At 69.5% G+C, this 57,480-nt stretch carries 53 protein-coding genes and 1 pseudogene (1 of these 54 cut by a window edge); 33 read left to right on the forward strand and 21 right to left on the reverse strand.

The features are described 5' to 3' along the window. The 10 genes from BIU97_RS18370 to BIU97_RS11825 all read left to right on the forward strand — a co-directional run. On the forward strand, positions 1-1,281 hold a 1,281-nt coding region (locus BIU97_RS18370), incomplete at its 5' end, for a hypothetical protein (RefSeq protein ID WP_083420903.1). A gap of 25 nt (positions 1,282-1,306) precedes the next feature. Next, a complete protein-coding gene (locus BIU97_RS11785) occupies positions 1,307-2,284 on the forward strand; it encodes an HAD-IIA family hydrolase (protein WP_071297739.1) in 978 nt (325 codons plus the stop codon). Between the two features lie 10 nt (positions 2,285-2,294). Continuing rightward, entirely contained in the window at positions 2,295-2,483 is a 189-nt protein-coding gene (locus BIU97_RS11790) for a hypothetical protein (RefSeq protein ID WP_139196018.1), read from the forward strand. Further along, positions 2,476-3,309 (forward strand): TlyA family RNA methyltransferase, encoded by an 834-nt coding sequence (locus tag BIU97_RS11795; protein WP_083420944.1) that lies wholly within the window; start codon positions 2,476-2,478, stop codon positions 3,307-3,309. The genes BIU97_RS11790 and BIU97_RS11795 overlap by 8 nt, the downstream gene beginning before the upstream one ends. Beyond that, positions 3,306-4,238, forward strand: a complete 933-nt coding sequence (locus BIU97_RS11800) for an NAD kinase (RefSeq protein ID WP_071297741.1) — start codon at positions 3,306-3,308, stop codon at positions 4,236-4,238. The genes BIU97_RS11795 and BIU97_RS11800 overlap by 4 nt, the downstream gene beginning before the upstream one ends. Before the next feature lie 52 nt (positions 4,239-4,290). After that, entirely contained in the window at positions 4,291-5,985 is a 1,695-nt protein-coding gene (gene recN, locus BIU97_RS11805) for a DNA repair protein RecN (protein WP_071262993.1), read from the forward strand. A 270-nt stretch (positions 5,986-6,255) separates the two neighbouring features. Continuing rightward, positions 6,256-7,971: a CTP synthase gene (locus BIU97_RS11810; RefSeq protein ID WP_071297742.1), complete on the forward strand. Its 1,716-nt coding sequence runs from the start codon at positions 6,256-6,258 to the stop codon at positions 7,969-7,971. Between the two features lie 155 nt (positions 7,972-8,126). Further along, the gene (locus tag BIU97_RS11815; RefSeq protein WP_071297743.1) at positions 8,127-8,702 is read left to right on the forward strand and encodes an NUDIX domain-containing protein; all 576 of its coding nucleotides are present in this window, start codon (positions 8,127-8,129) and stop codon (positions 8,700-8,702) included. Beyond that, positions 8,699-9,280, forward strand: a complete 582-nt coding sequence (locus BIU97_RS11820; RefSeq protein WP_071297744.1) for a DUF1349 domain-containing protein — start codon at positions 8,699-8,701, stop codon at positions 9,278-9,280. The genes BIU97_RS11815 and BIU97_RS11820 overlap by 4 nt, the downstream gene beginning before the upstream one ends. Then, positions 9,277-10,284, forward strand: a complete 1,008-nt coding sequence (locus BIU97_RS11825) for a site-specific tyrosine recombinase XerD (RefSeq protein WP_071297745.1) — start codon at positions 9,277-9,279, stop codon at positions 10,282-10,284. The genes BIU97_RS11820 and BIU97_RS11825 overlap by 4 nt, the downstream gene beginning before the upstream one ends. A gap of 119 nt (positions 10,285-10,403) precedes the next feature. Here the strand turns inward: BIU97_RS11825 and BIU97_RS11830 are convergent, their stop codons facing one another. Then, complete coding sequence (locus tag BIU97_RS11830) at positions 10,404-10,847, reverse strand: DUF2510 domain-containing protein (RefSeq protein ID WP_071297746.1); 444 nt, start codon at positions 10,845-10,847, stop codon at positions 10,404-10,406. 125 nt (positions 10,848-10,972) lie between these two features. Here BIU97_RS11830 and BIU97_RS11835 point away from each other — a divergent pair, with 125 nt between their 5' ends. Next, entirely contained in the window at positions 10,973-11,446 is a 474-nt protein-coding gene (locus BIU97_RS11835; protein ID WP_071297747.1) for an ASCH domain-containing protein, read from the forward strand. Between the two features lie 13 nt (positions 11,447-11,459). Here BIU97_RS11835 and BIU97_RS11840 read toward each other — a convergent pair whose 3' ends face one another. Next, positions 11,460-12,491, reverse strand: a complete 1,032-nt coding sequence (locus BIU97_RS11840) for an LLM class flavin-dependent oxidoreductase (RefSeq protein WP_175472438.1) — start codon at positions 12,489-12,491, stop codon at positions 11,460-11,462. Positions 12,492-12,575: 84 nt separating this feature from the next. On the opposite strand from BIU97_RS11840, the gene BIU97_RS11845 reads away from it, so the two are divergent. Then, complete coding sequence (locus tag BIU97_RS11845; RefSeq protein WP_071297907.1) at positions 12,576-12,908, forward strand: TraR/DksA family transcriptional regulator; 333 nt, start codon at positions 12,576-12,578, stop codon at positions 12,906-12,908. Positions 12,909-13,041: 133 nt separating this feature from the next. After that, on the forward strand, positions 13,042-13,485 hold the full coding sequence (locus tag BIU97_RS11850; protein ID WP_071297748.1) for a TIGR02611 family protein: 444 nt from the start codon (positions 13,042-13,044) through the stop codon (positions 13,483-13,485). Between the two features lie 44 nt (positions 13,486-13,529). Here the strand turns inward: BIU97_RS11850 and BIU97_RS11855 are convergent, their stop codons facing one another. After that, positions 13,530-14,786 carry an MFS transporter gene (locus tag BIU97_RS11855; RefSeq protein WP_254782980.1) on the reverse strand — a complete coding sequence of 419 codons (1,257 nt, stop codon included), beginning with the start codon at positions 14,784-14,786 and terminating at the stop codon, positions 13,530-13,532. A gap of 101 nt (positions 14,787-14,887) precedes the next feature. On the opposite strand from BIU97_RS11855, the gene BIU97_RS11860 reads away from it, so the two are divergent. Then, positions 14,888-15,253 carry an ArsR/SmtB family transcription factor gene (locus tag BIU97_RS11860; RefSeq protein ID WP_071297908.1) on the forward strand — a complete coding sequence of 122 codons (366 nt, stop codon included), beginning with the start codon at positions 14,888-14,890 and terminating at the stop codon, positions 15,251-15,253. Further along, positions 15,250-16,875, forward strand: coding sequence for a N5-glutamine methyltransferase family protein (locus tag BIU97_RS11865; RefSeq protein WP_254782981.1), 1,626 nt, complete (start codon positions 15,250-15,252; stop codon positions 16,873-16,875). Before BIU97_RS11860 ends, BIU97_RS11865 begins: the two co-directional genes overlap by 4 nt. 33 nt (positions 16,876-16,908) lie before the next feature. Here the strand turns inward: BIU97_RS11865 and BIU97_RS11870 are convergent, their stop codons facing one another. Further along, positions 16,909-17,772: an NAD-dependent epimerase/dehydratase family protein gene (locus BIU97_RS11870; protein WP_071262935.1), complete on the reverse strand. Its 864-nt coding sequence runs from the start codon at positions 17,770-17,772 to the stop codon at positions 16,909-16,911. A 209-nt stretch (positions 17,773-17,981) separates the two neighbouring features. Then, the gene (locus tag BIU97_RS11875) at positions 17,982-18,572 is read right to left on the reverse strand and encodes a TetR/AcrR family transcriptional regulator (RefSeq protein WP_083404913.1); all 591 of its coding nucleotides are present in this window, start codon (positions 18,570-18,572) and stop codon (positions 17,982-17,984) included. A gap of 119 nt (positions 18,573-18,691) precedes the next feature. On the opposite strand from BIU97_RS11875, the gene BIU97_RS11880 reads away from it, so the two are divergent. Both BIU97_RS11880 and BIU97_RS11885 read left to right on the forward strand, forming a co-directional pair. Then, positions 18,692-19,972, forward strand: a complete 1,281-nt coding sequence (locus BIU97_RS11880; protein ID WP_071297750.1) for an MFS transporter — start codon at positions 18,692-18,694, stop codon at positions 19,970-19,972. Between the two features lie 37 nt (positions 19,973-20,009). Further along, the gene (locus BIU97_RS11885) at positions 20,010-22,484 is read left to right on the forward strand and encodes a beta-glucosidase (protein WP_083420905.1); all 2,475 of its coding nucleotides are present in this window, start codon (positions 20,010-20,012) and stop codon (positions 22,482-22,484) included. 435 nt (positions 22,485-22,919) lie between these two features. On the opposite strand, the gene BIU97_RS11890 is transcribed toward BIU97_RS11885, so the two are convergent. After that, positions 22,920-23,930: an LLM class flavin-dependent oxidoreductase gene (locus BIU97_RS11890; protein WP_071297751.1), complete on the reverse strand. Its 1,011-nt coding sequence runs from the start codon at positions 23,928-23,930 to the stop codon at positions 22,920-22,922. Between the two features lie 185 nt (positions 23,931-24,115). On the opposite strand from BIU97_RS11890, the gene BIU97_RS11895 reads away from it, so the two are divergent. The 3 genes from BIU97_RS11895 (at position 24,116) to BIU97_RS11905 (ending at position 27,511) form a co-directional block, all read left to right on the forward strand. Then, on the forward strand, positions 24,116-26,692 hold the full coding sequence (locus BIU97_RS11895) for a DEAD/DEAH box helicase (RefSeq protein ID WP_071297752.1): 2,577 nt from the start codon (positions 24,116-24,118) through the stop codon (positions 26,690-26,692). Then, complete coding sequence (locus BIU97_RS11900) at positions 26,692-27,192, forward strand: GNAT family N-acetyltransferase (RefSeq protein WP_071262921.1); 501 nt, start codon at positions 26,692-26,694, stop codon at positions 27,190-27,192. The genes BIU97_RS11895 and BIU97_RS11900 overlap by 1 nt, the downstream gene beginning before the upstream one ends. A 67-nt stretch (positions 27,193-27,259) precedes the next feature. Next, positions 27,260-27,511: a DUF6458 family protein gene (locus BIU97_RS11905; protein WP_071262905.1), complete on the forward strand. Its 252-nt coding sequence runs from the start codon at positions 27,260-27,262 to the stop codon at positions 27,509-27,511. A 6-nt stretch (positions 27,512-27,517) separates the two neighbouring features. Here BIU97_RS11905 and BIU97_RS11910 read toward each other — a convergent pair whose 3' ends face one another. From BIU97_RS11910 to BIU97_RS11925, 4 genes are all read right to left on the reverse strand, one after another. After that, entirely contained in the window at positions 27,518-28,039 is a 522-nt protein-coding gene (locus BIU97_RS11910) for a ribonuclease H family protein (RefSeq protein ID WP_071297753.1), read from the reverse strand. 101 nt (positions 28,040-28,140) lie between these two features. Then, positions 28,141-28,767: a hypothetical protein gene (locus tag BIU97_RS11915; protein WP_071297754.1), complete on the reverse strand. Its 627-nt coding sequence runs from the start codon at positions 28,765-28,767 to the stop codon at positions 28,141-28,143. 70 nt (positions 28,768-28,837) lie between these two features. Then, positions 28,838-30,262, reverse strand: coding sequence for an MATE family efflux transporter (locus BIU97_RS11920; protein WP_083420906.1), 1,425 nt, complete (start codon positions 30,260-30,262; stop codon positions 28,838-28,840). A 101-nt stretch (positions 30,263-30,363) separates the two neighbouring features. After that, positions 30,364-30,801 carry a MarR family winged helix-turn-helix transcriptional regulator gene (locus BIU97_RS11925; RefSeq protein ID WP_071262898.1) on the reverse strand — a complete coding sequence of 146 codons (438 nt, stop codon included), beginning with the start codon at positions 30,799-30,801 and terminating at the stop codon, positions 30,364-30,366. 253 nt (positions 30,802-31,054) lie between these two features. Between BIU97_RS11925 and BIU97_RS11930 the strand changes: the two genes are divergently transcribed. Continuing rightward, a complete protein-coding gene (locus BIU97_RS11930) occupies positions 31,055-31,393 on the forward strand; it encodes a hypothetical protein (protein WP_071297755.1) in 339 nt (112 codons plus the stop codon). Here BIU97_RS11930 and BIU97_RS11935 read toward each other — a convergent pair. The 3 genes from BIU97_RS11935 to BIU97_RS11945 form a co-directional block, all read right to left on the reverse strand. Beyond that, complete coding sequence (locus BIU97_RS11935) at positions 31,390-31,977, reverse strand: hypothetical protein (RefSeq protein WP_071297756.1); 588 nt, start codon at positions 31,975-31,977, stop codon at positions 31,390-31,392. The genes BIU97_RS11930 and BIU97_RS11935 overlap by 4 nt on opposite strands. Continuing rightward, on the reverse strand, positions 31,974-32,792 hold the full coding sequence (locus BIU97_RS11940) for an aldo/keto reductase (protein ID WP_071297757.1): 819 nt from the start codon (positions 32,790-32,792) through the stop codon (positions 31,974-31,976). Before BIU97_RS11940 ends, BIU97_RS11935 begins: the two co-directional genes overlap by 4 nt. A 254-nt stretch (positions 32,793-33,046) precedes the next feature. Further along, complete coding sequence (locus BIU97_RS11945) at positions 33,047-34,252, reverse strand: MFS transporter (RefSeq protein ID WP_071297758.1); 1,206 nt, start codon at positions 34,250-34,252, stop codon at positions 33,047-33,049. A 366-nt stretch (positions 34,253-34,618) separates the two neighbouring features. Here BIU97_RS11945 and nrdH point away from each other — a divergent pair, with 366 nt between their 5' ends. The 4 genes from nrdH (at position 34,619) to nrdF (ending at position 38,579) form a co-directional block, all read left to right on the forward strand. Then, positions 34,619-34,852: a glutaredoxin-like protein NrdH gene (nrdH, locus tag BIU97_RS11950; protein ID WP_017886897.1), complete on the forward strand. Its 234-nt coding sequence runs from the start codon at positions 34,619-34,621 to the stop codon at positions 34,850-34,852. Between the two features lie 91 nt (positions 34,853-34,943). Continuing rightward, on the forward strand, positions 34,944-35,360 hold the full coding sequence (gene nrdI, locus BIU97_RS11955) for a class Ib ribonucleoside-diphosphate reductase assembly flavoprotein NrdI (protein ID WP_071263051.1): 417 nt from the start codon (positions 34,944-34,946) through the stop codon (positions 35,358-35,360). 17 nt (positions 35,361-35,377) lie between these two features. Next, a complete protein-coding gene (gene nrdE, locus BIU97_RS11960; protein ID WP_139196019.1) occupies positions 35,378-37,483 on the forward strand; it encodes a class 1b ribonucleoside-diphosphate reductase subunit alpha in 2,106 nt (701 codons plus the stop codon). A gap of 94 nt (positions 37,484-37,577) precedes the next feature. After that, positions 37,578-38,579 carry a class 1b ribonucleoside-diphosphate reductase subunit beta gene (gene nrdF / locus BIU97_RS11965; RefSeq protein WP_071295675.1) on the forward strand — a complete coding sequence of 334 codons (1,002 nt, stop codon included), beginning with the start codon at positions 37,578-37,580 and terminating at the stop codon, positions 38,577-38,579. Between the two features lie 196 nt (positions 38,580-38,775). On the opposite strand, the gene BIU97_RS17340 is transcribed toward nrdF, so the two are convergent. The 4 genes and pseudogenes from BIU97_RS17340 to BIU97_RS11975 form a co-directional block, all read right to left on the reverse strand. After that, positions 38,776-40,653: a UvrD-helicase domain-containing protein gene (locus tag BIU97_RS17340; protein ID WP_175472439.1), complete on the reverse strand. Its 1,878-nt coding sequence runs from the start codon at positions 40,651-40,653 to the stop codon at positions 38,776-38,778. Continuing rightward, positions 40,650-42,785: an ATP-dependent nuclease gene (locus tag BIU97_RS17345; protein WP_083420909.1), complete on the reverse strand. Its 2,136-nt coding sequence runs from the start codon at positions 42,783-42,785 to the stop codon at positions 40,650-40,652. The genes BIU97_RS17340 and BIU97_RS17345 overlap by 4 nt, the downstream gene beginning before the upstream one ends. A gap of 753 nt (positions 42,786-43,538) precedes the next feature. Further along, positions 43,539-43,763 (reverse strand): annotated as a pseudogene (locus BIU97_RS17350) (methionine synthase); the annotation flags it as partial. Positions 43,764-43,801: 38 nt separating this feature from the next. Next, a complete protein-coding gene (locus tag BIU97_RS11975) occupies positions 43,802-44,548 on the reverse strand; it encodes an SDR family NAD(P)-dependent oxidoreductase (RefSeq protein ID WP_071297760.1) in 747 nt (248 codons plus the stop codon). Positions 44,549-44,639: 91 nt separating this feature from the next. Here BIU97_RS11975 and BIU97_RS11980 point away from each other — a divergent pair, with 91 nt between their 5' ends. Then, the gene (locus BIU97_RS11980) at positions 44,640-45,269 is read left to right on the forward strand and encodes a TetR/AcrR family transcriptional regulator (RefSeq protein WP_071297761.1); all 630 of its coding nucleotides are present in this window, start codon (positions 44,640-44,642) and stop codon (positions 45,267-45,269) included. A gap of 264 nt (positions 45,270-45,533) precedes the next feature. Here the strand turns inward: BIU97_RS11980 and BIU97_RS11985 are convergent, their stop codons facing one another. Next, positions 45,534-46,220: a FadR/GntR family transcriptional regulator gene (locus BIU97_RS11985; RefSeq protein ID WP_071297762.1), complete on the reverse strand. Its 687-nt coding sequence runs from the start codon at positions 46,218-46,220 to the stop codon at positions 45,534-45,536. A gap of 160 nt (positions 46,221-46,380) precedes the next feature. On the opposite strand from BIU97_RS11985, the gene BIU97_RS11990 reads away from it, so the two are divergent. From BIU97_RS11990 to BIU97_RS12010, 5 genes are all read left to right on the forward strand, one after another. Further along, the gene (locus tag BIU97_RS11990) at positions 46,381-47,625 is read left to right on the forward strand and encodes an aminotransferase class V-fold PLP-dependent enzyme (RefSeq protein ID WP_071297763.1); all 1,245 of its coding nucleotides are present in this window, start codon (positions 46,381-46,383) and stop codon (positions 47,623-47,625) included. A gap of 66 nt (positions 47,626-47,691) precedes the next feature. Then, on the forward strand, positions 47,692-48,990 hold the full coding sequence (locus BIU97_RS11995) for an ABC transporter substrate-binding protein (RefSeq protein ID WP_254782982.1): 1,299 nt from the start codon (positions 47,692-47,694) through the stop codon (positions 48,988-48,990). A gap of 170 nt (positions 48,991-49,160) precedes the next feature. After that, positions 49,161-50,006: a carbohydrate ABC transporter permease gene (locus BIU97_RS12000; protein ID WP_139196020.1), complete on the forward strand. Its 846-nt coding sequence runs from the start codon at positions 49,161-49,163 to the stop codon at positions 50,004-50,006. Beyond that, on the forward strand, positions 50,003-50,839 hold the full coding sequence (locus tag BIU97_RS12005; protein WP_071262777.1) for a carbohydrate ABC transporter permease: 837 nt from the start codon (positions 50,003-50,005) through the stop codon (positions 50,837-50,839). Before BIU97_RS12000 ends, BIU97_RS12005 begins: the two co-directional genes overlap by 4 nt. Before the next feature lie 191 nt (positions 50,840-51,030). Then, positions 51,031-54,021 (forward strand): fibronectin type III domain-containing protein, encoded by a 2,991-nt coding sequence (locus BIU97_RS12010; RefSeq protein WP_071297764.1) that lies wholly within the window; start codon positions 51,031-51,033, stop codon positions 54,019-54,021. A gap of 140 nt (positions 54,022-54,161) precedes the next feature. Here BIU97_RS12010 and BIU97_RS12015 read toward each other — a convergent pair whose 3' ends face one another. From BIU97_RS12015 to BIU97_RS12025, 3 genes are all read right to left on the reverse strand, one after another. Then, on the reverse strand, positions 54,162-54,587 hold the full coding sequence (locus BIU97_RS12015; RefSeq protein ID WP_071297765.1) for a PRC-barrel domain-containing protein: 426 nt from the start codon (positions 54,585-54,587) through the stop codon (positions 54,162-54,164). Between the two features lie 76 nt (positions 54,588-54,663). Next, the gene (locus tag BIU97_RS12020) at positions 54,664-55,551 is read right to left on the reverse strand and encodes a carboxypeptidase-like regulatory domain-containing protein (RefSeq protein WP_175472441.1); all 888 of its coding nucleotides are present in this window, start codon (positions 55,549-55,551) and stop codon (positions 54,664-54,666) included. A gap of 315 nt (positions 55,552-55,866) precedes the next feature. Beyond that, on the reverse strand, positions 55,867-56,742 hold the full coding sequence (locus BIU97_RS12025; protein ID WP_071262766.1) for a CPBP family intramembrane glutamic endopeptidase: 876 nt from the start codon (positions 56,740-56,742) through the stop codon (positions 55,867-55,869). 75 nt (positions 56,743-56,817) lie between these two features. Here BIU97_RS12025 and BIU97_RS18110 point away from each other — a divergent pair, with 75 nt between their 5' ends. Next, positions 56,818-57,414, forward strand: a complete 597-nt coding sequence (locus tag BIU97_RS18110) for a hypothetical protein (RefSeq protein WP_175472442.1) — start codon at positions 56,818-56,820, stop codon at positions 57,412-57,414. A 62-nt stretch (positions 57,415-57,476) separates the two neighbouring features. Continuing rightward, positions 57,477-57,480, forward strand: partial view of an SdpA family antimicrobial peptide system protein gene (locus BIU97_RS18550; protein ID WP_368073094.1) — the 5' portion only. 485 nt of this gene lie beyond the right edge of the window; 4 of the gene's 489 nt are visible here — the first part of the coding sequence; the start codon lies at positions 57,477-57,479; its stop codon lies off the right edge, out of view.

The raw sequence follows: 57,480 nt of genomic DNA on the forward strand, positions 1-57,480 counted from the left end.
TCCTACCGTGGTGGCTCGTCCGATCGCCCGCGTCGTGACGGTGACCGTCCGTCGTACGGCGGTGGCTCGTCCGACCGCCCGCGTCGTGACGGTGACCGTCCGTCCTACCGTGGTGGCTCGTCTGACCGTCCGTCTCGTGACGGTGACCGTCCGTCGTACCGCGGGGGGTCCTCTGATCGTCCGCGTCGTGACGGTGACCGGCCGTCCTACGGCGGTGGCTCATCCGACCGTCCGCGTCGTGACGGTGACCGTCCGTCCTACGGCGGTGGCTCGTCCGACCGCCCGCGCCGCGACGGCGGTGAGGATCGTCGCCGCTTCGGCGACGGCACCCGCCATGCCGGTGCCCGCTTCGGCGAGGCTGCGCGGGACGACTGGGAGGACCGCGACCCGTACGGCACGAAGTCGATCCGCCCGCGCCACGACGACCCGGAGATCCCCGAGGAGATCCAGGCGCGCGACCTCGACCCGGCAGCCCGCATGGAGCTGAAGACCCTGAGCAAGGACAACGCGGACTGGGTCGCCCGCCACCTCGTGGCCGCGGCGATGTTCGTCGACGACGACCCCGAGACGGCGAACCAGCACGCCTTGAGCGCAGCGCGCCGTGCCGGCCGTGTCGGTGTGGTCCGTGAGACCGCAGCGATCACCGCGTACCGCTTGGGCGACTTCGCCACGGCGCTCCGCGAGCTCCGGACGTACCGACGGATCTCGGGCCGCAACGACCAGCTGCCGATGATGGTGGACTGCGAGCGCGGCCTCGGGCGTCCGGAACGTGCGCTCGAGCTCGGTCGGTCCGTCGAACGGTCGGCGCTCGAGACGCCGGTGCAGGTCGAACTCGCGATCGCGATGTCCGGCGCCCGGTTGGACCTCGGGAATCCCACAGCCGCCCTCGGCGAGCTGGAGATTCCACAGCTCGACCCGTCGACGGCCTACACCTGGTCGCCGGCGCTCTACAGTGCTTACGCGGCCACGCTCGAGGAGCTCGGTCGCCAGGACGAGGCCGACGAATGGTGGGCGCGGGTCGATCGCGCCGCCCAGGCCCTGTCCGAGATCGCCGACGAGAACGCATGGGAGACTGTTGATGTGGTCGAGGAAACGATCGAGGTCGAAGAACCCAGGGACGACGGGCCCGGAGCCGACGCTGAGCGCGTCGACGAGCCCACAGCCGGTGTCAGCGGCCTCGACGACACCGACCAGCTCGACGACGTCGACGACCCCGACGACGACCTCGGCGAGATCGACGACGACAACCCCCGCGACGTCGACGGCTCCGCAGCCGGCTGACACCCCGAGGCCGCCGACGGACGGTGTGGACGTCGTCCTCACCGACCTCGACGGTGTCGTGTACCGCGGGCGGAACGCGATCCCGCACGCGGTCGAGGCCCTGACCCGCGCGTCGTTGACCGCTCGCGTCGGGTACATCACGAACAACGCCTCGCGGCGACCCGTCGACGTCGCGGAGCACCTGGAGCGCTACGGGCTCGAGGTGTCCGAGGACGACGTCGTCACGTCGTCGCAGGCGGGGGTCCAGCTGCTGTCGACGCTCGTACCGGCCGGGGCGACCGTGCTCGTCACGGGCGGCATCGGTCTGTCGAGCATCGTCGAGGCGGCCGGGTTCACCGTGACATCGAGCGCCGAGGACGCCCCTGCGGCCGTCATCCAGGGCTTCTCGCCGGACCTCGGCTGGAAGGAACTGGCCGAGGCGTCCTTCGCCCTCGCCGACCCGGACGTGCCGTGGGTCGCGACGAACATGGACTGGTCGATCCCGGTCGAGCGCGGCATCGCGCCGGGCAACGGCACGCTCGTGTCCGCCGTGCACCAGGCCGTGGGGCGGATGCCCGTCGTGGCCGGCAAGCCGGAGCGCCCGATCTTCGACGCCGCCGTGCAGCGCTTCGGCAGCGGCCGGACGATCTTCATCGGCGACCGCCTGGACACCGACATCAAGGGCGCGAACGACGCGGGGATCCCCAGCGTCCTCGTGCTCACGGGCATCGACCAGGCCAAGCAGGTGCTCGCGGCCGACCAGCGGTCGCGTCCGACGTTCGTCCTGCAGGACCTGAGGGGTCTGTCGGCGCCGTACCCGGTGACCGTCCGCCGCGAGGACGAGGACGGCACGCGGTACGTGACGATGGGCAGTGCCACCGTGGCCATGCGTGGGCACGTGGTGCGGGTCCTCGACGCGGGGACGGCGATCGACCGGCTCCGCGCCGGGGCGACCCTGATCTGGGAGTCGGGCCTGGCGATCTACGGCCTCGACGTCGACCCGCAGCTGTACGGCGGCGAGTAGCGTGTCGGACGTGCCGAACCCCGAGCAGTCGTCCGCAGTCGAGGACGTCGAGCACGTCGAGCAGGACGAGCAGGACGACTTCGCCGCTCGGACCGCGACGGCCGAGTCGCTGCCGCTCGAGCAGCGCGCCGACGCGTTCTCGGCCCTGCACGACGAACTCCGGACCCGGCTCGAGACCGGTGGCACCGCGCGTGCCTGAGCCGGACGGCGCCGTACCCGACGCGACCCCGGTCCGCCTCGACGCACTGCTCGCGATGCGCGGGCTCGCCCGCAGTCGCACGGCTGCGACGAAGCTCGTCCAGGACGGCCGTGTCACGGTCGACGGCCACCCCGTCGTGAAGGCCTCGACCCCGGTGACGCCGGACGCCGAACTGGTCGTCGACGTCGTGGACGAGTGGGTGTCCCGTGCGGCGCGCAAGCTCGTCGGCGCGCTCGACGCCTTCGTGGTCGACCCGTCGGGTCGTGTGGTGCTCGACGTCGGGGCGAGCACGGGCGGCTTCACCCAGGTGCTCCTGGCACGAGGGGCCCGTCGGGTCATCGCGCTCGACGTCGGGCACGGGCAGCTGCACCCCTCGGTGGCGCTCGACGAGCGGGTCGTCGTCGTCGAGGGCACGAACGCCCGGAACCTCACCGCGGCGGACTACACCGCGCTCGACGCCACGGCGCCCGAGACCTCGCTGGTCGTCGGCGACCTCTCCTTCATCTCGCTCCGGCTCGTGCTGCCCGCACTCGTCGAGGCGGTCCCGGCGGACGAGTTCGTCCTGCTCGTGAAGCCGCAGTTCGAGGTCGGACGCACCGGTGTGCGCGAAGGCATCGTGCACGACCCCGGCCTGCGGCACGACGCGCTGATGAACGTGCTCTGGGCGGCGTGGGACCTCGGCCTCGGCACCTCCGGTCTGGCGGCGTCGCCCATCATCGGGACGCACGGCAACCACGAGTACCTCGCGCACTTCCAGCGCGGTGTCGGGGGCAATCCGACAGAATGGATCCTCCGAGCGACCGAACTGACAGAGGGGACCGCATGACCGAGGACCGGCACATCCTGCTCGTGAGCCACACGGGCCGCCGTGACTCGATCGACGCTGCCGTCGAGGTCTGCGACCTCCTGCACGCGGCCGGCCTCAACCCCGTCATGCCCTTCGACGAGTACGCCGACATCCGGCGTGCCGAGGCCTCGGTCGGACAGGTCGACATCCTCGGCGTCGACGTGCAGGCGGACCAGCTCGAGATCGTCATCGTGCTCGGCGGCGACGGCACGATCCTGCGCGCTGCGGAACTCGTGCGCGACACCCGCCCGCCCCTCGTCGGGGTGAACCTCGGCCACGTCGGCTTCCTGGCCGAGAGCGAGCGGGACGCCCTCGCCGAGACCGTCGAACGCGCGCTCTCCGGTGAGTACCACGTCGAGGAGCGCGTCACGCTCCAGGTCGACGTCGTCGTCGGCAACCAGGTCGTCTACTCGAGCTGGGCCCTCAACGAGGCCACCATCGAGAAGGCGTCGCGTGAGCGCATGCTCGAGGTCGTCACCGAGGTCGACGGTCGTCCCCTGTCCTCGTTCGGCTGCGACGGTGTGGTGGTCTCCACGCCGACCGGCTCGACGGCGTACTCGTTCTCCGGCGGCGGCCCGATCGTCTGGCCGGACGTCGACGCCCTGCTCATGGTGCCCCTCAGCGCGCACGCCCTGTTCGCCCGACCCATCGTGGTCGGCCCTGACTGCACGCTCGCCATCGAGGTGCTCCGGCGCACCAGCGGCGTCGGTGTCCTCTGGTGCGACGGGCGCCGCACGCACGACCTGCCCCCGGGCGCGCGGGTCGAGGTCCGACGGTCCCCGGACCCCGTCCGGGTCGCCCGACTGAAGGACGCCCCGTTCACCGACCGCCTGGTCGCCAAGTTCCAGCTGCCGGTCGCCGGGTGGCGCGGGCCGCAGTCCGACGACGAGGACGGTGACCTCCTGTGACCCGTGTGGGACGCCCTGTCACCGCATCCGCGACGACCGACCAGGAGGACCGATGATCGAGGAGATCGCGATCCGCGACCTCGGGGTCATCGGTGAGACGACGCTCGAACTCGGTCCCGGGTTCACGGTCGTCACCGGTGAGACCGGCGCCGGCAAGACCATGATCGTCACGGCGCTCGGGCTGCTGCTCGGTTCCCGCGCCGATGCCGCGTCCGTGCGGCGCGGTGCGTCGAGCGCGATCGTCGAGGGCCGGTGGAACGTCCCCGACCACGCCGCCGTCGCCGAGCGTGTCGAGGACGCCGGCGGCGCGGTCGAGGACGGCGAGCTCATCCTCACCCGCACGGTGTCGGCCGAGGGCCGCAGCCGGGCGACGGTCGGAGGCCGGAGTGCTCCCGTCGCGGTGCTCGGTGAGCTCGCCGACCAGCTCGTGACCGTGCACGGCCAGTCCGATCAGATCCGGCTGACCTCCGCCACCGCGCAGCGTGCGGCGCTCGACGGCTTCGGGGGTGCCTCCCTCGAGAAGGCCCTGCGGCGCTACGTCGTCGCCTACGACGCCTGGCAGGCGCACGCCGCCGAGCTCGAGACCCTGACGCGTGACCGCGACGACCGGGTGGCCGAGGCCGAGCGCATCCGTGCCGCCTCGGACGAGATCGAGGCGGTCGACCCCCAACCCGGCGAGGACGTCGAGCTCGGCGAACGTGCCGACCGACTCGGGAACCTCGAGGAGCTCCGCCTGTCCGCGGCCCTCGCGCACGAGGCCCTGTCGAGCGAGTCACTCGACGGCGTCTCGGACGTCATCGGCCTGGTCGAGTCCGCACGACGGGCGGTGGAGCGCGTGGTCGCATCGGACGCCGCGCTGCAGCCCGTGCTCGAGCAGCTGACCGAACTCGGCATCCAGGCGTCGGAGACCTCTGCGAGCATCTCGAGCTACCTCGGGTCGCTGGAACCGGACGCCGGACACGACCTCGAGGTCATCAACGAGCGGCGGGCGCTGCTCGCCGGGCTCACCCGCAAGTACGGCGAGACCATCGACGACGTCATCGCGTACGGACAACGGGCGAGCGACCGACTGCTCGAGCTCGACGGCGACGACGACCGCATCGCGGCACTGCAGGGTGCGGTGGAGCAGGACGAGCAGGCCCTCGCCGATGCTGCCGGCGCGCTCACCACGGCGCGCACGAAGGCCGCCACGGACCTGGCGAAGCGGGTCACGACCGAGCTGAAGACGCTGGCCATGGCAGGGGCGACGCTGGTCGTCGAGGTCACCGACGCCGGCGAGTACCGGCGCCACGGCCGCGACCAGGTGTCGATCCTGCTCCAGCCGCACTCCGGCACCGACCCGCGGCCGATCGGCAAGGGGGCCTCCGGTGGGGAGCTGTCGCGGGTGATGCTCGCGATCGAGGTCGTCATGGCCGGCAGCACGACGGTGCCGACGTTCGTCTTCGACGAGGTCGACGCCGGAGTCGGTGGAGCGGCGGCGATCGAGATCGGACGACGGCTGGCGAAGCTCGCCGAGCGCACCCAGGTCATCGTCGTCACGCACCTGGCCCAGGTCGCGGCGTTCGCGAACAACCACCTCAACGTCGTGAAGGACGCCAGCGGTGCGGTGACGTCGTCGAGCGTGCGGCGGCTCGAGGGCGAGGACCGGCTGCAGGAGATGGCCCGGTTGCTCTCGGGTCTCGGAGACAGCGCGAGCGGCATCGAGCACGCACGCGAACTGCTCGACGTGGCCGGTCAGCGCGCCTGACCGGCACGGGACCGGCCTGGAGGCGCGGGTCGAGCCCGACTCGCACGTCCTGATCGCTTCCGGGCGAGCCCACCGACCATCGCGCGCGCTCGCCCCGTGGAGCGGCGGCGGTCACCCTCGGTCGTGCCAGCTGGCCTCGTACGACGGGTGCGCTCGACCCGCGCCGTGCCAGCTCGCTCCGTGCGACGCCGACCCGGCCACCCGTCCGCGCAACGCCCACTGCGAACGGAGGTCGCGCCTCCCGGCAGTTCTGACGTACGATGGAATCCCGTGGCGGACACTCTCAGCGGCGGTACCAATTCTTCGAACGCGACCCCGAAGGTGACGAAGCAGATCTTCGTGACCGGCGGGGTCGTCTCGTCTCTCGGCAAGGGCCTGACGGCAGCCAGCCTCGGCAACCTCCTCACTGCGCGCGGCCTCAAGGTCGTCATGCAGAAGCTCGACCCGTACCTCAACGTGGACCCGGGCACCATGAACCCGTTCCAGCACGGCGAGGTCTTCGTGACCGACGACGGTGCGGAGACGGACCTCGACATCGGGCACTACGAGCGCTTCCTCGACATCAACCTGTCGCAGTCGGCGAACGTCACGACCGGTCAGGTGTACTCGACGGTGATCGCCAAGGAGCGTCGCGGCGAGTACCTCGGCGACACGGTGCAGGTCATCCCGCACATCACCGACGAGATCAAGCGCCGGATGCGTGAGCAGGCGCAGAACGACCCGCAGGTCGACGTCATCATCACCGAGGTCGGTGGCACCGTCGGAGACATCGAGTCGCAGCCCTTCATCGAGTCCGCCCGCCAGGTGCGGCACGAGCTCGGCCGCAACAACGTGTTCTTCGTGCACGTCTCGCTGGTGCCGTTCATGAACGCCTCGGGCGAGCAGAAGACGAAGCCGACGCAGCACTCCGTCGCGGCGCTCCGCTCGATCGGCATCCAGCCGGACGCGCTGGTCCTGCGCAGCGACCGCCCGGTGTCGGACTCGAACAAGCGCAAGATCGCGCTGATGTGCGACGTCGACGAGGACGCCGTGGTGAACGCGGTGGACGTCCCCTCGATCTACGACCTGCCGACGCTGCTGAACAACCAGGGCCTCGACCAGGTCATCGTCGACGCGCTCGGGCTCGACGCCGGTCCGGTCGACTGGACCGCGTGGACCCCGGTGCTCCGTGCCGTGCACGAGCCGAAGAAGGACGTCACGATCGCCCTGGTCGGCAAGTACATCGACCTGCCGGACGCCTACCTGTCGGTGACCGAGGCGCTCCGTGCGGGCGGCTTCGCGCACGACGCGAAGGTCACGCTGAAGTGGGTCGTGTCCGACGACTGCACCACGCCCGAGGGTGCGGCGAAGCAGCTCGGCGACGTCGACGGCATCTGCGTCCCCGGTGGGTTCGGCGTGCGCGGCATCGAGGGCAAGCTCGGCGCGCTGCAGTTCGCCCGCGAGCAGGGCATCCCGACGCTCGGGCTGTGCCTCGGCCTGCAGTGCATGGTCATCGAGTACGCCCGGCACGAGGCCGGCCTGACCGACGCATCGAGCACCGAGTTCGACCCGGAGACCTCGACCCCGGTCATCGCGACGATGGCTGAGCAGGTCGACATCATCGCGGGCGGCGACATGGGCGGCACGATGCGCCTCGGCCTCTACCCGGCATCGTTCACCGAAGGCTCGCTCGCGGCGGAGCTGTACGGTGCGCCGGAGGCCTCCGAGCGGCACCGCCACCGCTACGAGGTGAGCAACAAGTACCGCGACCAGATCGCCGCGGCCGGCCTCGTGTTCTCGGGGACGTCGCCGGACGGCACCCTGGTCGAGTACGTCGAGCTCCCGCGCGACGTGCACCCGTTCTACATCGCGACGCAGGCGCACCCGGAGCTCCGCTCGCGCCCGACCGACGCGCACCCGCTGTTCGCGGGGCTCGTCGCGGCCGCGATCGAGCGCCACGAGGCGTCCAGCCTGTTCGACCCGCAGACCGAGGAGCAGGTCGCGTAACGCGAGTGGTCTCGGACGGGAGGCGCGGTGCCAGCTGGCACCGCGCCTCCCGTCGGTCGCGACCACGGCACCTGGTTCCGGACACGGAACCGCGGAACGACGCGGTGCTGTGTCCGGAACCTGGTTCCGCGAGGGGCGCGTGCTTGGATGGTTGCGTGACTGACGCACCGATCGCTGACGAGCCGGCCTCCTTCGAGGTCACCGAATCCTCCGTCGTGTACGAGGGTGCCGTGTGGGACGTCCGGCGTGACGCGATCGCGTACCACGACGACTCGATGGTGCGGGAGTACATCGACCACACCGGTGCCGTCGCGGTATACGCCGAGGACGACGAAGGGCGCGTGCTCGTCATCCAGCAGTACCGTCACCCCGTGCGGGTACGGGACTGGGAGCTGCCCGCCGGGCTGCTCGACATGGAGGGCGAGGAGCACCTGACCGCCGCGCAGCGCGAGCTGGCGGAGGAAGCCGACCTCGAGGCGGACGAGTGGGAGCCGCTGGTCCGGTACAACACCTCGTCGGGCGGCAGCAACGAGTTCCTGCAGGTGTACCGCGCGCGCGGTGTCCGGCTCACGGCGACCGCCTTCGAGCGCGAGGCCGAGGAGGCCGACATCGTGAAGCGGTGGGTGCCGCGGGCCGAGCTCGTGGCGGCGATCCTCGACGGTCGGCTGCACAACTCCGGGCTGGTCGTGGCCGTGCTGGCGGTGGACGCGCTCGAACGGCGCGCCGGATGACCCTCGCTGCGCTGGTCGACCAGGGGCGGTGGACGAACGAGCCGGCTGCGGTGACGCTCGACGGCGAGGTCCTGCGCGTGACCGCCGTCGAGGGCAGCGACGCCTGGCGGACCACCTCGTACGGGTTCGTGCACGACTCCGAGCACGCGCTGCTGCAGGCGGTCGACGGCCCGTTCTCGGCCGAGGCGTCGTTCGTCCTCGACTACACGGAGCAGTTCGACCAGGCGGGGCTGTTCCTGCGGGTCGACGGACAGCGCTGGATCAAGGCCGGGGTCGAGGTCTCGGACGGGACGCCGCAGCTCGGTGCCGTCGTCACGCGGGGGACCTCGGACTGGTCGGTGGCCCCGGTGCCGGAGTGGGTCGGACGGACCGTGACGGTGCGGGTCAGCCGCGACGGCGACGCCGTGACCGTGCGGGCCTGGGCGGCGGGGGAGTCTGCGCGGCTGGTCCGGGTCGCGTACCTCGACCCGGGGGCCGACGTGACGGTGGGCCTGCTCTGCGCGGCGCCGACGCGTGCCGGCCTGACCGTGACGTTCACCGGGTTCCGGGTGGGCGCACCCGACGCAGCGCTGCATTGACCGCCGGGGCATCAGCGGGGGCGACGCCCCTCGACCGCGCCGTGGAGACGTACCTGCGGCACGTCGCCATCGAACGGGGACTCTCACAGCACACCCTGTCGGCGTACCGGCGGGACCTCGAGGTGTTCGCCTCGTGGCTGGCGACCGCCCCGGTCGTGGCGTCCGACGGGGCGGACCGGGCCGGCGGAGCCTCCGTGGTCGAGGACGTCGCCCGGCTGGCGCGCGCGGACGTCTCGGCGTTCGTGACGCACCTGGCGACCCGACCGTCGGGGCCGCTCGCACCGCGGTCGATCGCCCGCATGCTCAGCTCGGTGCGGTCGTTCACGGCGTTCGCCGCGGGGGAGGGCTGGCTGCCGCTCGACCCCGGCACCGCGGTCCGACCGCCGAAGGCCCCGATGCGCCTGCCGAAGGCGATCTCGGTCGAGGACATGGAACGGCTGCTCGGCGCCGTCTCGGCGGACGCCGACGACCCGGTGCAACTGCGGGACAAGGCACTGCTCGAGCTGCTCTACGCCACCGGCGCGCGCATCTCCGAAGCGGTGGGGCTGTCCGTCGACGACGTCACGACCCTGTCGGACGCCGGTGGCGAGCTCTCCGTGGTCAAGGTCACCGGCAAGGGCAACAAGCAGCGCGTCGTGCCGCTCGGCAGCTTCGCCCGGGCGGCGGTCGACGCCTACCTGGTGCGGGCGCGACCGGTGTTCGCGGCACGCGGTGCCTCGACACCGGCGCTGTTCCTCGGCGCGCGCGGCGCCCGGCTGTCGCGGCAGAGCGCCTGGCTCGTGATCCAGGCGGCCGCTGCCGCGGCGGACCTCGAGGCGCACGTGTCCCCGCACACCTTCCGGCACTCGTTCGCGACGCACCTGCTCGAGGGCGGTGCTGACGTGCGCGTCGTGCAGGAACTGCTCGGCCACGCGAGCGTCGCGACGACGCAGATCTACACGATGGTCACCGCCGACATGCTGCGGGACGTGTACCAGACGGCGCACCCGCGGGCGCGGCGGTAGGGGGCGGTCGGTCTGGGGCGTCCGGCCGGTCGTTCGCTCGGTGAGCAGGAATGGTCGGGTTCGCGTGGCGGACGCGACCATTCCTGCTCACGAAGTCGCTCGGTGGCGGTACCCGCGGGTCAGAAGAGGTGCAGCTGCGTCGAGGCCGCGACCGCTGCGGTGGCCACGGCGACGACGACGGCGCTCGCCGCGATGCTCCTGGCCAGCACCCGCCAGGGGCCGGTCGCGCCGGGGCGCACGATCCCGACGACACCGGACACGAGTGCGAGCACACTGCTCACACCGATCGGGTTCACGCGGACGGACAGCAGGGCGAAGAACACCGCGACGATCGTGAACACGCAGAAGCGGCGGTCCTGCACGCCGGACGCCCACGCACGGACCCCGAACGACCCCGTGTGCACCGAGAACGACGGCCCGGCCGCGGCGACGACGACCGGAGCGACGGGCTCCGGCTGGTTCGGCAGCACCCGCGTGGCGTCACCCCAGGCGTGACCGTCCCACCAACGCAGGCGGCTGGCGTCCTGCGGGTCCGGGAACCAGCCTGCGGCCGGAAGGGTCACGGGTCCTCCTCGTGGTGCGGGGGAAGTCGATGCCCCACGAGGCTACGAGGACGAGCGCGCGCTCCCCAGTCCCAGCGCGGGTGTCAGCACAACGGAGGACAGACCGGCTGCACTACCGTCGGGGGATGACCACGACACCGCTCGACGAGTTCTGGGCCCGCCGAGGTGACGAGGTGCCGGGCCTGCCGAGCACCGTTCCCGAGTCCTGGGCGTTCGGGGCGACGCCGGAGCAGGCCGACGACCTGCTCGCACTGGTGCTCGACGGCACGAAGGACGGCACGGCGTCGTCGCTCTGGGACTACGAGGCCGCCGACGAGGCGCTGCCGGCGGTCGGGGACCTCGCCGTCGTCCTCGACGGCGCCGGCGCCCCGCGCGCGGTCATCGAGGTCAGCGACGTGCGGGTGGTCCCGTTCGACGAGGTCGACGAGGACCACGCCCGCGCCGAGGGCGAAGGAGACCGCACACTGGGGTGGTGGCGGCGGGAGCACGAGGCCTACTGGCGAGCGCACTCCGAGAACCCGCGCGGCTTCGAGCCGGACATGCCGGTCGTGTGCGAACGGTTCCGGCTCGTGTGGCCGACGGCGACGCGCACCGCCTGACGCCCCGAGGCCGTCAGGCGGGGACGGGCGCCGCGTCCACCTCGTTCATGACGTCCTTCACCGCGGCGAGCAGCCGGGCGTTGAAGTCGACGCCGAGCTGGTTCGGCACCGTGACGAGGACGGTGTCCGCCTCGCGGACCGCCCGGTCCGCGGCGAGCTCGGCGACGAGCTGCTCGGGCTCGCCGATGTAGGAGCGACCGAAGCGTGCGAGCCCGCCGTCGAGGTGCCCGACCTGGTCCTGCCCCTCGACCTGCGCGCGGACGCCGAAGTAGTGCCGCGACTCGTCGTCGGTGATCGGGATGATGCTGCGCGACACGGAGACCCGCGGCGTGCGCTCCCACCCCATGTCCGCCCAGGTGCTGCGGAAGCGGGCGATCTGCTCGGCCTGCAGCTCGTCGAACGGTACGCCGGTGTCCTCGGTCAGCAGGGTCGAGGACATCAGGTTCATGCCCTGCTCGGCCGTCCACTCGGCCGTCGCGCGGGTGCCGGCGCCCCACCAGATGCGGTCGCCGAGCGAGTCGGAGAGCGGGGAGATCGGCAGCGACCCGGCCATGCCGGTCATCTGCGGGTTAGCGTTCGCCATCGGCTCGCCGGCGATCGCACGTCGGAAGACGTTCGTGTGCGACCGGGCGAGGTCGCCGCCGTTCGTGTCCGACGCGTCCGGCACGTACCCGAACTGCTCGTAGCCGGCGAGGGCGGTCTCGGGTGACCCCCGGGAGACGCCGAGCTGCAGGCGTCCGCCGGAGATGAGGTCGGTGGCCGCGGCTTCCTCCGCCATGTACAGCGGGTTCTCGTACCGCATGTCGATGACGCCGGTGCCGATCTCGATGCGGCTCGTCCTCGCGGCGATGGCGGACAGGAGCGGGAACGGCGCCGCCTGCTGCGGTGCGAAGTGGTGCACGCGGAAGTACGCGCCGTCGACGCCGGACTCCTCGGCGGCGACCGCGAGGTCGATCGCCTGCACGAGGGCCTCGCGGCCGCTGCGCACCCTGGAACCCGGGACGTCGCGCCAGTGGCCGAACGACAGGAACCCGATCTTCGTCATGTCGATGCGAACGCATCCGAGATGCGGACCATTCCGCAGCCGCGTCGCCAGCCGGCCGACCCGCCGGCGACTACGGTGTGCGACATGGAGGACCCCCGCGCCGCCCTGACCGCCGAGCGCTCCCGGAACGAGCGCCTGCTCGCCGACGTCGAGCGGAGCATGCGGGACGTCAGCGACGCCCGGCAGGACGCGAACTCCGACGACGAGCACGACCCCGAGGGCGCGACGCTCGCGTGGGAGCGCGGGTCGCTCGGCGCCGTGCGCGACGACGCCCGTGAACGCATCCGCCTCGTGGACGCCGCGCTCGCCCGTCTCGAAGCAGGGACCTACGGCCGGTGCGCCGTCGGCGGGGAACCGATCCCCGAGGCCCGTCTGGCGGCCGTGCCGTGGGCGGCGACCTGCGTCGCGCACGCGTGACGACGACCCGGTAGCGGCGACCACCTGCCGGCCGGGAGGCGCGCGGCGGCCCCGCCCCGTGCCTCCCGGCCGGCGCACCATCCGTCCACCGCGCGCGCCGCTGATTCCCAGCCGCGCGCCCTACCGTTTCCGCATGGACGCCGACCCCAACGCCGGACCTGCCGAGGCGCAGGGCGACGGTGCGCAGCGCCAGCGGTTCCAGTGGTTCCACGACATGCGGACCTGGATCCACGCGCGGCCGCACGTGCACCTGTTCTACAAGGTGCTGGTCGGCATCGTCGGCGGGCTCGTGGTGATCATCGGGCTCGTCCTCGTGCCGCTGCCCGGCCCGGGTTGGCTCGTGGTCTTCATCGGGCTGACGATCCTGGCGAGCGAGTTCCACTTCTTCCACCGGATCATCACGTGGCTCCGCACCCAGCTGCACCGGTTCTGGGACTGGGCGAAGCGGCACGGACCGAAGCGGCTGCGGGACGCGGCCGACCGCGGCAAGGCGGACGTCGATGCCGCGCACACCGGTGCCGCGCGCACCGTGGGCGTGCCGCGTCGGGGCGCGAAGCCGGCCCGTCCCGGGCACTGACACCCGGCGCGACGTACGGCCGCTACTCGGCCGCTACCAGGCCGCTACTCGGCGGCGACCCGCACGGACCCGGTCGCGGTGCGTTCGACGGCCTCGGCTGCCTGTTCCTCGACCGCGGCGGTGTCCTTCGACACGAGTTGCAGCACGAGGGCGACGACCGCGGCGAGCACGATGAAACCGCCGTACCCGGCGATCACCGGGACGAGGCCGACGGCGGGCTCGAGCAGGCCGCCGATGACGGCCGGCACGCCGAACGCCAGGTAGCTCACGACGTAGATGGTGGAGAGCAGTCCGGCGCGGTGGGTCGTCGCTGCGGTGGCGAGCAGCATCCGCAGCGGTGCCTGGAACCCGGCGCCGAAGCCGACGCCGGCGATGGCGCTGCCGACGACGAGCCCCGGCAGGGAGTGCGCTGCGACGAACGCGACGGTGACGACCGGACCGAGGACCAGGGCGACGAGGCCGAGGAGCACCGCGCGTCGGGTGTCCATCCGCTGGATCGCGAGCCCGGTGAGGGCACCGGTGCCGGTGACGACGGCGATGAGCGCGCCGGCGGCGAAGTGGTTCGTGATGCCGAACACCGCGCCGAGTGCGGAGGGGACGAGCGACAGGAACATGCCGCCGAGTGCCCAGCTCGCGACGAGCGATCCGGCGACGCCGCGGAACAGCCGGCGGGACGACCGCGGCACGCTGATCGTCGGGCGGAGGGAGCGCAGGGCCCCCGGGCGGCGCTCGACGCGTTCGGGGACGACGACGAGGGCGACGACGAGCAGGACCAGGAGCGCGCCGAACACCAGGTAGACGAGCTGCTCCGGCGCGGGGCCCCACTCGACCAGGGCGCCGCTCGCCATCGCTCCGGTGGCCAGGGCGACGGGCGGGACGACGCCGTTGAGCACGCCGGCCAGGGCGGGGTGCCGCTCGAGCGAGTTGTCGATGAGGGCGGCGCCGAGCGCGCCGATGAGCAGCCCGACGGAGACGCCCTGCACGATGCGGTCGACGACCAGGGCGAGGACGCCGTCGGCGACGGCGAAGAGCCCGAGCGACAGTGCGACGCCGAGGCCGCCGACGACGAGCACCGGCTTCCGGCCGACGTGGTCGGACAGGCGGCCGGCGACGAGCAGGCTCGCGAGCAGCCCGGCGACGTAGACGGCGAAGACACCGGTGAGCATGAGCGGCGTCAGGTGCCACTCGGCGGCGTAGACGGGGTAGATCGGCGACGGGACGGCCGACGAGGCGACCGACGCCAGGAGCATGGCGGCCAGGATCCAGAACCCGGCGACCGATCGAGCTGACTGCTGCTGCACGAGCATCCCTTCGTCCACGTGTTGTACGACTGCATTCGTACCGCAGGTGAACTGTACGACGCAAGTCGTACTGCGAGGTGGTCGGTGGTAGCGTCCCGTCCATGCCCGCGCACGTCGACGCCCCCGAGCGACTGCCCCAACCGTCCGTGGCCGAGCTGGACCTGCCGGTCGTGATGGACGCCCTGAGCGACCCGATCCGGCTCGCCATCCTGCACCGCTACCTGGTGGACGCCGCAGGCGGCGTGCGCAGCTGCGGGTGGGTCGGCGTCGACCGACCGAAGTCCACGCTCACCCACCACTTCCGCGTCCTGCGCGAGGCCGGGCTGCTCGAACAGCACCAGGACGGGCTCACCCGCTCCAGCCGGGTGCGTGCCGAGGACGTGCAGGCACGGTTCCCCGGGCTGCTCGACCTGGTGTCCGCGTGGGACGTGCCCGACGCCCTGATGCGCGACGGGATCGAGTCGTGAGCCGGACCGTGCACGCCCTGCCCGAGGTCGGCGCCGCGCCGCACGTGACGTCGGCGCTCGCCGCGGACCTCGACGCCGCCGGCTTCACCGTCGAGCGGGTCGACTCGCTGTGGGGTGCCGAGGCCGCCGCGTCGCTGCACCGCGGCTCACGGGTGGCCGCCCTCCGGGCCCTCGCGGCGCGGCCGTCGTCACCGCTCGGCACGCTCGCGACCCTGTTCGTGCTCGGCCTGCCGGTCCCGCACGAGGACGCCGCGGCGGCGTTCCCGACCGCCGGCCTCGACGCCGTGGTCGCCGCCGGCCTGCTCCGGGTCGATGGCATCGACGAAGCCGACGAAGCCGACGAAGCCGACGGCGGCGACGGACCCGACGGCACCGCCGACGCCGACGGCACCGAGGTCGTGCCGACCGTCGACCTGCGCCCCTACGCCTTCGTCGACGACCTCGGTGCCGGCAGCTGGTGGATCGTCTCCGACCTCGGCGAGCTCGCGCTCGGCCACGCGATCAGCGAGGAGCACGTGCTCGGCATCGGCGGGGCGACCACCACGCTGAGCGGTCTGCAGGTCCCGGTGCCCGTCCGCACGGTGCTCGACCTCGGCACCGGGTGTGGCATCCAGGCGATGCACGCCCGACGCTTCGCCGACCGGGTGGTCGCCACGGACATATCCCGCCGCGCCCTCGACATCGCCCGCTTCAACGCGCAGCTCAACGGGATCGACGGGATCGACTTCCGGTACGGCTCGCTCTTCGAGCCCGTCGCGGGGGAGCGGTTCGACCGCATCGTCTCGAACCCGCCGTTCGTCATCACGCCCCGCCGACCGGGCGTCCCCTCGTACGAGTACCGCGACGGCGGCATGGTCGGCGACGCCCTGGTCGAGACCGTGCTCCGCGGCCTGGCCGACCACCTGGAGCCCGGCGGGACCGCGCAGCTGCTCGGCAACTGGGAGTACCATTGGGGCGTCGATGGCCTCGACCGCGTGCGCGGCTGGTTCGCGGACACCGACCTCGACGCGTGGGTCGTCGAGCGCGAGCGCCAGGACCCGACGTCCTACGCCGAGACCTGGATCCGCGACGGCGGCACGAAGCCCGGCACGACCGAGTTCGACACGCTGGTGGGCGCCTGGCTCGACGACTTCGCGGAGCGCCGCGTCACCGGCGTCGGCTTCGGGTACGTCGTGGTGCGTCGACCCCTGCCGGGAGGCCCGCCCTGCCTCCGCCGGTTCGAGCGCGTCCCCGAGGCGCTCGGCTCCAATCCCGCCGGGCTCGGTGCCACGGTGGCGCGCGTCCTCGACGCGGCCGCCTGGCTCGCCGGGCACGACGACGCCGCGCTCGCCGCCACGCACCTGTCGGTCGCCGGCGACGTGACCGAGGAGCGCTACTACTGGCCGGGCAACGACGACCCGACGGTGATGACGCTCGTGCAGGGCGGGGGACTCGGCCGCCGGGTCGACGCGGACACCGCGCTCGCCGCGTTCGTCGGCGCCTGTGACGGCGACCTGTCCGTGGCCGCGATCATCGGCGCGCTCTCGCAGATCACCGGGGTGGACGAGCAGGCGCTCGCCGCCGACCTGCTGCCGGCGGCGCGCGACCTGGTGCTCGACGGGCTGCTCGTCCCCGCTGCCTGAGCCCAAACGGGGACCGAGCGACCCCGCTCGCGCTCAGGCGCGGTGGTCGCGCCAGCTGTGCTCCGGCGCGTAGCCGAGCAGTTCGCGGGCCTTCTCCGACGACAGCAGTGAGCTGACCCCGTCGATGTCCGCGCGGCGCTCGATGTCCGGCACGAAGCGCTCGACGAGCTCGATGGTCGGCGTGTCCATCACGGTGTCCGGGCTCGCGATGACGAACGCCTCGAACCCGGTGAGGTCGGCCTCGAGGGACTTCCGGACTGCCTGGGCACCGTCGCGCGAGTCGATGTACGACCACAGGTTGAAGGTCTTCGCCTCCGGGGTGGCGTCCCACGGGAAGGCCGGGTAGTCGGTCTCGTCCATGACGTTCGAGAACCGCAGCCCGATCATCTTCAGCTCCGGGTCCCAGCGGGTGAAGTGGCGCGCCATCTCCTCCTCCACGGCCTTGCCGAGCGAGTACGACGACTGCGGGCGGACCGCGAACTCCTCGTCGACGGGCAGGTAGGGCGGGTGGTGCTCGCCCATCGGGATCCCGAGCAGGGTCTCGCTCGACGCCCACACCACGTTCTTGATCCCGGCCGCTCGGGCCGCGTGGAAGACGTTGATCGACGACGTGACGTTGTTCGTGATGAGCGCCACGTCGGGGACCTGTCCGGGGGCCGGCACGGCCGCGAGGTGGACGACGGCGTCCACGTGGTCGTAGCGGTCGTCGATGCCCATGAAGGCGTTCAGCACCTGCCCGTGGTCGGTCAGGTCGATCCGCAGGAAGGGCACCCGCTCGGGCTTGTCCGGCGCTGGCACGCGGTCGAGCAGGACCACGTCGTACCCGTGCGCGTCGAGGTCGCGCACCACCGCCCGCCCGAGCTTGCCACTGCCACCGGTCACCAACACACGCGTCATCGCGTCTCTCCACATCGTCGTCGGGGTGCACCCCGGAGGGTCCGCTCCATCCTGCCCCGGGCGGCCGGGGTCGGGCCAGGCCCTGTCCGTACCCCGCTCCGCCGTGCGAACCAGGTTCCGGACACGACACCACGGGATCGCGCGGTGCTGTGTCCGGAACCTGGTTCCGGGCGGGGAGCGGCCCGGGCGGGGAGCGACCGGGGGCAGCGTCAGACGGCCGGCGCCGCCTGGGCGATCGCGAGCCGGGTGACGAGTTCGACGTGCCGGGCCATGTCGCGCGAGGGGTCGAACAGCCACTGGATCTGCATGCCGTCGGAGACCGCGAGCAGGACGCTGGTCAGTTCCTCGGCGTCGACGTCGGTGCGGAGCCGGCCGTCCTGCTGCATCGCCCGGAAGTCCGCGGACAGGTCGCGGCGGGTGCGGTCGTAGCGCTCCTGGAAGTACGCGTGCGCGGGGTGGTCCGGGTCGGTCGCCGCGGCCGCGGACAGGTTGACGAACATCTGCACGAGGCCGGGCACCGAGACGTTGTGCCGCACGATGGCGGCGAGCAGCTCGCCCGGGTCGGCGGCGTCCCAGTCGGTGGCGGCGTCGGAGTCGTCGCGGCGGCGGAGGACCTCGACCCAGAGGTCGTCCTTCGAGTCGAAGTAGTGCAGCAGGCCGGCCTGGGTCAGACCGACGGCGTCGGCGATGTCCTTGATGCTCGTCCGGCGGAACCCCTGTGAGGCGACGAGTTCGAGGGCGACCGTCAGGATCTCCTCGCGCTTTGCGATCCCCTTCGCGTACGAACCCCGTTGTGCCATGGCAGGACTGTACCGTCAGGGTCGGCAGCAGAAAACCTACTACTGCTTGGTTTTGGTGGTACCGTGGCCCCCAGCCGCCGACGGAGGCGAGCGAGTCACCGACGACGGTGGCGCACCCCATGGAGGTTGCAGTGGCCAACGACGCCCTGTCCGTTTCCGACACCCCGACCGCGGTCGCCCCGACCCAGGGCCGCGGTGCGCCCCTCATGTACTCGCTCGGCATGCCGATCGCGATGTTCGGGCTCTTCATCGCCCTGCTGCCGCCGGTGCTCGTCGCGATGGCGCTCAAGGTCGCCGAGATCGCGCCGGACAACCAGGCCGGCGTGCTCGGCCTGGCGCTCGGCATCGGCGCGTTCGCCGCGATGGTCGCCAACCCGCTGGCGGGTCGCTTCAGCGACCGGACGGCCGGGAGGCTCGGCATGCGTCGTCCGTGGATCATCGGTGGCACCGTGGTCGGCTTCGCGGCCCTCGTGGTCGTCGCGACGACGTCCTCCGTGGTCGTGCTGGTGATCGGCTGGGGTGTCGCGCAGATCGCCTACAACGCGACGATCGCGGCGCTCACCGCCGTGCTGCCCGACCACGTCACGCGCTCGCAGCGCGGCCGGGTCGCGGCGCTCCTCGGACTCGCGCAGAACCTGGCGCTCGTCGGCGGCACCTTCCTGGTGCAGCTCTTCTCGACCTCGGCCACGCAGATGATCGTGCCGGGGGCGATCGGCTCCGCGGTCGTCGTCCTCTACGCGCTGGTGTTCCGCGACCGCGTGCTCGCGCAGCGCCCGACCTCGAAGCTCGGCATCGGGCAGCTCTTCGGCTCGTTCGTGTTCAACCCCGTGAAGCACCCCGACCTCGGCTGGGCGTGGCTCACCCGCTTCATGATGGTCGCCGCCCAGTACACCGCGGTGAGCTACCTGACCTACTTCCTGCGCGACGACATCGGCGTCGACGAGTCGAACCTGGCGAACGCCGTGTTCCAGGGCACGCTGTGGAATGTCGTCGGCATCGTGCTGACCTCGCTCGTGGCCGGCTGGCTGTCGGACAAGCTCGGGCGTCGCAAGCTCTTCGTCGCGGTCGCCGGCGTCGTCGGCGTCGTCGGGCTCGTCATCATCGCGCTCGCGCCGTCCCTGGGCACGGTCCTGGTCGGCGAGTTCGTGATGGGTGCCGGCATGGGTGTCTTCTACGCGGTCGACCTGGCGCTCATCACCGACGTGCTGCCGTCGGACCAGGACAACGCGAAGGACCTCGGCGTCGTGAACATCGCCCAGGCGCTGCCGCAGTCCCTCGTGCCCGCCGCCGCTCCCGGCGTCATCGCCCTGACCGGCGGGTACAGCGGCTTCTTCATCACCGGCGCCGTCGTCGGACTGCTCGGCATCGCCTCGGTGTCCCGCATCCGCGGCGTGCGCTGACCCCCTGCCCCGGCTCTGAACGAAAGGACCGATCACCGTGACTGATCTGCAGACCGCGAGCTCCGCCTCCCGTCCGCTGGCGGAGCGCATCGACGCGCTCGTCGACCAGCTGACCACCGAGGAGAAGGTGCAGCTGCTGACCGGACGTGACTTCTGGACGACCTGGCCGATCGAGAAGATCGGGCTGCGCCGCATCCTCATGTCCGACGGGCCCTCCGGGGTCCGCGGCGAGGTGTGGGACGAGCGCGACCCGTCCCTCAACCTGCCCTCGGCCACCGCGCTGAGCGCGTCGTGGGACGCAGGCGTCGCGAAGCGCTACGGCGCGGCCGCCGCCGTCGAGGCCCGGCGCAAGGGCGTCGACGTCGTGCTCGGCCCGACCATCAACCTGCACCGGTCGCCGCTCGGCGGCCGCCACTTCGAGGCGTTCAGCGAGGACCCGGTGCTGACCGGCGACCTCGCCGCGGCGTACGTGGCGGGCGTGCAGGAGAACGGCGTCGCCGCGACGCCGAAGCACTACATCGCGAACGACTACGAGACGGACCGCTTCACCGCCTCGACCGAGGTCTCGGACCGGGCGCTCCGCGAGCTGTACCTGCTCGCGTTCGAGAAGGCCGTCACCGAGGCGCACGCCTGGGCGATCATGTCGTCGTACAACTCGGTCAACGGTGTCACGGCGTCCGAGCACGAGCTGCTCGAGACGCCGCTCAACGCGGAGTGGGGCTTCGACGGCATCGTCGTGTCCGACTGGACCGGGGTGCGCTCGGTCGACTCGGCGAAGGCGTCGCAGGACGTCGCGATGCCCGGACCGAACCCGTGGTGGAGCGAGGGGCCGCTGCTCGCCGCGGTCGAGTCGGGCGAGGTGCCGATGGACGCGATCGACCGCAAGGTCCGGCGCATCCTGACGCTGGCCGCCCGGGTCGGCGCGCTCGAGGGCTTCGAGCCCGTCGCCGCGACGCCCGTGCACGTCGAGGACGGCCCCGCGTTCGTCCGCGAGGCCGAGGCCGAGGGCACCGTGCTCGTCCGCAACACCGGCGTGCTGCCGCTCGACGCCCCCGCGGTGTCGCGCATCGCCGTCATCGGCCACAACGCCGACCAGGCCCGCACGCAGGGCGGCGGCTCGGCGACGGTCGTGCCGTCCTCGGTCGTGTCGCCGCTCGACGGCATCCGGGCCGCGTTCCCGGGCGCGACGGTCGAGCACGCCATCGGCGCGGTCGTGCAGGAGGGCATCGCGGAGTTCCCGCTCGACACCATCACCAACCCGGCGACCGGGGAGCCCGGCGCGCGTGTCGCGTTCGTGCGCGACGGGGCCGAGCTGTACGTCGAGGACCGCCGGGCCACCGCGCTCTTCTGGTTCGGCGGCGACGCCCCCACCCGCGAGGCGGACCGGCTCGACATCACCACGACCTACACCGCGCCGTCCACCGGAACGGTCCGGATCGGCATCGGCGCCGCTGGCCGCTCGCGCATGTGGATCGACGACGAGCTCGTGCTCGACGAGGACGTGCCGTACGAGGGCGACCAGCTCGGCGCGGCGTTCCTCAACCCACCGGCACGGTCGGTGCCGGTGTCGGTGACCGCCGGGCAACAGGTCGCGATCCGCATCGAGTACGACGTGGTGCAGGACGAGACCCTCGGCGGGGTGCTCGCCTACCAGTTCGGCACCGAGCCGAGCGACGAGGACCCGTCGGTGCTCATCGACGCCGCGGTGGCCATCGCGGAGGACGCGGACGTCGCGGTCGTCGTGGTCGGCACGAACTCGAAGGTCGAGTCCGAGGGCTACGACCGGTCGTCGCTCGCCCTGCCCGGGCACCAGGACGACCTGGTGCGCGCGGTCGCCGCCGCCAACCCGAACACGGTCGTCGTCGTCAACGCGGGGTCCCCGGTCGAGATGCCCTGGCGGGACGACGTCGCCGCGGTGCTGCTCACCTGGTTCGGCGGTCAGGAGTACGGCAACGCGGTGGCCGACGTGCTCACCGGCGCGCAGGAGCCCGGCGGGCGCCTGCCCACGACCTGGCCGGCCGCGATGGCCGACGTGCCGGTGCTCGACGTCACCCCGGTCGACGGCCTGGTGCGCTACGACGAGGGCGTGCACATCGGGTACCGCGCCTGGCTCCGCGCGGGCACCGAGCCGGCGTACCCGTTCGGCCACGGCCTCGGGTACACCACCTGGACGATCGAGGGCGTGGCGGCGACGCCCACCGTCGGCGAGGGCGGGACGGCCGTCGTGACGGCCACCGTGGCGAACACCGGCGACCGGGCCGGCAAGCACGTCGTGCAGGTCTACGCCTCGCGCGGGGCCTCGGCTGTCGACCGGCCGGTGCGGTGGCTCGTCGGGTTCGCCCCGGTGCGCCTCGACGCCGGGGAGTCGACCGAGGTGTCGATCGAGGTCCCGGCGCGGGCGTTCGCGCACTGGCAGGACGGTGCCTGGCGGTACGAGCCCGGCGCCTTCACACTGCACGTCGGCGCCTCGGTGACCGACGAGTCCGGGACGGCGGCCCTCGAACTGGAGTGAGCCGGACGTCCGATTTCCGTGCGGCACTCGGCTTGTCCGAGTAGCATCGTTGTGCGCCAGTCGGCTGGTTACCGGCGGCGTGCGCACCGTTCACGGGGTCGCCGGACGCGCGACTCGGTCTCCTGATCCGGCCGACGGAGCCCTGGCACCCCGGTGCGTCTCGAATGCGTCCCCGCGTCCGCGCGGGGGCGCATTCCTCGTCGGAGCGGGGATCGGCGCCGAGCCGGGTCGCGGGCACTTCGTACGGACCCGACAAATCCCATGACGATCGGTCAGGTTTTTCCGTCCGCAGGGCGCAGACCGGTGTGACAAACCACTTGCCGGGTGGAACGATGGTCCCACCATCCCGTGCGGATCAGGGACGGGATGGTCATCCGGCAGGGCTCTCGGGACTCACCACCCCGATGTGAGCCCCGCCGGATGCTCCGCAGGGCGTCAGGCCCGCAGCGCCGGCGCGATCTCCTCCGCCACGATGCGCAGGATCCGTTCGTGCGACGCCGCGTCGCCGTTCGCCGGCAGGGTGACCACGAGCTCGTCGGCAGCGGTCACGGCCGGGTCGGCGAGCAGGGCGTCGACGATGGCGGCCGGTTCGCCGGACAGCACCGAGCTGAAGCGGAAGGGCGGGCCGGACGACGGACGGCCCTCGTCGTCCATGCCGGCGGCGTACCCGGTCAGGAACTCCTCGTGCACGGCACGGTCGTGCTCGTCGAGCAGCGGGACGACGATGCGCCCGACGGCGACCTTCGGGGTGCGCTCCGGGTGCAGCGCGGCGAAGCGCTCCCGGTACGCGGCGACCTGGTCGGCCTGCGCCTCGGCGAACGGAGCGCCGGTGTCCTCGGTGTTCAGCGTCGAGCAGTGCAGCAGCAGGCCCTTCTCCGCCGTGCGGACCGCCGTGGCCATGCTGCCGCCGCCCCACCAGACGCGCTCGCGCAGGCCGGCGCTCAGCGGCTGCAGCGTCAGGTCCGCCCTGGCCGGGATGCTCTCGTAGCCCTTGCCGGCGCTGCCGAGTGGCTCGCCCTGCAGGACCTCGAGCAGGCGGCCAGCGCGGGCCTCGGCCTCGTCGCGGAACGACCGGTCGACGCTGCCGAACACCGGGTCGAGGATCGGGCCGTACCCGGCGATGCCCGTGCTGATGCCGAGCTGCACGCGACCGCCGCTCAACAGGTCGACGGTGCTGGCGTCCTCGGCGAGCCGGACCGGGTCCTCGTAGCGCATGCCGAGCACCGCGGTGCCGAACCCGATCGTGCTCGTGCGCTGTGCGGCGGCCGCGAAGAACGTCATCGGGCTGGTGAGGAACGGCTCGAAGTGCCGACCGCGCACCCAGCCGGTGCCGTAGCCGAACCGCTCGGCGGTCTCGAACAGGCGGAGGCCGTCCTCCAGGGCGGCCGCGGCACCGTCGGTGCCGCCGTGGTTCGGGACGAAGGAGAGGAAGCCGAGTTCGCGCATGTCGTGAGTCTATGCGCACGTATGGAGCGCGTCCCTGGTCCGGCACCTGTCGGGTCGGGAGGCGCGTGGCGGCCCGGTGCCGCGCCTCCCGTCCGCCGTCTGCGCTGTGCCGTCCGCGCTGTGCCGTCTGCACCCCGCTGCCCGTTCCCGCCCTCCGCGACGGCGGTACCTGGGAGGATGGGCGCATGACCGACGTCACCACCCAGGCCCCGCTCGTCGCCGCGATCCCGGCGGCGGTGGACGGCGCGGTCGACCCCGACGCCGTCTACGAGGCGTTCGCCGCCTGGGCCGCCGAGGGCAGCCGCCCGCTCTACCCGGCGCAGGACGAAGCCGTCATCGAGCTCGTGTCCGGTGCCAACGTCGTCCTCAGCACCCCGACCGGCACCGGGAAGTCCCTCGTCGCCGCCGGCGCGCACTTCGCCGCCCTCGCCGAGGGGAAGCGCAGCTACTACACGGCCCCGATCAAGGCGCTCGTGTCGGAGAAGTTCTTCCAGCTCGTCGACCTGTTCGGCGCGCAGAACGTCGGCATGGTGACCGGGGACTCGAGCGTCAACGCCGACGCTCCGATCGTCTGCTGCACCGCCGAGATCCTGGCGAACCTGGCGCTGCGCCAGGGCCCGGACGCCGACGTCGACGTCGTGGTGATGGACGAGTTCCACTTCTACGGCGACGCCGACCGCGGGTGGGCGTGGCAGGTGCCGCTCCTCGTGCTCGAGCGCGCGCAGTTCCTGCTCATGTCGGCGACCCTCGGCGACGTCACCACCATCGCCGACGACCTGTCCCGCCGGACCGGTCGACCCACCGCCCGGGTGACCGGCGTCTCGCGGCCCGTGCCGCTCGAGTACGAGTACGTGATGACGCCCGTGCAGGAGACGGTGGAACGGCTGCTGGAGGAGGGCAAGGCGCCGATCTACATCGTGCACTTCGCCCAGGCAGCGGCCCTGGAACGCGCGCAGTCGCTGCTGTCCGCCCGGGTCGCCTCGCGTGAGCGACGGGACGAGATCGCGGCCGCCGTCGCGGGCTTCCGGTTCAGTGCAGGCTTCGGCCAGACGCTGTCCAAGCTCATCCGTGCCGGCATCGGCGTGCACCACGCCGGCATGCTGCCGAAGTACCGGCGCTTGGTCGAGCAGCTCGCGCAGCGCGGCCTCCTGCCCGTCATCTGCGGCACCGACACCCTGGGCGTCGGCATCAACGTGCCGATCCGCGCCGTGCTGTTCACCGGCCTGACGAAGTTCGACGGCACGAAGATGCGCCAGCTGTCCGCCCGCGAGTTCCACCAGATCGCCGGTCGGGCCGGCCGCGCCGGCTACGACACCGAGGGCGACGTCGTCGCCGAGGCGCCCGAGCACGACATCGAGAACGCCCGCGCGGTCGCGAAGGCCGGCGACGACCCCAAGAAGAAGAACAAGATCAAACGGAAGAAGGCCCCGGAGGGCTTCGTCTCGTGGGGGCAGCCGTCGTTCGAACGGCTCATCGGCGCCGAACCCGAGCCGATGGTCTCGCGGATGCGGATCACCCACGCGATGGTGCTGTCCGTCGTCGCGCGCGGCGGGGACGCCTTCGAGGACGTCCGGTCGCTCGTGTTCGACAACCACGAACCGCGTGCGCGCCAGCTCGCGATGGCCCGGCGGGCACTCGTCATCGCGCGGACGCTCATCAACGCACGGGTGATCGAGAAGGTCGACGGGGCCTACCGCCTCACCGTCGACATCGCGCCGAACTTCGCGCTCAACCAGCCGCTGTCCCCGTTCGCGCTCGCAGCCTTCGAACTGCTCGACCCCGAGTCGCCCACCTACGCGCTCGACATGGTCTCCGTCGTCGAGGCCACCCTCGACGACCCGCGCGCCATCCTGTCCCAGCAGCAGTTCAAGGAGCGCGGCGAAGCCGTCGCCCGCATGAAGCAGGAGGGCATCGAGTACGACGAGCGGATGGAGCTGCTCGAGGAGGTCACGTGGCCTCGCCCGCTGTCCGAGCTGTTGGAAGCGGCGTACGAGGCGTACGCGGCCGAGCAGCCGTGGGTGCTCGACTTCGCGCTCTCGCCCAAGGCCGTCGTCCGCGACATGTACGAACGCGCGATGACCTTCGGCGACTTCGTGCGCTTCTACCAGCTCACCCGGTCCGAGGGGCTCGTGCTCCGCTACCTGTCCGACGCCTACCGCACCATGCGGCAGACCATCGCCGACGAGCAACGGACCCAGGAGCTCGACGACCTGATCGAGTGGCTCGGCGAGGTCGTCAAGCAGACCGACTCCTCGCTCGTCGACGAGTGGGAGGCGCTCGTCAACGGCGACGTCCTGCTCGCGGCCGAGGAGCACGACGAGATCACGCCGCCACAGCCCGCCCGCCTCACCGGCAACCCGCGGGCGTTCCGCGTGCTCGTGCGCAACGCCCTGTTCCAGCGGGTGCTGCTCGCCGCCGCCGACGACGTCGACGGGCTCGGCGCGCTCGACGCGGCCGCCGGCTTCGACGCCGACGCCTGGGACGCGGTGCTCGAGGAGTACTACGAGACGCACGACGAGGTCCGCACCGACGCCGACGCCCGCTCGATGCAGTACCTGGTGCTCGACGAGAACGCGGCGGCCGGGTCGGGTGGCGCCCGTGTCTGGCGGGCCCGCCAGATCTTCGCCGACCCGTCCGGCGACAAGGACTTCGGGTTCTCGGCCACCATCGACCTCGACGCGTCCGACGAGGTCGGCGAGGCGGTCGTGCGGGTCACCGAGATCGGGCGTTTCGACGGCTGGGCCGAGGTGGACGTCGACTGATGCCGCTGACGGTGCGCGATCTCGGCCCCGACGACGTCGCGGCGCTGCAGGGCCTGCTCGAGTCCGTGCCGGACTACGCCGCGCGCATCACCGGCTACCCGCCCGGCCCCTCGGACGGCCTGAGCGCGCTCGTCTCGGTGCCCGACGGGTTCGATCCCGCGGGGAAGTCCGGCACCGGACTCTGGGACGGGCCGGAGTTGGTCGCCTTCGCGGACGTCCTGCGCGGGTACCCGTCCGACGCCGTGGCGTTCATCGGGCTGCTCGTGGTGCGGGGCGACCGCGGTCGGCGCGGGCTCGGTCGGGCGATGCACGACGCCGTCGTCGACCAGCTCCGGGCGACCCCGGGCACCGAGCGGCTGCGGCTCGGGATCGTCGCGACGAACGCACCCGTCGCCGAGCCGTTCTGGCGGGCCCTCGGGTACGAACCGACGGGGGAGCGGAAGCCCTACCGGTACGACCACCTCACCAGCACGGTCGCGCTGTGGGAACGGCGACTCTGACGAGCGGGTACGTTCGGCGCCAGCCCTGTGCCGATCGGCTCGGGGTCACGAACGAGAGGACCCCATCGTGCGCATCGGATCGAGCATCGCCCTGATCGTCATCGGCGCCATCGTGGCGTTCGCCGTGGACGTGCAGCTCGCCGGGATCGACCTCCGGCTCATCGGTTACATCCTCATGGCGGCCGGTGTCGTCCTGCTCATCATCAGTCTGGCCGTCGCCTTCGGTGGCCGACGGACCACGACCACCACGCGCTCCGGCGTCGACCCGGCGTCGGGGGAGCAGATCACCCAGCAGGAACGGCGCGACGGGACGTACTGAGCGCGGCTAGAACAGCGTCGCCGGCGGGGTCGCCTCGGGCAGCGGTGACGGCTCGCTGACCTCGGCACCCGGCCAGCCCGGACCCTCGGGCACCTCGGTGCCGTTCTGGTAGGCAGTGGCCGCGCCACGGGCGCGCACGTCCGCCGCCTCGTTCATCTCGTGCCCGACGTGGCCGCGGACCCACTCGAACGTGACCTTGCGGCCCTGCAGCTCGGCGTCGAGCTCCTTGATGATCTCGACGTTGAGCACCGGCTTGCCGTCGGCCTTCCGCCAGCCCTTGCGCTTCCACCCGGCGAGCCACTCCGTGCACGCCTTGATGGCGTACTGGCTGTCGCACAGGATGTGCAGCGGCTCGCCCGCGTCCTTCGTCGCCCGGAGCAGCTGCAGGACGGCGGTGAGCTCGCCGATGTTGTTCGTCGCGCGCGGCCACCCGCCCGCAGCCCACCGGTCGTCGTCGACGTACCAGGCCCAGCCGGCGGGGCCGGGGTTGCCGAGGGCTGAGCCGTCTGCTGCGGCGACGATCGTCACGAGGGGACCTCCTGGTCGGTGCTGGTGCCCGTCGAGCGTAACGGACGCCCGGCTGCCCCCTGCCCGTCCGAGCTGCCCCGCCCCGGCGCCTGGCCGCTGCCTCAGCGGTCGACGGCCTGCTCCAGGGCGAAGGCGAGCCCGTCGCCGTCGGTGACGTCGTAGAAGGCGAAGTCACGCCGCATCCCGAGGATCCCGTCGAGTCCCGTGTTCGCGTACTGGCGGACGGCGCTGCTGCCACCGAGGAAGAGCGTGTCGAGGTCGCCGGTCTCGTTCCACTCGATCGACAGGTGGTCGCCGGAGTCGTCGACCATGCGGTCCGTGCGTCGGACGTCGACGTCGCGGGTGTGCCGCCCGTCGGTGACGAGGGCGCGGCGATCCGTCACGGCGTACACCTCGGTGCGCTTGCGGTGCCGCTTCACCAGGAAGCGTCCGACCATGCCGTGCGCTCCGATGAGCAGGAACACGAGCAGCACGACCGCGGCGGGCAGAGGGATCCCCTCGACGGCCCCACGGACGAGCACGGCGACCACGAAGCCCGTGAACAGGATGCTCAACGGGACGAGCCAGCGGTCGTGGGAGCCGAACATCTTCCGGGGATCGCTGTACCCGACCCAGAGCAGCTGCTCGTCGGGCGCCAGCAGCGGCTCGACGAGAGCACGTCGGTCGTCGTCGGACCGCGGTCGCGCCCGTCGTGCCCGTCGTGTCCGCTCGGCGGTCGGTTCACCCACGACGGCGAGCGTAGCGGCCGGGCGGCCGGGCGGCCGGTCGGCCGGTCGGCCGGTCGGGGCGACCTGGTCGTCAGCCGGCGGCCTCGAGCGTGGCCTCAGCCCGCTCCGGGCTGCCCGCGGCGAGCCCCTCGTCGATCCGGCGGCGCGACGCCGTCCAGATGACGAGTCCGGCGAGGAACACCAGCACCTCGGTGACGGTCAGCGCCCAGATGATGCCCGCGAGGCCGAACCACAGGTTGCCGAGCAGCACGATCGGGATGAACAGCACGCCCTGCGCGAGGGACATCGCGATCGCCGGCGTGACCAGTCCGGCGGCCTGGAACAGGGACGTGAACAGGCCGGTGAAGCCGTTCACCACGGTCGCGACGAGCTGGGCGACCAGGATCGTCAGACCGATCGCGAGCACGGAGTGGTCGGACGAGAAGATCGTGAAGACCTGCTCGCGGAACACGAACACCGTCCCCGAGAAGACCAGCACGATGGCTCCGACGGTCAGTGCCGACGCTCGCAGTGCGGCGTGCAGCCGGGCACGGTCGCCCTTGCCGTAGGCGTAGGCCAGCAACGGCAGCACCCCGATGGTGACGCCCATCACGAGGAACTCGGGCACCTGTGCGATCCGCACGGCCGCCCCCATGGCGGCGAGCGGGTCGTCGCCGTACCGGGCCGCGAGGTTGTTGAGCACCAGGGTCGTGACGATGAGGAACCCGGCCTGCAGCAGTTCGCTCACCCCGATGCCGAACACGGGTCCGAGCACCGACCGCCGGAGCGTGAACCACCGGAGCGACAGCGACACGTTCTCGCTGTGCCGCCCGAGCCAGCGCACCCAGTAGACGATGCTCACGACGTTGGCGAGTCCGACGGCGAGGGCTGCTCCGGCGACGCCCCAGTGCAGCACCAGGATGAAGAGCACGTCGAAGACCAGGTTCCCGATCGTCGACAGGACCAGGCCGACCATGGCCTGCCGGGCGGCGCCCTCGGCGCGGACCATCTGCTCGAGGCAGAAGGCGGCAGCGAGCACCGGCACGAACGCCAGCATCACGGCGACGTAGGCACTGGTCGCGGGCACCGCGGCGGCGTCCGCCCCGAGCACGCCGACGAGCGGCCGGAGCAGGAGCAGCCCCGCGCCGCCGAGGACGACGCCGGTGATGACGGAACCCCACACCGCGAAGGACGCGACGTGCTTGATCTCACCCGCCTTCGCCGGGTCGTTCTCGGACGCGCCGAGCAACCGGGACATCAGCGAGCTGCCGCCGACGCCGAAGACGCCGCCGATCGCCATGATGAGGCCGAGCAGCGGGGTGCCGAACGTGATCGCGGCGAGGAGCGACGTGTCGTGCTGCGAGCCGATGAAGCCCGCGTTGATGACGTTGTACAGGGCGCTGACGACCATCGCCGCGGCCATCGGGACGCAGAGGTGGACGAGTGCCCTGGCGATCGGGGCGGTGGAGAGGTACCAGCGGTTGGTGGCCGCTGCGGTCGTGGTGTCGGTGCTCATGTGTCGGCCCCTTCCGGGCAGGACGGATCGCGCGTCCGGCGGTGGCCGTCGCGTGCGTGTGGGTGGTGCCTCCGGCGGACGGCCGGGAGGCACGGGTGCGGTTACCGGGTCGGTTCCGGCAGCTCTGCGGTCACCTTGAGCAGGAGTTCGCGGAGCGTGGCGCGCTCAGCTGGGCTGAGCGGCGCGAGCAGGGTGTCGTCGAGGGCGAGCATCGCGTCCTCGAAGCCGGCGATGAGCTCGACACCGGCGGGTGTGGCGTGGACGAGCTTCGTGCGGCCGTTCGCGGCGTCGGGCCGTCGTTCGACCAGACCACGCTTCTCGAGTCCCTGCAGCAGGCTCGAGACGCTGGCCGGTGTGGTGCGGGTCATCGTGGCGATGTCCCGTTGGATGGCACCGGGGTTCTGCTGCAGGTACCCCAGCACGAAGCTCTGCTCGTGCGTGAGGTCGCGTTCACGGACCCAGTCGTCCGCGGCCTTGCGTTGCGCCCAGCCGATCCACCGCATGAGCTGGAGCGGGGTGTCGAAGTGGGGTGCCTGCATGATCAGAACTCTAACCGTTCGATCTCAAACAGTCAACGCGCGGCGGTGGTGGGGCGATCGTCGACTGGCCGGGGGCGGAGATCCGGCTCGCCGGGAGGAACGGCGTCGGCGCGGGCGCTGAGGAGCACGACGATCGCGACGCCGATGACGACGCAGGAGACGGGCGTGATCGTGTCGGCCCCTGCGCGAGCACCGTGGTCCTGGAGGGCATCGTCGGACCGGCACTCGGGAGGCGCGGACTACCGTGCGGGCCATGAGCGACAGCATCCCGCAGGCCCCCGGCCCCGACTCCTCCGACGACCGTGCACGCAGCGACGCCCTCCGCGACGCCGCCCACCACGAGGGCGAGGGCGGCGTCGACGCGAGCGAACAGCGCGCCACCGACACGGCGTACAGCCCCTCGAGCGAGCGGGAGACCGTCGCCGCGCAGGACGACCAGCGCTCGGACGCCGAGCTCGAGGCCGACGGCATCGACACGTCCAAGGTCATCGCGGCACCGGGAACGGGCGGCGCGGACGACGCCGGCGACGTCGAACCCGCGCCGGGTGACCTGCACCTGCCGTGGCAGTCGGAGGAAGACCGCCGCGGCTAGCGCGACGTCCGGTCGAGCGCGCGCACGAGCCCCTCGCCGTCGCTGACGTCCCAGAACGCCATCGGCTGGGGGCCGAAGAGGCCGTCGAGGCCGGTGTTGCCGTAGACCCTGGCGTTCATGCCGTTCGCGGCGAAGATCGAGCCGCCGCCGTCCGACCCCCACTCCACGGTGCAGTGGCTCCGGTCGCGGGTCCAGCTGAGGGTCCGGTCCGTGCGCCCGATCGGCACATCGCGGGTCCCGCTCGGAGTGATCACCAGTGCCCGACGGTCGGTGACGGCGTACACGGTCGTGCGTTTGCGGTGCTGCTTGACGATGAACCGACCGACCGTGATGTGCAGGCCGATCAGCACGAACACGGTCCCGAACAGCAGGAAGAACGGCGGCGCTCCACTGGTCACGGCCGAGGCCATCCAGAACACCACGAACCCGAGCCAGAGCAGGCTGAACGGGACGAGGAAGCCGTCCCGCCCCGAGAAGCGCTTCGCGGGGTCGCTCGTGCCGGCCCAGTACAGCTGCTCGTCCGGACCGAGGTGGGCACGAGCCGTGGACTGCGGGTCGCCTGCTCCGCCGGACCCCTTCGTCACGAGACGGCGTCCGGGTGGGAGCCGGTGCGCTGCCCGGACTCGAGCGTGGCGATGGCTGCGAGCTCCTCGTCGGTCAGCACGAAGCCGTCGACGTCCAGGTTCGACCGGATGCGCGACGGTGTCACCGACTTCGGCAGCACCACGACGCCCTGCTGCACGTTCCACCGCACGAGCACCTGCGCCACGCTGACCCCGTGCGCGTCCGCGATGCCGGTGAGCACCGGCTCGTCGATGAGCCGCCCGCGCCCGAGCGGCGACCAGGCGCCGGTGGCGATGCCGTGCTGCTGGTGGAAGGCGATGAGCTCCCGCTGCGGCAGCCACGGGTGCCGCTCGACCTGGTTGAGCGCCGGGACCTCACCGGTCTCGTCGACGAGCCGCTGCAGGTGCTCCACCTGGAAGTTCGACACCCCGACGCTCCGCGCGCGGCCGGACTCGCGCAGTTCGACCAGGGTGCGCCAGGTCTCGACGTAGCGGTCCCTCGCCGCGGCCGGCCAGTGGATGAGGTAGAGGTCGACCGTGTCCAGGCCGAGCCGCGCGACGCTGTCGTCGAAGGCCCGCAGCGTCGCGTCGCGACCCTGGTGGTCGTTCCACACCTTGGTCGTCACGAAGACGTCGTCGCGGTCCAGCGAGGAGGCCCGGATCGCCTTGCCGACGCCGACCTCGTTGCCGTACATCTCGGCCGTGTCGACGTGTCGGTAGCCGGCGTCGAGGGCGGTGCCGACGGCCGACTCGGCCTCGGTGTCGTCGACCTTGTAGACGCCGAAGCCGATCGCGGGGATCGATGCCCCGTCGCGGAGGGGGATGGAGGTGACCATGCACCCATCCTGCCGGTGCTCGCCGGGGGTGTGCCGGGCCTCCCGGCCGTCCGTGGAGGACGCGGGCCGATCGGCGGGCTGTGGAGGGGAGGTCGGGCGACCGGCGCGACATGGTCGCTGTCGTACGACGACGATGGTGTCGCGAGCCGCCTGCCGGACCTGGGGAGGGACGTTGGGCCACGGCGGGGCGACCGGGTCGCTGTCGCGCGACGTCGACGCGGCAGCGCGGCGCCGCGGACGGGCCGGCGGGCGAATCAGGTCGGCAGGACGACCGGTTCGGTGTCGGGCAGGGGGCTCGCGTCGCGGCCGCGCAGGTCGGGCAGCCAGCTGCGCATCGCCAGGGGGAGCAGCACGCCGACCCCGGCCATCACGGCGCCCACGGTGAAGCCGCCGATCGGGCCGTTGCTGTCGATGAGGAAGCCGGCGACGGCCGATCCGCCGGCGGCGCCGATGAGCTGGCCGGTGCCCATCCAGCCGTAGGCCTCGGCGGTGTCGGAGAACTTGACGGTCGCCGAGACCGACCCGAACATGACCGCGAGGGCTGGGGCGATGCCCGCACCGGCGATGACCAGTGCGAGGCAGAGCCACCAGAAGCCCGTGCCGCCGAGGGCCAGGGTGAGGCCGACGAAGACGACGGCCATGCGCGTCCACAGGGTGTTGCGGGAGATCGGGCGGTGGCCGAACGCCAGGCCGCCGAGCAGGGATCCGACCGCGAAGACGGCGAGGACGATGCCCGCGTTCGGGCTGCCCTCGCCGAAGACGCTGGTGACGCTGGCCTCGACCGCGGAGCAGGCGCCGATGAGCAGCAGGCCAGTCAGCGTCGCCACCACGACCGAGGGGCGGCGGAGCACGACGCCGAACGCGCGCTTCGAGCGGGGGATGCGCACGCGACCGAGCTCGGGGGAGGCGATGAACCACACGCCGCCGATCACCAGGAAGACCATGGCGACGACGATCGCCTGCACGGTGCCGACCTGCGTCGCGACGAAGGTGGTGATGACCGGGCCGGCGACCCAGATGAGCTCCTGGGCGCTGGCGTCGAGCGAGAACAGCGGGGTGAGCTGCGACGACGTCACCATCTTCGGGTAGATGGTGCGCACCGCGGGCTGCACGGGCGGGACGGCGAGGCCGCCGAGGAACCCGACCACGACGTAGGCCCAGAGCGGCATGGTGGAGAAGGCGATCACGACCATGCTCGCGAGCGCGACGATGCTCGTCAGGACGAGGACGGGGCGCATGCCCCAGCTGCCCATCCAGCGGCTCGTCAGCGGACCCGCGATCGCCTGCCCGATGCTCGTCGTCGCGAGCACGAGGCCGGCGGCGCCGTAGGAGCCGAAGACGTGCTCCACGTGCAGCAGGTAGGCCAGCGACAGCATCCCGAAGGGGAAGCGCGCGGTGAGCTGTGCAGCGATGACACGACCCACGCCGGGGGTCTTGAGGAGGGGGCCGTACGTACTCACGACACGAGTGTACGGACTGGACGGAACGGGCTGTCCCCCGTCCTGGGGAGGGGGGTGTCGCATCGAATCTCGCTCCTCGAAGACACGCCGACCGCTCATCCGATTCCGCCGTTCTCCACACGGGTGTACAACCATGCTCCTCGCCCTGTGGGGAGTGTCTGTGGCGAGTGGCAGAGTGGCGGAAAACCGGGCCTCGGGAATCCACAGACTGTGGACGGCGTTGTGGAGAACTACAGGCGTGTAACACTTCCTCTTGTGGTCGCTTGACTCCGCGAGCACAAGATGTAGTAGCGATGTAGTAACGTCGTCCGCAGCACAACACACGAACTTCGGACCTGGAATCAGGCCCAGAAACCAGGGGAGAACATGGCCGTCACCGTCTACACCAAGCCGTCCTGCGTCCAGTGCACCGCGACGTACCGCGCCCTCGACAACAAGGGCATCGAGTACGAAGTGCACGACGTCTCCACCGACGAGGCCGCCCTCGAGCACGTCAAGAGCCTCGGCTACATGCAGGCCCCCGTCGTCGTCACGGACGACGACCACTGGTCGGGCTTCCGCCCCGACAAGATCGCAACGCTCAGCGCCGAACTGGCGTGATCTTCTAGGTGTGTTCCCCGGCCCCGAAGGGGCCGGGGAACACACCTACTGCGCGATCTGCTGTCCGCACCTTCTCCAAGAGGAGCGCACCATGAGCCGATTGGTCTACTTCTCGAGCGTGTCCGGCTACACCGCACGCTTCGTCGAGAAGCTCGGCCGCGACGCGGACCGGATCCCCCTCTACCCGAGTGAACCGTTCCTGCACGTCGACGAGCCCTACGTCCTGGTCCTGCCCACCTACGGTGGCGGCAACGGCGAGGGCGCGGTCCCCAAGCAGGTCATCAAGTTCCTCAACGACGCCCACAACCGCTCGCTCATCCGCGGCGTGGTCGTCGGCGGCAACACGAACTTCGGCGAGGCGTACGGCCTGGCAGGGGACGTCGTCGCACGGAAGTGCAACGTCCCCCTTCTCTATCGATTCGAACTCTTCGGGACCCCTGACGACGTGTCGGCGGTCAACTCAGGATTGGATGCATTTTGGACGCAGCAGTTGCAGACGTCGATCTGACGTCGCCGCAGACGGGGATGGACTACCACTCCCTCAACGCGATGCTCAACCTCTACGACGCGGACGGGAACATCCAGTTCGACAAGGATCGTGAGGCCGCCAAGCAGTTCTTCCTGCAGCACGTCAACCAGAACACCGTCTTCTTCCACAACCTGAAGGAGCGGCTCGACTACCTGGTCGAGAACGAGTACTACGAAAAAGCCACGATCGACATGTACTCGCTGGACTTCATCCAGCAGCTCAACGACCTGGCGTACTCGAAGAAGTTCCGGTTCCAGACGTTCCTCGGCGCGTTCAAGTACTACACGAGCTACACGCTCAAGACGTTCGACGGCAAGCGGTACCTGGAGCGCTTCGAGGACCGCGTCGTCATGACCGCCCTCGGCCTGGCCCAGGGCAACGAGCAGCTCGCCATCGACCTCGTCGAAGAGATCGTCGCCGGCCGCTTCCAGCCCGCCACGCCCACGTTCCTCAACACGGCGAAGGCACAGCGCGGCGAACTCGTCTCCTGCTTCCTGCTCCGCATCGAGGACAACATGGAGTCGATCTCGCGCGGCATCAACTCGTCGCTGCAGCTCTCGAAGCGCGGCGGCGGCGTGGCCCTGCTGCTCTCCAACATCCGCGAGGCCGGCGCCCCGATCAAGCAGATCGAGAACCAGTCCTCGGGCATCATCCCCGTGATGAAGCTGCTGGAAGACTCCTTCTCGTACGCGAACCAGCTCGGTGCGCGTCAGGGTGCCGGCGCGGTGTACCTCAGCGCCCACCACCCGGACATCATGAAGTTCCTCGACACCAAGCGCGAGAACGCCGACGAGAAGATCCGCATCAAGACGCTGTCGCTCGGCGTCGTCGTGCCGGACATCACGTTCGAGCTCGCGAAGAACAACGAGGACATGTACCTGTTCTCGCCGTACGACGTCGAGAAGGTCTACGGCGTCCCCTTCGGCGACGTCCCGATCTCCGAGAACTACCGCGCGATGGTCGACGACTCGCGCATCAAGAAGACGAAGATCAAGGCGCGTGACTTCTTCACGACCATCGCCGAGATCCAGTTCGAGTCGGGCTACCCGTACATCGTGTTCGAGGACACGGTGAACAAGGCCAACCCGATCAAGGGTCGGATCAACATGTCCAACCTGTGCTCGGAGATCCTGCAGGTCAACACCCCGACGACCTTCAACGAGGACCTGTCCTACAAGGAGATCGGCAAGGACATCTCCTGCAACCTCGGCTCGCTGAACATCGCGCTGACGATGGACTCGCCGGACTTCGGCAAGACCATCGAGACGGCCATCCGCGGCCTGACCTCGGTCTCGCAGATGTCGCACATCACCTCGGTGCGTTCCGTCGAGGACGGCAACGACAAGTCGCACGCCATCGGCCTCGGCCAGATGAACCTGCACGGCTACCTGGCTCGTGAGCGCGTGTACTACGGCTCCGAAGAGGGCATCGACTTCACGAACATCTACTTCTACACGGTGCTGTTCCACGCCCTGCGCGCGTCGAACAAGATCGCGATCGAGACCGGCGAGACCTTCGACGGCTTCCGCGACTCGAAGTACGCGTCGGGGGAGTTCTTCGACAAGTACACCGACCAGGCGTGGACGCCGGCGACCCCCCGCGTGGCATCGCTGTTCGACAACGCGAACATCACGATCCCGACGCAGGACGACTGGAAGGCGCTGAAGGCGTCCATCCAGGAGCACGGCATCTACAACCAGAACCTGCAGGCCGTCCCGCCGACCGGTTCGATCTCGTACATCAACCACTCGACGTCGTCGATCCACCCGATCGCGTCGAAGATCGAGATCCGCAAGGAAGGCAAGCTCGGCCGCGTCTACTACCCGGCGCCGTTCATGACGAACGACAACCTGGACTACTACCAGGACGCGTACGAGATCGGTGCCGAGAAGATCATCGACACGTACGCCGCGGCGACGCAGCACGTGGACCAGGGCCTGTCCCTGACGCTGTTCTTCAAGGACACCGCCACCACGCGTGACATCAACAAGGCGCAGATCTACGCATGGCGCAAGGGCATCAAGACGATCTACTACATCCGTCTGCGCCAGCTCGCCCTCGAGGGCACCGAGGTCGAGGGCTGCGTCAGCTGCATGCTGTAGAGCTGCTGCTCTCTTCCTGGAGGCGCGGGGCGGGCCCCGCCCCGCGCCTCCAGTCCGTCATCAGATCACCATCCCGAATCCGGAAGACAATCCCATGACCCTCACCGACCCGGTCCACGCCACGGGCAAGTCCATCCCGCTGATCAGTGCGGTCAGTGCCATCAACTGGAACCGCATCCAGGACGACAAGGACGTCGAGGTCTGGAACCGGCTGGTCAACAACTTCTGGCTGCCCGAGAAGGTGCCGCTGTCCAACGACGTGCAGTCGTGGAACACGCTGACGCCGGCCGAGCAGCAGCTCACCATGCGGGTCTTCACCGGCCTGACGCTGCTCGACACCATCCAGGGCACCGTCGGCGCGATCAGCCTGATCCCCGACGCCATCACCCCGCACGAAGAAGCCGTCTACACGAACATCGCGTTCATGGAGTCGGTGCACGCGAAGAGCTACTCGTCGATCTTCTCGACGCTGGCCTCGACGCCCGAGATCGACGACGCCTTCCGCTGGTCCACCGAGAACGTGAACCTGCAGAAGAAGGCCCAGATCGTCCTCGACTACTACACCGGTGACGACCCCCTGAAGCGCAAGGTCGCCTCGACGCTGCTCGAGTCGTTCCTGTTCTACTCCGGCTTCTACCTGCCGATGTACTGGTCCTCGCGCGCGAAGCTCACCAACACCGCCGACTTGATCCGCCTGATCATCCGCGACGAAGCCGTCCACGGGTACTACATCGGGTACAAGTTCCAGAAGGGCCTCGAGGGCGCTTCCGAAGAGCGCAAGCAGGAGATCAAGGACTACACGTTCAACCTGCTCTTCGAGCTCTACGAGAACGAGGTGCAGTACACGCAGGACCTCTACGACGGTGTCGGGCTGACCGAGGACGTCAAGAAGTTCCTGCACTACAACGCCAACAAGGCGCTCATGAACCTGGGCTACGAGCCGATGTTCCCCAAGGAGACGACGGACGTGAACCCGGCGATCCTGTCGGCGCTGTCGCCGAACGCGGACGAGAACCACGACTTCTTCTCGGGGTCCGGCTCGTCGTACGTCATCGGCAAGGCGGAGAAGACCGAGGACGAGGACTGGGACTTCTGAGTCTGGTCTGTCTCTTGCGAATATCCCGCCGGCCTGAGTCCGGCGGGATATTCGCGTCACGAGCACAGCGCGTCTCTGGCAACGCTTCCGCTTCAAAAGACAGCGTATACGTACCGTAGTGGCGTACCATTCAGTACATTTCGAACAACCCGAAAGCTGACGTTAGAGGTGATGTTAGGGGGCTTGCATTTGCGCCTCAAAACGTGATTACGTTCTCGGGTCTAAATAGACCTAGCTTGCGAACTTGGGATACAGCTTCCATAGCACTTGGGGTGAAGAGGGCGACAGCCAGCGAGCGCTCGGCTCGTGAGCAGACTACATAAAGCAGCCGCCGCGTTCTGTCCAAAGTTGATTCACGACCATTCGAGATGTGGTCTAGGTCCGTGGCGGAAAGCTCGCGGAGTTCGAACAGCTTCTCGTAGGAAAAACTATTCCCGACAGCCGCGTCATCCTCAAGTAGCACCAGCACCCGTTCAAACTCCGCCCCCTTGACCCCTTGGTGCGTAGCGAAGACGGAGTGCTCGTCGAGGTAACTCTGGTAAGCCAGCAATTCACGTGCGGGGCAGTCAAAGAAGCGGGCAAGCACGCCGTGCTCAACTGAGTCCCCGACACTCTCGTGAGTTGCTGCATAATTGAGCAGTTGCTCGTACGGCGAGAAGTTGTCGTCCAGAGCCCAAAGGCCCGATGATAACGCGTGGGACAAAAGGGTTCGGACGGTCGCGTCGCTATCCGGCCTCATGAGATTGCTGATTTCCTCGGTTGCAGCCGACAGGGACGAAAGACGGGACGCGAGCGCGGGCGTGCGTTCTAGGTCCAACGGGCTATTCGCCCGTACCAATTCCATCTGGGCGTAACTGTCCCCTCTCCGGACTGCCAAAGCCAAGGGAGTAAGGTAGGACACAAAGGGCTGGATTGACCACGCGGTTCCTTCGGAGATCCCCTCCTTCAGTCTGTCAGTGCTCCTGTCATGGTGAGAGGCGAATATCTGCTCGAACCCAAGACGGCGAGCCGCTAGACGATGCTCGATAACGAGTACCCTCGGGGCGCTCGGGCTCCCGTCCTCAACACGCCAATTGGAATCCGTCGTCGAGTTGGCCATAATTGCGCGGACTTCCTGCAGCTGGGAGTCGCGATCACCTGTGCTTGCGAGGACAAACAGTTTCGCATCGCCTAAGAGTGTTTTGCCTGTGACTGCGTCCCGCCGACCGCCTGTTTGTTTGAGTGAGCCAGGCACTCCACCCCGAATGTTATTGATCACCTCGAGGATCATCGAAGGGCAACGGAAGTTCTCGGGCTTATCGATCTGAGCCCAGTCGGGCTCGATCGGTATTGACCCAATGCCCGTCGAGTAAATTTGCTGCATTTCGTCACCAAGGAACCCGATCGATATCGCGCAAGTTGGGTCGGCCGCGATGGCCTTCAAAGCGGCTACGACCGAGGGGAAGGTGTCCTGGCTCTCATCGACGAAGACGAACGGATATTGGTGTGCTAGTAGTCGGCGGAGAAGAGATTTCTCCATAAGCAATTCCGGCACCATTTTGATGACATCATCGTGGCCGAGCACTCCTCGCGCGTAGCGGCTCCCAATGCCGTATGTGAAGGTCGTTTCCGGAGTCAGGGCAGCGCGGTCGGCTTCAAGGCGAGCTATTAGAGCGTCGTTCTTTGTGATGGTAGAGCCGCGGGTGCCCTTTTTACTGTTGTGCTCGAGAAGTGCTGCAATCTTTCCTTCGATCCTTCTATCCACCCACAACGCAATGTCACGCCTGAAAGGGCGGACAACAGTCCACAAGAAGCTGTGAATGGTTGACACGTGAAAGACTGGGTCAAGGTCGACTTCGCCATGAATCTCTTCGGCGGCGACTTCGGTGTAGGTGATGCACGCGACCTTTTGTCCTTGACGGCGTAGTTGCGATCCTTTCGCGTCTCGCAAGTGAGCGAGCGCCTTGACGAGAGAAGTAGTCTTCCCTGATCCTGCTCCTGCGTTCACGACGAAGCATGGCGGAGTGTCGCCTTCAAGGAGTTCACGAAGCCGCAGATCCGCAGGAGTGTCGGGACTGTCGATACGACGACTCATTTCGTTGTTCCACCTGTCTTCACCGGCGCGAGAAGAGTAGACAACCAGTCGAGCCCGTCCACGATGTACTGCGGAGCCTTCCATTGCCCCGCAGAAATCATCAGTGCTAAAGCGAGTTCGGTCTTCTTGAAGTTTGCACGTTTGACTTGCTTGTGTATGTCTTCGACTATGTCGTCGATTGTTGAACTAGCCGGTTCGAACTTCTTAGACACGAGGGCGAGGTCATCTCGCTGATCTTCCGATAGGACCCACTCGAGATTTTCAAACGCGAAAGTCTCTTCAAACGTTCTCCCGGAGACAATTTGACAGTTGCCGTCCCACGATACACAGCTACTAGTTTGATACGCTATACGCACAGGCGCGGGACTTTCGCCTCCCGTGCCGAAGACTTTCTTATGTTCGGGCAAGGCGAGTAGATCCGCTATCGCCTCGATTCGTGGGTGCCAAGAGCGAAGTGAGGGATTAGCGGTGACTGCGTATTCTGCATCAGCTCGGCATGCCTTGCGGCCATTCGAAGCCGCTGTCAGGTGGGGTGCTCCCTTTGCAGCGTTTGCCGCTTTCGTCGCAGGGGCAACGCTGTCAAGATCTGTTATGACCAGGGCTGGGACACCAAGGAGTTTGAGCAACGGTGCGAGTTTGTGAGCGAATGCTCCGCCGACCTCCAATATAGTCAGGTAGCTGGAAGTGAGCTTCGGCGAGTGTTCTTCTATAATAGATGGTAGCAGCAAGCGTTCGACGTTTCCTTCGACCAGAATCGCGGCGTCTGCAAAGAAGAGATCGCAATGTGTTAGCTTCATATACTTATGAAGGAACGTCTTTGCGTCGGCGTCGAGTGCTTCTAATCTCGAGACATCTCGGACTTCTGATTCGTGCCGACCCTGTAAGAGTTGCTTGCGACGAAAATATCGAATGGGGGTGAACTGGCTTTCGTTGATGATTTGCGCCGAGTGGGTAGTTACGATCAGCTGGGTAGTCATCCCGCTCGCATCCGAGATGATCTCTCGGATTTTTGCGATGAAGACCTGCTGAAGTTGAGCATGTAGGTGCGCCTCTGGTTCTTCGATAACGACGAGATGCACCGGGGTGCGGTGTTCCTGCGTCGTCCATCGTTGGTGGAAATCTAAAACCTGAATCACCATGTAAATGAGGTTTTTGAAGCCCAGTCCGTTATACTTCTCAGGAAGGTGGGTTCCTACGAGATCTCCTTCGGCACGCGGGAGTGAGTATTCGACGCTGGCGTCCTGTGCCATAATTTGCTTGGGATTGAAGTGAGATCGAATCACGAGATCGGGATTCTCTATGCCGGGGTAGCCCAAGGTGTTGAGGTTTTCGAGCGTCGAGGCGAAGACTTGTTCGAGGTGCTTGTTGAAGCTTTCTTCGGACGCGTGTAAAGCCTGAAGGACGCTCGTATCTGTCTTAAATTGATCAAGATTGCGCTGATAGAACTTGCTGAGGCTGCGCGATAGGTCTTGTGTGCGAGCGCCAACTTCTGTATCCGACAGGAAGCGTTGAGCGTCGAGGAAATTGAGAGTCATCAGACCGTCAAGTACGGCTGCGGCCTCTCCCTTCGCGTGGAGCATGGGGTGCTCACGTAGTTCATCCGGCCCAGCCTTCTCGAGGACGTAATAATTCAGGTTGTACTCGGCCTGCAGCCGATCTTTCAAGTAATCTTCGAGGGATGTCGGCCAAGGATGGTAGGAATCAATGGCGTCGGTGGCGGCATTCTCTTTCGCCGCTCGGTAATCATCGAACAACCGGTTCGAATCACTCGGTTCAAATCGTAGGCGGATACCTACCGGCTGCCCGTTCCAGTCGAGGCTTGGTAGAATGTCGACGACTCGGTAGACCTCTTCGTCCTCCACGTTGAACCAGAGGTCTAGGGTTATCTTTGGAAGTTCCGGGCGCTCGCCATGTTTGTGGTCGTAGTTCCGGAGGGTCTCAAGGCATTCCGCGCTGAAGTCGTAGATCGCGACGTCCTTGGCTCTGCCGGTAACGAGGAGGCGTAGAACCGCGGCAGCGGAGGTCTTGCCGCTGTTGTTGGCTCCAACAAATATGGTGGTTTGTTCTTCCAGATCTATCTCGACTGCTTTCAAGCGGCGAAAGTTGTTCACGGCCATGTTCGTCAAGTGCATTGGTCCCCGTTGATCGCTTGGTTTGCTGACGCGCTCATCGCTGCTGCCTGTGATTCCAGAGGCGCAGTGAAGGTGAGCCTTGTTCGGGAGCTTAGACCAGGTCGTTGGCGCGCTGGTGTTGTAAATGGGCTCCACGCGCGTTAGGACTGAGTCTGAGCGCTGTCGTTGCTCTCCGGGACACGTCCGGCGCCTCGGCTCCGTCGTGTTCGATCCCAGATTTCCGGTTGGCTAGAGACCACCAAGGTTGAGCCCGATCAGTCCCGCAACGCGAGAGCGTGGCGGTGATACGACCCGGGGGACTGGATCCAAACGCGTTTCACCTCTCGTTGATGAACGTGGAGTTGAGTGTTGACGCTGCCGCGACAGGCCGTGCTTGCAAATGTGTTTGATAGCGACTCGATCGCGCGTTTGCCCCTGCGCAGGACCTCATAGGCAGTACAGGGACTAAAGGCAGAGTGGGTCCGCCTCGACGGGGTTGGACTGGCGAGGCTTGCTCGTATGCGTTCCTGGATGCCGATGGCACTATCGATTTTTGAGGCGGGCGGCAACCGCACTCGTAGTTGGGCCGGACCCGGGCTGCCTCCCGCGCACGCATGGGATGTTCGGCCTGACAGCTCCTCGCTTCGGCGGGAGGGTTCCTGTCCTCTACTGGCTGCTGTCTCCGTACTCGAGTCCTTGCAGCTTGTCATCGGGGCGGCCGGTGGATCGGAAGGTGACCCCAGTGCCAGAACACCCTCCCGGCGGACCGCATCCGCGCTCCAGAGTGGCGGCGACGCCCCAGTCCTGCACCTCGTCGTGGAAGACGGTGAAGGCGGGCTCGTCGAACTGGATGACGTCGACGCCGGCAGCTTCGAGCTCCCGGGCTTCTTCGTTCAGGATCGTGGCGAACTCCCACGCCAGCTTCTCGCGGCTCTTGTAGTGCTGGTCGGAGAGGGTGTCGATCATCGTCATCGGGCCGGGAAGCGCCCACTTAATGGACGAGGCGGAGTAGGGCGAGACCGGACGAGCCGGCCGGCTCAGGCGATGCTGCTGCCCCCGTCGACGAGGAGCTCGCTGCCGGTCATCCCCGAACTCTGGTCGGACACGAGGAACAGCACCGTGGCGGCGACCTCCTCCGGGCGCAATAGCCGGCCGAACGGCATACCGCTCGCCATCTGCTCGAGCATCGCCCCCGGGTTGCCCGGAGCGAGGCCGGCGAGACCCGGGGTCTCCGTGGGCCCGGGGACGACCGTGTTGATCCGGACGCCGCGCGGCGCGAGCTCCGCCGCCCACGTGTGGGTGAGGGCGGCGATCGCGGCCTTCGACGCCCCGTACAGGCCGAACGACGGCTCGGTGCCGGATGCTGCCGTCGATCCGGTGACGACGACGGCGGACCCCTCGCGCAGGAACGGCAAGGCGCCCTGGACGGTCAGGGTGGTCCCGCGGACGTTGGTGCCGAACGTCGTCTCGAAGTCCTCGGGGGTGACGGCGTCGAGGGGCTTGAACTCACCGCCACCGGCGTTGGCGTGTACGGCGTCCAGGCCGTGACCGCGCTCGGCGACCGCGGCGAAGACCGTCGCGATGTCGTCCGACTGGGCGGCGTCCGCACGGATCGGCGTCACCGCGTCGCCGAGCTCGTCGCGCACGGCGTCGAGCGCCTCCTGCCGTCGCCCGGTGACGAAGACGTGCGCCCCCTCGTCGACGAAGCGGCGCACGACCGCGAGTCCGATGCCCGAGGTTCCGCCCGTGACGAGTGCGGTCTTGTCCTGCAGTGCTCCGACCATGATGTCCTCCTGGAGTTGTTGTTGACTGCTTGGTCCAGAACAGTACGTCGTGCTTGACTGATCAGTCAACAACGACCTCCGAGGAGTCCACATGCCCCGACCGCGCAAGTTCGACGAGGCCGACGTCGTCGAGCGCGCCCGGCGCACGTTCGCGGAGTCCGGGTTCGACGGCACGTCCCTCGACGACCTGCTCGCGGCGACCGGCCTCGGTCGGCAGAGCCTCTACAACACGTTCGGCGGCAAGAAGGAACTCTTCATGCGCGCCTTCCTCAGCGACACCGCCGAGGCCGTCGAGGTCGTGCAGGCGGTCCTGCGGAGTGCGGAGTCACCGATCGCGCGGATCCGGACGCAGTTGGTGTCCGTGGCTGTGGAGCACGGTGCAGCGCAGGGGGCACCCTCGCTGCTGCTCCGCGCGGCGGTGGAGCTGTCGGCCCGTGATCCGGAGGTCGCCGCGACCGTCACGGAGACCTTCGACACCATCCGCGCCGGCTACACGGCCTGCATCGTCGACGCGCAGGCGGCCGGCGAGGTCGAGGCCGATGCCGACGCGGAGGCGCTCGGCACCTACTTCTGCGCGGTGATCGAGGGGATGGGGGCGATCGGGCGCGTCGGGACCTCGCGAGCGGCGCTCCTGCAAGTCGGGATCGCGAGCCTCGCGGCCCTACCGATCACGCCGCTCGGCAAGGAGCGCCTCGGGACCGCGGACGGTCCCTGGGACTGAACGTCGGCGCACGTCAGGGTGACGCCGCGGCGACGTGACCGGCGGGGCGGGGTGCCGCCGCGCCTCCTGTCCGGGTCTGGAGGCGCGCATCCAGCGGGCGCGACGGCGCGGGTTTGAGAAGCGCTCACCCAGGTGGCGTCGTCCGCGCACCCTCGGTGTGGTCTGCGCCCGCCGGGCCGGTGTCGACCTGGTCGAGGTCCTCGTTCGGGTCGCCCACCCCACGGCCGCTCCGCCGGTTGCAGACAACCCGTTCCGCCGTGCGTGTCAGCGCGTCGGGTCGGGTCGGTAGTGCCGCAGCCACTGCTCCGTCTGTGCGACGTGGCTCGCCGCCGCCGTGGCTGCCGCGACCGGATCGCGCTGCCGGATGGCCCGTGCGATGGCCCGGTGCGCCTGGTCGCTGGTGTGCTTGATGGTCCGTCCGTCCGGCATGTCGAACATCTGGTACGCGCGACTGCGGCTCCGGAAGACACCGAGCAGCGCGACCATGGTCGGGTTGCTTCCGGCTCGGGCGATCGCCTCGTGGAAGTCGGAGTCGAGCTGCGCGGACTCCTCGACGTCCGTGGTGGCCTCGAGCGCGTCGAGCACGCCGTCGAGCTCGTCGAGCAGGTCGGTGCTGGCGCGCGCGGCGGCCTGCGCCGCGGCGTGGCTCTCGAGCACCCGGCGCAACTCGTACACGTCGAGGAGTCCGGACAGCGGCAGCAGGCCGACGGTGAGGGCGAGGCTGCCGATGATGTCCTCAGGGCGGAGCGCCGACACGTAGACGCCGGATCCGTGGCGCGACTCGACGGCTCCGAGGGCGGAGAGCATGCGGACGGCCTCGCGCAACGACCCACGCGAGACCCCGAGCTCCTGGCAGAGGTCCGCCTCGGGCGGGAACCGCTGCCCAGCGCCGAGGCGCCCCGAGCTGATCATGTGACGCAGGCCGTGGAAGGCATCGTCGACCGCGGACATCGTGCCCCTCTCGTCGGGGCGAGCCTACCGGCACGAAGACGGGCCATCAACGCGCTTCGACAGACGACTCATCTGATGTCCTTGCAGGTGATCGGGCTGTTGACACGTTCGTAACGCAGTCGAAACCGGAGTCATCTGATGACTTCCTAGTGTTGCCGGCATGGCATTCGCGACGACCACCGACGCCGCTCGAACCGACCCCGCGGTCGGCCCCGAGCCGCTGACGCTCCACGACGGGCGGCCGGCGGCTGCTGCGTTCACGCTCGACCCGCACCTCGGCCACCTCAACCACGGCTCGTTCGGCGCTGTGCCCCGCGCCACGCAGGCCGAGCAGCAGCGCCTCCGTGACGTGATGGAAGCAGCCCCGGTCGCGTGGTTCCCGCCGTTGCCCGGGCTCGTCGCGCAGGCGCGCGGCAGCGTCGCCGAGTTCCTCGGCACCGACGTCCGGGACACCGCGTTCGTCGCGAACGCGAGTGCCGGCGCGAGCGTCGTCTACTCGAGCCTGCCGGTGGGCCGCCGGGTCGAGATCCTCGTCACCGACCACGGCTACGGAGCGGTCACGATGGGTGCCGAGCGACTCGCCCGGCGCTGGAACGGCCGCGTCCGCACCGTCTCGGTCCCGCTCGACGCCGACCACGACACGGCAGCCGGGATCATCACGGACAGCATCACCGACGCGACGTCCCTCGTCGTCATCGACCAGGTGACGTCCCCCACGGCGCGGCGCCTGCCGGTCGGAGCGGTGGCACGGCACGCCGCGCAGCTCGGAGTGCCCGTCCTCGTCGACGGTGCGCACGCGCCCGGACTGCTCGCTGATCCGCTCGCCGACCTCGAGTGCGACTTCTGGGTCGGCAACCTGCACAAGTTCACCTGTGCACCCCGCGGGACCGGCGTCCTGGTCGCCCGCGGCCCGCTCGTCCAGGAGCTCAACCCGTCGATCGACTCCTGGGGTGCGACCGACCCCTTCCCGGAGCGCTTCGACACCCAGGGCACCCTCGACCTCACCGGTTGGCTCGCGGCGTCGACGTCGCTCGACCTGATCGGCGACACGTGGGGGTGGGACACGGCTCGCCGGTACATGTCCGACCTGGCCGACCACGCCGTCGACGTCGTGGCGGGAGCCTTCTCGGCGATCACCGGCGAGGACCACCGCGTCGACGTCGGCATGCCCGTCGGCGCGCTCCGCCTCGTGCGACTGCCCGGGGCGCTCGCCGCCGGACACGGCGAGGGCAACGCGCTCCGCGACCGCGTCCTGGACGAGCTCGGCGTCGAGTGCGCGTTCACGGCCTTCGCGGGCGTGGGCTACCTGCGGCTGTCGACCCACGTCTACAACACCGCTGCCGACTACGAGTCGTTCGCCGAACGCTGCGTGCCCGTCCTCGCGGACTGGGCCCGCACCGCCTGAGGACCTCCGACCGCTCCACCCGTCCGACCCTGACGACACGTGCTCCACCTGACACGAAGGACAACCGTGAAAAGCACCAAGATGATCGCGGCGCTCAGCCTGGGCCTCGCCACCGCGCTGCTGGCAGGAGGCTGCTCCGCCCCGAGCAGCAGCGACGGCACCGTCACCCTGCAGATGGTCGAGAGCCTGACGAACCCGACGCGCACGACGCTCCTCAAGGAGCTCCTCGCCGACTTCGAGGACGAGAACCCCGACATCCGGGTCGAGCTCATCTCGCCGCCGACCGACCAGGCCGACCAGAAGATCCAGCAGATGCTGCAGTCCGGCAACGGTGTCGACGTGCTCGAGGTCCGCGACACGACGGTCGGACCCTTCAGCGCGAACGGCTGGATCAGCGACATGTCGACCGAACTCGACGACTGGTCCGGCTGGGACGACCTGACCGAGAACGCCGTCGACTACGCCAAGAACGACGACGGCACCGTCTACTACATCCCCTACGGCTTCTACGGATTGAGCCTCTTCTACCGCACGGACCTCACGAAGGACGCCGGGTTCGACGCCCCGCCCGCCTCGTGGGACGACCTGCTCGAGCAGGCCACGGCGGTGCAGGAGTCGGGCGACGGCGACTACGGCTACGCCTTCCGCGGTGGCATGAACGGCAACTCCAACCTCGTCACCGCCATCGAGGCCTACGTGGCCGACGACCTCGACACCGAGAACGCGTTCCGACTGGAGAACGGCGACACGATCTTCTCGGCGCCGGAAGCCCAGGACGCCGCCGACATGTACTTCGACCTCTTCGAGAAGGCCTCGCCGCCGTCGAGCGTCGCATGGGGCTACCCGGAGATGGTCGAGGGGTTCTCGAACGGCTCGACCGCGTTCCTCCTGCAGGACCCCGAGGTCATCAGCGCGATCGGGACCTCGACGGCCATCGAGGCCGACCAGTGGACCACGGCACCCCTGCTGACCGGGCCGACCGGGAAAGCCGCCCAGACCGTCGCCACGTCGGGCTGGGGCACCGCTGAGTCGAGTGAGCACAAGGCCGAGGCGGCGAAGCTGATCGAGTTCCTGTCGTCGGGCGACGCCTCCACGCGCTTCACCAAGGAGAACAGCCTCGTCCCGATCCTCACCAGCGCCACCGAGGACCCGTTCTACAGCGAGGGCGCCTGGGCGAGCTACGTCACGATGACCGACGCACCGGAGACCTACATCCCCGTCGTGCAGCCGCGCACCGTCGCCTGGTGGACCGAGTGGACCCAGAAGGCCGACTCTGAGCTGCAGCGGGTCCTCGTCGGCGACATGACGAGCAAGCAACTGCTCGCCAGCTGGGACGAGTACTGGACCGAGAAGGACGCGAAGTGACGGTCCAGGACGCGTCCACCGCGCCGTCCGCCGTGTCGCGGGCCAGCGCCGGTGTCGCTCCTCCGGCCCCGGGCGGTCGAAGCGGCGGCAACGACCCGAGGAGGCGCGGCTCCTCACCCACGGGTCGCCGCACCTTCACGAAGCGGAAGGGACTCAGTCTCCTCGGGTTCATGGCACCCGCACTCGTCTTCGTGGCGGTGTTCGTCTACTACCCGTTGTTCGCGGGCGGCCAGATGGCGTTCCGCAACTGGAACCTCAACAACCTCAGCGACACGTCGTGGGTGGGACTCGGCAACTTCCACGACATCCTCACCGACCCCGTCTTCTACACGGTGCTCCGGAACTCGGTCGTCTGGGTCGTCGCCTCGCTCGTGCCGCAGTTCGTGATCGGGTTCGCCCTCGCCCTGTGGCTGCAACGCAGGTTCCGGTTCCGCGGGTTGTACCAGGCGCTCGTGTTCTTCCCGTGGGCGGTGTCCGGGTTCCTCATCGGGATCCTGTTCCGCTGGATGTTCAACAGCGAGTTCGGCGTCGTGAACGACCTGCTCGCCAAGGTCGGACTGATCGACGAGCCGATCAACTGGCTCGCCGACCCGGCGACCGCCATGGTCGCCGTGCTCATCGCGAACATCTGGTACGGCGTCACGTTCTTCGCGATCATGATCCTCGCGGCGCTGCAGTCGGTGCCCGACGAGATGCTCGAAGCCGCCGCGCTCGACGGGGCCGGCAAGGTCCGCACGCTCTTCTCGATCGTGATCCCGTACATCCGCGTCACGCTCGCGCTCACGGTGCTCCTGCGGGTCATCTGGATCTTCAACTTCCCCGACATCATCTACGGCATGACGGGCGGCGGCCCCGCCGACCGCACCCACATCATCACCACGTGGATGATCCAGACCACCCAGCGCGGCGACTACGGCCGGGCCTCGGCGCTCGGGCTCATCGTCATCGCCGTGCTGCTCGTGTTCTCCGTGTTCTACCTGCTCGCGATGCGGGAGAAGGGACCCAAGACCCGATGATCGACCACGAGACCCGCTCAGCCCGGTTCGTCCGTTTCGGATTCCTCGGGCTGTGGCTCCTCATCACGCTCTTCCCGCTGTACTGGATCACCATCACGTCCCTGAAGGCGCCCGGCTCGATCTTCAGCCGGCCGCTCACGTACTGGCCGACGGAGTTCTCGCTGCAGAACTACATCGGGTTGTTCGCCAAGTCGCAGTTCGGCGTCTACGTGGTCAACAGCCTGGTCGTCAGCCTGGCGGCCGCGGTCACGGCGACGGTGATCTCGTTGCTGTCCGGCTACGTGCTCTCCCGCTTCGAGTTCCGGACGAAGGGCGCGCTGTTGACGGCGTTCTTCGTGACCCAGATGATCCCGTCGTTCATCGCGCTGGGGCCGTTGTACCTGCTCATGACGCGCCTCGAGCTGGTCGACAACCGGGTCGGGCTCGTCCTCATCTACATCGCCGTGTGCATCCCGTTCAGCACGGTCATGCTCCGCGGGTTCTTCGCGAACGTCCCCGCCGCACTCGAGGAAGCGGCCATGATCGACGGCTGCTCGCGGTTCGGCGCGCTCTTCCGCGTGATCGTGCCCGTGATGAAGCCGGGGATCGTCGCGGCCTTCATCTTCAACTTCGTCAACTGCTGGAACGAGCTGTTCCTGTCGACGACCCTGATGAACAGCGACGCGAACAAGACCCTGCCGACCGCGATCAACGGCTTCATCAGCAGCTTCAACATCGACTGGGGACCCATGTCGGCGGCCGCGGTCCTGACCGTCATCCCGACCATGGTGCTGTTCGCGTTCGCGAGTCGGTGGATCGTGCAGGGGCTCACGGCGGGCGCGGTCAAGGGCTGACGCGGCGGGGCTCCTCGCCCTGTCGTCCAGTCCGAGGTGTTCCGTCCAGACGGAGCGGTTCGGGTAGCCCGGACGCACGGCGGCTGTTCGCCCTGCTTGGCCCCCACACGGGAGGAAGCGCAACCCGAGTTCCCCTCGGTACGGTGAGCGCAACCGTGACCGCATCGGTCGCATCCACCCGAAGGATCCCCGTGCTCTCACGCTCCGCGCGGCCTCGTCGCCGCGCCCGGCTCTCGGCAGCGGCGCTCGCCGCAGCCCTCGTCGGCTCGCTCACCTTGATCGCTGCCCCCGCTGCGCAGGCGGCCCCGGCCACCGGCACGATCGACCGCGCGACGGAGAAGCAGTGGTCCGGGCTCAGTTTCCCGGCCGGTTCCGGCCAGGTCTACGTCCCCAGCCGGAGCGGTCAGCTCACCGGCGCCGACATCAACTGGTGGCCGTACGGCGCGACCAACGGGACCGGCCCCGTCTCGGTGTACGCGGGCTCATCGCCGACGGGCACGGCGCTCGCCACCGGGACCATCTCGCAAGCGGGGGGCTGGCAGACGGTCTCCTTCGTGACGCCACCGACCGTCACGGCCGGCTCGACCTACTTCTTCGCGCTTCCCAAGGGCTCGGCCTGGACCAGCAACGCTCCGGCCCCTGGAGAGGGGCTGATCGTCGGCGGCCGCAGCTCCGTCGGCTTCGAGTCCTTCAACTACCGCACCTACGTCTTGACGATCCCGGCGCCCGGGAGCCTCACCGCGACCGCCGATGACGGTACGGCGGCGCTCTCGTGGACCGCGCCGACACCGCCAGCGGACACCACCGTCACCGGGTACGAGACCGAGTACGCCGTCCACGGTTCCGGCTCGTGGAGCGCGCCCGCCGCGACGACGGCGACGACCGCGACGGTCACCGGCCTGACGAACGGCACCTCGTACGACTTCCGGGTCCGGGCGACCACCGACCGCGGCCCCGGGCTGTGGAGCACCACTGCGACCGCGACGCCCATGGGCGACTTCGCGGGCGGCTCTCTGACGGTCGACGACGCGAAACCGGCGGTCGGCAAGAGCGTGACCGCGAGCTCGGACGGCTGGGTCCCGGCCCCGAGCCTCACCTGGTCGTGGACCGTCGACGGCGCTCCGGTGAGCACCGCGGCGACGTACACGCCGACCCCGGACGACCTCGGCAAGGCCGTGCAGGTCACCGTGACCGCGAACGCCGTCGGGCGTCACACCGCCACGAAGACCTCAGACCTCGGCGCCGTCGACTCCGGCACGATCGCTCCCGGCACCGTCCGGATCGCCGATGCCCGAGACGCCACGGTCGGCTCGTCCGCGAAGGCCGGCACGGTCCTCACCGCATCGCTCCCCGCGGTGGTCCCCACGGACGCCGCGGTGCGCTACCAGTGGTACCGCGACAGCACGGACGTCCAGATCCCCGGCGCGACCGCCGAGCAGTACACGGTCACCGGCCGTGACGCGGTCGGTGGGCACTCGGTCTTCGTCATCGCCTCCGTCACCTCGCGCGGGTACACCGCGACGACCGCGACCTCGGCGGCGATCGCCGCCGCCTCCGGCACGCAGACCGGCACCGTCACGACCAGCGCTGCCACGGTCGCCGAGCCGATCACGGCGACGACCAGCGGATGGACGCCGACCGGCGCCACGGTCGCGCTGCAGTGGTTCGACGGCGACCGGGCGATCGCCGGCGCGACCTCGGCGAGCTACACGCCGGCGGCCGCGCAGGCCGGTCACTCCCTGCACGTCGTCGCGACCGGCACCGCGGAGGGCTACGACCGGTACTCCGTCGCCAGCACCCCGGCGGTGGTGGGCGAGGGGCGCCAGCACGGAACCGTCGGCATCGACGGCGACCCTGCGGTCGGTACCGCCCTCACCGTCACGGACACCGGCTGGCTCGACGGCACGTCCTTCGACCGACGCTGGACGCGCGACGGTGTCGCCATCGACGGAGCGACGGGTGCCACTTACACGCCCTCGGCCGACGACGTCGACGCCGTGATCGGCGTCACGGTGACCGGGCACCTCGACGGCTACACCGACCGCACGGTCGAGGCCACCACCGACATCACCGTGGTCGCCGGCACGCAGCACGCCTCGGCCGCGATCGACGCCACCGGCACCGCGCAGGTCGGTGCCGAGCTCACCGCGCGCAGCACCGGCTGGGTCGAGGGCACCGAGCTCTCGTACCGCTGGCTCCGTGACGCCGCCGCCGTCGACGGTGCGACCAGCCGGACCTACACGCTCGCCGAGGCCGACCTCGGTCACGTCGTCAGCGTCGAGGTCACCGGCACCCTCGCCGGGTGGAAGCCCTTCACCGTGACGTCCGACGGCACCGTACCGGTCGTCGGGGTGCCCGGGACGGCCACGCCGGAGAGCCCCCTGCCGACGCGGGTCGTCGCCGGCGAGCCGTTCCGCTACCACGTCGACATCGCGGGGTCCCCGGCCCCGACCGTCACCTTCGACGGCGACCTGCCCGCAGGGCTCACCTTCGACCCGACGACCGGAGACATCACCGGTGTCCCGACGAAGGCCGGACTCTCGGTCATCCGGATCACCGCCACCAACGGTGTCGGGTTCCCGGCGGTCTCCACCGTCACGATCACCGTCGCTCCCGGAGCGCTCGACGCGCTCACGCTGACCACGAGTGGCACGGGTACGACCAACGGCACGGTGACGGCGGAACAGGGCTCGACGATCCGGGTCGACGCGATCGGTGCCGACTCCTTCGGCAACGAGCTCCCGACGCCCGGCGACGTGACGCTCACCAGCAGCGTGGCCTCGGACGAGATCGACGGTGCGACCGTGACGTTCCACCACGCCTCGCCGCACGTCATCACGGCGACGGTGGGAACGGTCAGTGCGTCGATGCTCATCGAGGTCAGCCCGACCGCGGTCGTCGCGCCGCCGACGACGGAACCGACGAACCCGACCAACCCGACGGAACCGACGACCCCGACGCAGCCGACGAGCCCGACGATCCCTTCTGTGGAGCCCACGACGGGCACCGTCGTCGACCCGATCGCCGACACCGATGATCCGGCCAGCCCGGCGCCGGACGCGGAAGAACTGGCGTACACCGGCGCCGACGGCACCGGCCCCGCGGCTGTCGCGGCGCTCCTCGCCGTGGTCCTCGGCCTGTGCCTCCGCATCGGCGTCCGCAGGAGCCGCCAGCGGTCCTGACCGGACCACGCAACGGACTGGAGGCGGAGCTCACCTGGTGAGCACCGCCTCCAGTCCGTCGGGCCAGCGGGTGGACGCGCGCGGTCCTGCGGCACGTCTGCCGAGAGGGCGGGACGGCAGCGTCGTCGCGTCAGAGCTGGTCACGCCGGCGGAGTCGTTCCCGCGCCCTCGGTGTCGTCTGCGCCAGCCGGGCCGGTGCCGGCCTGGTCGAGGTTCTCGTGCGCGTCGCCCATGTCGCCGGTGGCCTTGCCGGCGGGGGACAGCCCGAAGTGCTCGCGGACGGCGTTCGCCTCGGTGACGGACAAGGTCTGTCCGACTCCGAGGGACGGCGCGCCCTTGATCTCGCTCTTCGTGTAGCCGACGTGCAGGTCCGTGCCGTCGAAGGTGGCGTCCTCGACCGGGACGAGCGCGTGGTGACTGCCGAGCAGCCCGGTCGCGACGCTGACGAACTCGGCGCTACCGTCCTCGTCGGAGGGGAACACCTGCGCGACCTTGCCGACCGATGCGCCGTTCCGGTCTCGGACGGGCGCGTTCTCGACGTCGTGGATCTCGTTCTTGGTGATCATGTGAGTAGTCAACGCTCTAGGCCTGACCCGTCCGTGTCAGAAATCGTGAGGCGAGCCCGAGGGCTTCACGGGGCACTCAGCGCGAGGCGGTCTCCGAGAACGCTCCGCCCCAGAAGTTGTGACCGCCGAACACGACCTTCACTGGGACGGCCTGTGTCCGGTCGGTGACGTACCGGTAGACGCCACCGGGACGTGCGAGCCACAGCACCTGAGCGGGTGTTGCGGATGTCGCCGCCGTGCGGAGTTCCACCAGGTACTGCCCGGAGGGGAGCTGGAACTGTGCCAATTGTTCGTTGTCGAGCAGGGTGGAGAACCTGGTGGAGAACGACGCTCCGGTCGTCGCGTTCGTCACCGTGACGCCCGCGCCACTGAGCTGCGCCGATGAGTCGCGGGAAGCCGAGGCGGCGTAGACGGTCAGGTCGTAGTCGCTGTGTGCATAGTGCCGTGACAACGTCACCTGCGAAGCCGGGAGCATGCCGCGCTGCTGGTACACCCGTGTCTTCCAGACAGCGGGCGACGCGGTCCCGCTGGCGAACGCCTCGATGCGGTACTTCCCGGTGCTGAGTCCGACGAACTGGTACTTGCCAGCGCTGTCCGAGGTCGTCCGGAACACCTGCGAAGTGTCCTCGTTCCATGCGTACATGAGGCGTCCGGAGGCGGCTCCGGTCGGGCCGACCACCTCGCCCTGGACGGTGGCGCCGATCACGAGCGGCAGAGTGACCGCAACCGTCGAACCACTGCGGACCTCGATGTCCGAGCGGAGCCCGGGGGTGTAGGTCTCGGCACCGTGCGGCGGGAGCTGTCGTGTCGCCACCGTGACGGTGTCCGGCGTGGGGATGCCGGTGAACGTCGCGGTGCCGTCATCGTCAGTGGTGGCGTTCCCGATGACGGCGTCTGTGCCGATCGCTGCGAGTTCGACGTCCGCCAGCCGGATCGCGGTGCCGTCCGGCGTTGTGAGCTGCACGGTGATCGTTCCCGATCCGGCCGCGGTCGCTGGCGGCGCGAGACCGATCAGCGCTCCGACGGCCAGTGCAACGACCAGTGTCGTCCCCGTGATCAGTCGCATCGCGTTCCCCGATCTTCCGCCAGTGGTGCGTTGGCTGGGACTGTACGCGGCTGGCGGACTGTGGGGACTGCGCATCGCATCGAGCGGTCATGGGGATGCGGACTCCCGCCGACCGTCGCGCTCATCAGTGACGAACGGCGTCAGGAAGTGCCCAGGTCGGTTCAGCCGGCGAACCGGCAATCCGGAACACTGCCGCTCAGAGTCGGGCGGTTCCTAGGTTCTTTGGCCGAACGCACTGCGTTGTCGGCGCCGAGCGACTCCCAGCCAAACGAGCATCGCCGCGATGACGATCCATCCCGTCACTGAGAGGGGGCCGACCAGGCGCGGGTCGAAGGGCGTGAAGAGTGCTGATTGGTAGGTGGTGAAGACGTTGAGCCCTGCATGGGCGAGGACGCACGGGAGCAGTGATCGGCTGCGCAGCCGCAACCAACCGATGAGTACTCCAACACCTGTGCACGCCACCGCCATCATGCAGACGCCGAGCAGATCGGGCTGGTCGTAGTTGAGGCCGAGCAGGATCGCAGGCGTGTGCCAGACGCCCCAGATGAGTCCGCTGAGCGGGAGCGCCCACCGTGGCGCGAGCTCCACGAGACGTGGCAGGAGCCAGCCGCGCCAACCGACCTCTTCTCCTGCCACCGCGACGCTCGTCACGGCGAGGCCGATGGGGAGGTTCACGAGCTGGAGGGCGGCGAGAGTGGCCATCGGTAGCGGCGGCTCCTCGCCGGTGAGTTGCACGAACAGGGTCTTGAGCGGGGATCGTTCCGGGTCCAGTTCGAGCCACCCGAACGACAGGCCAAGCCCCCAGCTCCCCACCACAAGAGTCGCCGCTGCCATCGTCGCCCAGATCCCAGTCCGCCAACCACGCCGCGTGAAGAAGGCGTCGAGGCCGACGCCGCGGAGGATCGAGCGGCCGCGGCGCCGCTCCAGTGCGACAGCGACGAGCAGTGCGCTCGCCGCGGGGGTGAACATCATCGCAACTGTGGCGACATAGGTCCCAAGGCTGCCTACCGGATCCGTGAGATCAGCGCTGGACACGAGCGCCGGTGTGAGGAGAGCCCAGGCGCCGCCGTACGCCAGCGCGATGAACATGACGATTCGTGCAACTTGCAATTCAGCCGCCTCCGATGTTTGACATGTTGGACAGCTTATTGGAATACTGCTCGCATGATCGCATCGTCAAAGAAGGAGATTCGAACAACGATTGGGCTGGCAGTCGCTGCGCTGTGCGCAGCAACACTGGTCGGCGTCCAGAGCGGCCCGGCCACTGCCGAACCGCTGCTTCATGAAGCGTCAGAGGCAGTTGACCACTCCGCCACCGTCTACGGAGACGTCGAAGTCATCGCGGCGCTCGTTGCTGGTCAGGGGCGGCTGGTCAAAGACCATCCTGTGCTCGCCGGATACCTGCCCAGCGGGAGCAACCCGCTCACGGCGCCAGAACTTGCTCAGCTGAAAGAAGCATTCACCGCCGCAGATCCGGAGTTCCATTCCTCCGTGACGATCCCGTTCCAGTCGGGTGATCCATTCAAGGTGGAGTCGGCCCTGAACACGTTCCGAGCTGCCCTCGAGGAGATGCAAGGAACAGCCATCACCAACACTTCCGATGGGAAGTGCCTTGTCGTCGCGGCCGCAGCGGTCCTCGCGGTCGGGGCCGTCGCTGTTGCCGTTTACTACAAGACGTACCTGTGGCCCAAGACTGCTGCCGAGGGGGCAGAGGCAACCCGGGCGTTTGCCGCGATCGTCGCGTCCGAAGTGAGCTCGTGACCCGCACCCTTCGTGCATACGGAGTGTTCATCGGAGCCCTCGGGATCCTCTTGGCCTGGTTGGTGA

Origin of the sequence: Curtobacterium sp. MCBA15_009, from assembly GCF_001864895.1 — a bacterium.
Taxonomy (GTDB): Bacteria; Actinomycetota; Actinomycetes; order Actinomycetales; family Microbacteriaceae; genus Curtobacterium.

Bases quoted from the DNA above. Each gene is read 5' to 3' on its own strand.
- BIU97_RS18110 (WP_175472442.1), top strand. From the start codon at position 56,818: ATGATCGCATCGTCAAAGAAGGAGATTCGAACAACGATTGGGCTGGCA.
- BIU97_RS11800 (WP_071297741.1), top strand. From the start codon at position 3,306: ATGACCGAGGACCGGCACATCCTGCTCGTGAGCCACACGGGCCGCCGT.
- nrdI (WP_071263051.1), top strand. From the start codon at position 34,944: ATGAGCCGATTGGTCTACTTCTCGAGCGTGTCCGGCTACACCGCACGC.
- BIU97_RS11840 (WP_175472438.1), bottom strand. From the start codon at position 12,491: ATGACGAAGATCGGGTTCCTGTCGTTCGGCCACTGGCGCGACGTCCCG.
- BIU97_RS11920 (WP_083420906.1), bottom strand. From the start codon at position 30,262: ATGAGCACCGACACCACGACCGCAGCGGCCACCAACCGCTGGTACCTC.
- BIU97_RS12000 (WP_139196020.1), top strand. From the start codon at position 49,161: ATGGCACCCGCACTCGTCTTCGTGGCGGTGTTCGTCTACTACCCGTTG.
- nrdH (WP_017886897.1), top strand. From the start codon at position 34,619: ATGGCCGTCACCGTCTACACCAAGCCGTCCTGCGTCCAGTGCACCGCG.
- BIU97_RS11820 (WP_071297744.1), top strand. From the start codon at position 8,699: ATGACCCTCGCTGCGCTGGTCGACCAGGGGCGGTGGACGAACGAGCCG.
- BIU97_RS11990 (WP_071297763.1), top strand. From the start codon at position 46,381: ATGGCATTCGCGACGACCACCGACGCCGCTCGAACCGACCCCGCGGTC.
- BIU97_RS11930 (WP_071297755.1), top strand. From the start codon at position 31,055: ATGAGCGACAGCATCCCGCAGGCCCCCGGCCCCGACTCCTCCGACGAC.
- BIU97_RS11875 (WP_083404913.1), bottom strand. From the start codon at position 18,572: ATGGCACAACGGGGTTCGTACGCGAAGGGGATCGCAAAGCGCGAGGAG.
- BIU97_RS11940 (WP_071297757.1), bottom strand. From the start codon at position 32,792: ATGGTCACCTCCATCCCCCTCCGCGACGGGGCATCGATCCCCGCGATC.
- BIU97_RS11925 (WP_071262898.1), bottom strand. From the start codon at position 30,801: ATGCAGGCACCCCACTTCGACACCCCGCTCCAGCTCATGCGGTGGATC.
- BIU97_RS11835 (WP_071297747.1), top strand. From the start codon at position 10,973: ATGACCACGACACCGCTCGACGAGTTCTGGGCCCGCCGAGGTGACGAG.
- BIU97_RS11985 (WP_071297762.1), bottom strand. From the start codon at position 46,220: ATGTCCGCGGTCGACGATGCCTTCCACGGCCTGCGTCACATGATCAGC.
- BIU97_RS11870 (WP_071262935.1), bottom strand. From the start codon at position 17,772: ATGACGCGTGTGTTGGTGACCGGTGGCAGTGGCAAGCTCGGGCGGGCG.
- nrdF (WP_071295675.1), top strand. From the start codon at position 37,578: ATGACCCTCACCGACCCGGTCCACGCCACGGGCAAGTCCATCCCGCTG.
- BIU97_RS11845 (WP_071297907.1), top strand. From the start codon at position 12,576: ATGGAGGACCCCCGCGCCGCCCTGACCGCCGAGCGCTCCCGGAACGAG.
- BIU97_RS12015 (WP_071297765.1), bottom strand. From the start codon at position 54,587: ATGATCACCAAGAACGAGATCCACGACGTCGAGAACGCGCCCGTCCGA.
- recN (WP_071262993.1), top strand. From the start codon at position 4,291: ATGATCGAGGAGATCGCGATCCGCGACCTCGGGGTCATCGGTGAGACG.
- BIU97_RS12025 (WP_071262766.1), bottom strand. From the start codon at position 56,742: ATGTTCATCGCGCTGGCGTACGGCGGCGCCTGGGCTCTCCTCACACCG.
- BIU97_RS17340 (WP_175472439.1), bottom strand. From the start codon at position 40,653: ATGAGTCGTCGTATCGACAGTCCCGACACTCCTGCGGATCTGCGGCTT.
- BIU97_RS11850 (WP_071297748.1), top strand. From the start codon at position 13,042: ATGGACGCCGACCCCAACGCCGGACCTGCCGAGGCGCAGGGCGACGGT.
- BIU97_RS17345 (WP_083420909.1), bottom strand. From the start codon at position 42,785: ATGCACTTGACGAACATGGCCGTGAACAACTTTCGCCGCTTGAAAGCA.
- BIU97_RS11980 (WP_071297761.1), top strand. From the start codon at position 44,640: ATGCCCCGACCGCGCAAGTTCGACGAGGCCGACGTCGTCGAGCGCGCC.
- nrdE (WP_139196019.1), top strand. From the start codon at position 35,378: ATGGACTACCACTCCCTCAACGCGATGCTCAACCTCTACGACGCGGAC.
- BIU97_RS11860 (WP_071297908.1), top strand. From the start codon at position 14,888: ATGCCCGCGCACGTCGACGCCCCCGAGCGACTGCCCCAACCGTCCGTG.
- BIU97_RS11975 (WP_071297760.1), bottom strand. From the start codon at position 44,548: ATGGTCGGAGCACTGCAGGACAAGACCGCACTCGTCACGGGCGGAACC.
- BIU97_RS11890 (WP_071297751.1), bottom strand. From the start codon at position 23,930: ATGCGCGAACTCGGCTTCCTCTCCTTCGTCCCGAACCACGGCGGCACC.
- BIU97_RS11880 (WP_071297750.1), top strand. From the start codon at position 18,692: ATGGAGGTTGCAGTGGCCAACGACGCCCTGTCCGTTTCCGACACCCCG.
- BIU97_RS12005 (WP_071262777.1), top strand. From the start codon at position 50,003: ATGATCGACCACGAGACCCGCTCAGCCCGGTTCGTCCGTTTCGGATTC.
- BIU97_RS11895 (WP_071297752.1), top strand. From the start codon at position 24,116: ATGACCGACGTCACCACCCAGGCCCCGCTCGTCGCCGCGATCCCGGCG.
- BIU97_RS11900 (WP_071262921.1), top strand. From the start codon at position 26,692: ATGCCGCTGACGGTGCGCGATCTCGGCCCCGACGACGTCGCGGCGCTG.